The sequence below is a fragment of the Mucilaginibacter endophyticus genome (assembly GCF_003351025.1).
Taxonomy (GTDB): Bacteria; Bacteroidota; Bacteroidia; order Sphingobacteriales; family Sphingobacteriaceae; genus Mucilaginibacter; species Mucilaginibacter endophyticus.
Map to the genome: position 1 here is coordinate 1 of NZ_QPCG01000014.1, position 49,326 is coordinate 49,326.

Annotated in this window: 45 protein-coding genes and 1 tRNA gene; 26 read left to right on the forward strand and 20 right to left on the reverse strand. The window is 42.7% G+C overall.

The window, feature by feature from the left end:
* Window positions 1–438 precede the first annotated feature (438 nt).
* Complete coding sequence (gene rsmA, locus DUL71_RS30965; protein WP_114941692.1) at window positions 439–1,218, reverse strand: 16S rRNA (adenine(1518)-N(6)/adenine(1519)-N(6))-dimethyltransferase RsmA; 780 nt, start codon at window positions 1,216–1,218, stop codon at window positions 439–441.
* A 236-nt stretch (window positions 1,219–1,454) separates the two neighbouring features.
* Here rsmA and pdxA point away from each other — a divergent pair, with 236 nt between their 5' ends.
* The 6 genes from pdxA to DUL71_RS30995 all read left to right on the forward strand — a co-directional run bounded on the left by pdxA (window position 1,455) and on the right by DUL71_RS30995 (window position 6,453).
* Window positions 1,455–2,510, forward strand: a complete 1,056-nt coding sequence (pdxA, locus tag DUL71_RS30970) for a 4-hydroxythreonine-4-phosphate dehydrogenase PdxA (RefSeq protein ID WP_114941693.1) — start codon at window positions 1,455–1,457, stop codon at window positions 2,508–2,510.
* An 83-nt stretch (window positions 2,511–2,593) separates the two neighbouring features.
* Complete coding sequence (locus DUL71_RS30975; protein WP_112574634.1) at window positions 2,594–3,781, forward strand: DUF5009 domain-containing protein; 1,188 nt, start codon at window positions 2,594–2,596, stop codon at window positions 3,779–3,781.
* 193 nt (window positions 3,782–3,974) lie between these two features.
* Complete coding sequence (locus DUL71_RS30980) at window positions 3,975–4,958, forward strand: pyruvate dehydrogenase complex E1 component subunit beta (protein WP_112574632.1); 984 nt, start codon at window positions 3,975–3,977, stop codon at window positions 4,956–4,958.
* An 80-nt stretch (window positions 4,959–5,038) separates the two neighbouring features.
* On the forward strand, window positions 5,039–5,257 hold the full coding sequence (locus tag DUL71_RS30985) for a zinc ribbon domain-containing protein YjdM (RefSeq protein ID WP_114941727.1): 219 nt from the start codon (window positions 5,039–5,041) through the stop codon (window positions 5,255–5,257).
* A gap of 37 nt (window positions 5,258–5,294) precedes the next feature.
* Window positions 5,295–5,888 (forward strand): hypothetical protein, encoded by a 594-nt coding sequence (locus tag DUL71_RS30990; RefSeq protein ID WP_114941694.1) that lies wholly within the window; start codon window positions 5,295–5,297, stop codon window positions 5,886–5,888.
* Between the two features lie 67 nt (window positions 5,889–5,955).
* Window positions 5,956–6,453 (forward strand): hypothetical protein, encoded by a 498-nt coding sequence (locus DUL71_RS30995; RefSeq protein WP_114941695.1) that lies wholly within the window; start codon window positions 5,956–5,958, stop codon window positions 6,451–6,453.
* An 83-nt stretch (window positions 6,454–6,536) separates the two neighbouring features.
* Here the strand turns inward: DUL71_RS30995 and DUL71_RS31000 are convergent, their stop codons facing one another.
* The 6 genes from DUL71_RS31000 to DUL71_RS31025 all read right to left on the reverse strand — a co-directional run bounded on the left by DUL71_RS31000 (window position 6,537) and on the right by DUL71_RS31025 (window position 12,082).
* Window positions 6,537–7,193 (reverse strand): metal-dependent transcriptional regulator, encoded by a 657-nt coding sequence (locus DUL71_RS31000; RefSeq protein WP_114941696.1) that lies wholly within the window; start codon window positions 7,191–7,193, stop codon window positions 6,537–6,539.
* A 143-nt stretch (window positions 7,194–7,336) separates the two neighbouring features.
* Entirely contained in the window at window positions 7,337–7,918 is a 582-nt protein-coding gene (locus DUL71_RS31005) for a hypothetical protein (RefSeq protein ID WP_114941697.1), read from the reverse strand.
* Window positions 7,919–8,295: 377 nt separating this feature from the next.
* A complete protein-coding gene (locus DUL71_RS31010) occupies window positions 8,296–9,171 on the reverse strand; it encodes an OmpA/MotB family protein (protein ID WP_112574626.1) in 876 nt (291 codons plus the stop codon).
* 253 nt (window positions 9,172–9,424) lie between these two features.
* Window positions 9,425–9,925 (reverse strand): hypothetical protein, encoded by a 501-nt coding sequence (locus tag DUL71_RS31015; RefSeq protein WP_114941698.1) that lies wholly within the window; start codon window positions 9,923–9,925, stop codon window positions 9,425–9,427.
* A gap of 126 nt (window positions 9,926–10,051) precedes the next feature.
* A complete protein-coding gene (locus DUL71_RS31020) occupies window positions 10,052–11,803 on the reverse strand; it encodes a S41 family peptidase (RefSeq protein ID WP_341867761.1) in 1,752 nt (583 codons plus the stop codon).
* Window positions 11,804–11,866: 63 nt separating this feature from the next.
* The gene (locus DUL71_RS31025; protein ID WP_090532134.1) at window positions 11,867–12,082 is read right to left on the reverse strand and encodes a hypothetical protein; all 216 of its coding nucleotides are present in this window, start codon (window positions 12,080–12,082) and stop codon (window positions 11,867–11,869) included.
* 193 nt (window positions 12,083–12,275) lie between these two features.
* Between DUL71_RS31025 and DUL71_RS31030 the strand changes: the two genes are divergently transcribed.
* Window positions 12,276–12,848 carry a porin family protein gene (locus DUL71_RS31030; protein WP_114941700.1) on the forward strand — a complete coding sequence of 191 codons (573 nt, stop codon included), beginning with the start codon at window positions 12,276–12,278 and terminating at the stop codon, window positions 12,846–12,848.
* Window positions 12,849–13,062: 214 nt separating this feature from the next.
* On the opposite strand, the gene DUL71_RS31035 is transcribed toward DUL71_RS31030, so the two are convergent.
* The 3 genes from DUL71_RS31035 to DUL71_RS32145 all read right to left on the reverse strand — a co-directional run bounded on the left by DUL71_RS31035 (window position 13,063) and on the right by DUL71_RS32145 (window position 17,518).
* Complete coding sequence (locus tag DUL71_RS31035; RefSeq protein WP_114941701.1) at window positions 13,063–16,485, reverse strand: ThuA domain-containing protein; 3,423 nt, start codon at window positions 16,483–16,485, stop codon at window positions 13,063–13,065.
* A 204-nt stretch (window positions 16,486–16,689) separates the two neighbouring features.
* Window positions 16,690–17,082, reverse strand: coding sequence for a DUF1801 domain-containing protein (locus DUL71_RS31040; protein ID WP_114941702.1), 393 nt, complete (start codon window positions 17,080–17,082; stop codon window positions 16,690–16,692).
* A 325-nt stretch (window positions 17,083–17,407) separates the two neighbouring features.
* Window positions 17,408–17,518: transfer RNA gene (locus DUL71_RS32145), tRNA-Asp, on the reverse strand.
* A 206-nt stretch (window positions 17,519–17,724) separates the two neighbouring features.
* Here DUL71_RS32145 and DUL71_RS31045 point away from each other — a divergent pair.
* From DUL71_RS31045 to DUL71_RS31075, 7 genes are all read left to right on the forward strand, one after another.
* Complete coding sequence (locus DUL71_RS31045; protein WP_090532141.1) at window positions 17,725–18,201, forward strand: Lrp/AsnC ligand binding domain-containing protein; 477 nt, start codon at window positions 17,725–17,727, stop codon at window positions 18,199–18,201.
* Window positions 18,202–18,341: 140 nt separating this feature from the next.
* Window positions 18,342–19,022 carry a TonB family protein gene (locus DUL71_RS31050; RefSeq protein ID WP_114941703.1) on the forward strand — a complete coding sequence of 227 codons (681 nt, stop codon included), beginning with the start codon at window positions 18,342–18,344 and terminating at the stop codon, window positions 19,020–19,022.
* A 303-nt stretch (window positions 19,023–19,325) separates the two neighbouring features.
* A complete protein-coding gene (locus tag DUL71_RS31055; RefSeq protein WP_114941704.1) occupies window positions 19,326–19,808 on the forward strand; it encodes a hypothetical protein in 483 nt (160 codons plus the stop codon).
* 74 nt (window positions 19,809–19,882) lie between these two features.
* On the forward strand, window positions 19,883–20,278 hold the full coding sequence (locus tag DUL71_RS31060; protein WP_114941705.1) for a hypothetical protein: 396 nt from the start codon (window positions 19,883–19,885) through the stop codon (window positions 20,276–20,278).
* Between the two features lie 165 nt (window positions 20,279–20,443).
* Entirely contained in the window at window positions 20,444–21,841 is a 1,398-nt protein-coding gene (locus tag DUL71_RS31065) for a TolC family protein (RefSeq protein WP_114941728.1), read from the forward strand.
* Between the two features lie 13 nt (window positions 21,842–21,854).
* Window positions 21,855–25,100, forward strand: coding sequence for an efflux RND transporter permease subunit (locus DUL71_RS31070; protein ID WP_244228891.1), 3,246 nt, complete (start codon window positions 21,855–21,857; stop codon window positions 25,098–25,100).
* Between the two features lie 4 nt (window positions 25,101–25,104).
* Entirely contained in the window at window positions 25,105–26,193 is a 1,089-nt protein-coding gene (locus DUL71_RS31075) for an efflux RND transporter periplasmic adaptor subunit (protein ID WP_114941729.1), read from the forward strand.
* Window positions 26,194–26,382: 189 nt separating this feature from the next.
* Here the strand turns inward: DUL71_RS31075 and abc-f are convergent, their stop codons facing one another.
* The gene (gene abc-f, locus DUL71_RS31080) at window positions 26,383–27,972 is read right to left on the reverse strand and encodes a ribosomal protection-like ABC-F family protein (RefSeq protein ID WP_114941707.1); all 1,590 of its coding nucleotides are present in this window, start codon (window positions 27,970–27,972) and stop codon (window positions 26,383–26,385) included.
* Window positions 27,973–28,333: 361 nt separating this feature from the next.
* The gene (locus DUL71_RS31085; protein WP_114941708.1) at window positions 28,334–28,948 is read right to left on the reverse strand and encodes a DUF1349 domain-containing protein; all 615 of its coding nucleotides are present in this window, start codon (window positions 28,946–28,948) and stop codon (window positions 28,334–28,336) included.
* A gap of 101 nt (window positions 28,949–29,049) precedes the next feature.
* On the opposite strand from DUL71_RS31085, the gene DUL71_RS31090 reads away from it, so the two are divergent.
* Window positions 29,050–29,670, forward strand: a complete 621-nt coding sequence (locus DUL71_RS31090) for a hypothetical protein (protein ID WP_114941709.1) — start codon at window positions 29,050–29,052, stop codon at window positions 29,668–29,670.
* Window positions 29,671–29,721: 51 nt separating this feature from the next.
* Here DUL71_RS31090 and DUL71_RS31095 read toward each other — a convergent pair whose 3' ends face one another.
* A complete protein-coding gene (locus tag DUL71_RS31095; protein WP_114941710.1) occupies window positions 29,722–32,064 on the reverse strand; it encodes a glycoside hydrolase family 127 protein in 2,343 nt (780 codons plus the stop codon).
* 225 nt (window positions 32,065–32,289) lie between these two features.
* Between DUL71_RS31095 and DUL71_RS31100 the strand changes: the two genes are divergently transcribed.
* From DUL71_RS31100 to DUL71_RS31135, 8 genes are all read left to right on the forward strand, one after another.
* The gene (locus DUL71_RS31100; protein ID WP_114941711.1) at window positions 32,290–33,108 is read left to right on the forward strand and encodes a phytanoyl-CoA dioxygenase family protein; all 819 of its coding nucleotides are present in this window, start codon (window positions 32,290–32,292) and stop codon (window positions 33,106–33,108) included.
* 23 nt (window positions 33,109–33,131) lie between these two features.
* Entirely contained in the window at window positions 33,132–34,232 is a 1,101-nt protein-coding gene (locus tag DUL71_RS31105; RefSeq protein WP_114941712.1) for a cellulase family glycosylhydrolase, read from the forward strand.
* A gap of 41 nt (window positions 34,233–34,273) precedes the next feature.
* On the forward strand, window positions 34,274–35,143 hold the full coding sequence (locus DUL71_RS31110) for an AraC family transcriptional regulator (RefSeq protein ID WP_114941713.1): 870 nt from the start codon (window positions 34,274–34,276) through the stop codon (window positions 35,141–35,143).
* A 48-nt stretch (window positions 35,144–35,191) separates the two neighbouring features.
* Window positions 35,192–35,539: a bleomycin resistance protein gene (locus tag DUL71_RS31115; protein ID WP_114941714.1), complete on the forward strand. Its 348-nt coding sequence runs from the start codon at window positions 35,192–35,194 to the stop codon at window positions 35,537–35,539.
* Window positions 35,540–35,663: 124 nt separating this feature from the next.
* Entirely contained in the window at window positions 35,664–35,921 is a 258-nt protein-coding gene (locus DUL71_RS31120; RefSeq protein ID WP_114941715.1) for a hypothetical protein, read from the forward strand.
* Between the two features lie 128 nt (window positions 35,922–36,049).
* Window positions 36,050–36,622 carry a Crp/Fnr family transcriptional regulator gene (locus DUL71_RS31125; protein WP_114941716.1) on the forward strand — a complete coding sequence of 191 codons (573 nt, stop codon included), beginning with the start codon at window positions 36,050–36,052 and terminating at the stop codon, window positions 36,620–36,622.
* A 223-nt stretch (window positions 36,623–36,845) separates the two neighbouring features.
* Window positions 36,846–37,514, forward strand: a complete 669-nt coding sequence (locus DUL71_RS31130; protein WP_114941717.1) for a type 1 glutamine amidotransferase domain-containing protein — start codon at window positions 36,846–36,848, stop codon at window positions 37,512–37,514.
* 57 nt (window positions 37,515–37,571) lie between these two features.
* A complete protein-coding gene (locus DUL71_RS31135; protein WP_114941718.1) occupies window positions 37,572–37,874 on the forward strand; it encodes a putative quinol monooxygenase in 303 nt (100 codons plus the stop codon).
* Window positions 37,875–37,937: 63 nt separating this feature from the next.
* Here the strand turns inward: DUL71_RS31135 and DUL71_RS31140 are convergent, their stop codons facing one another.
* A complete protein-coding gene (locus tag DUL71_RS31140) occupies window positions 37,938–38,558 on the reverse strand; it encodes a class I SAM-dependent methyltransferase (RefSeq protein WP_244228892.1) in 621 nt (206 codons plus the stop codon).
* Window positions 38,559–38,767: 209 nt separating this feature from the next.
* Here DUL71_RS31140 and DUL71_RS31145 point away from each other — a divergent pair, with 209 nt between their 5' ends.
* Window positions 38,768–39,355: a Crp/Fnr family transcriptional regulator gene (locus DUL71_RS31145; protein ID WP_114941720.1), complete on the forward strand. Its 588-nt coding sequence runs from the start codon at window positions 38,768–38,770 to the stop codon at window positions 39,353–39,355.
* 30 nt (window positions 39,356–39,385) lie between these two features.
* Window positions 39,386–40,117 carry an alpha/beta fold hydrolase gene (locus DUL71_RS31150; protein WP_244228893.1) on the forward strand — a complete coding sequence of 244 codons (732 nt, stop codon included), beginning with the start codon at window positions 39,386–39,388 and terminating at the stop codon, window positions 40,115–40,117.
* 136 nt (window positions 40,118–40,253) lie between these two features.
* Here the strand turns inward: DUL71_RS31150 and DUL71_RS31155 are convergent, their stop codons facing one another.
* From DUL71_RS31155 to DUL71_RS31170, 4 genes are all read right to left on the reverse strand, one after another.
* Window positions 40,254–41,120, reverse strand: a complete 867-nt coding sequence (locus DUL71_RS31155) for an alpha/beta fold hydrolase (RefSeq protein WP_114941721.1) — start codon at window positions 41,118–41,120, stop codon at window positions 40,254–40,256.
* A 162-nt stretch (window positions 41,121–41,282) separates the two neighbouring features.
* Complete coding sequence (locus DUL71_RS31160; RefSeq protein WP_114941722.1) at window positions 41,283–41,864, reverse strand: Crp/Fnr family transcriptional regulator; 582 nt, start codon at window positions 41,862–41,864, stop codon at window positions 41,283–41,285.
* A gap of 78 nt (window positions 41,865–41,942) precedes the next feature.
* Window positions 41,943–42,983 carry a methyltransferase gene (locus DUL71_RS31165; RefSeq protein WP_114941723.1) on the reverse strand — a complete coding sequence of 347 codons (1,041 nt, stop codon included), beginning with the start codon at window positions 42,981–42,983 and terminating at the stop codon, window positions 41,943–41,945.
* 391 nt (window positions 42,984–43,374) lie between these two features.
* Window positions 43,375–44,889 (reverse strand): phage tail protein, encoded by a 1,515-nt coding sequence (locus DUL71_RS31170; RefSeq protein ID WP_114941724.1) that lies wholly within the window; start codon window positions 44,887–44,889, stop codon window positions 43,375–43,377.
* A gap of 423 nt (window positions 44,890–45,312) precedes the next feature.
* Between DUL71_RS31170 and DUL71_RS31175 the strand changes: the two genes are divergently transcribed.
* Window positions 45,313–46,947: an ABC-F family ATP-binding cassette domain-containing protein gene (locus DUL71_RS31175; protein ID WP_114941725.1), complete on the forward strand. Its 1,635-nt coding sequence runs from the start codon at window positions 45,313–45,315 to the stop codon at window positions 46,945–46,947.
* 255 nt (window positions 46,948–47,202) lie between these two features.
* Here the strand turns inward: DUL71_RS31175 and DUL71_RS31180 are convergent, their stop codons facing one another.
* Complete coding sequence (locus DUL71_RS31180; protein WP_114941726.1) at window positions 47,203–49,047, reverse strand: protein kinase family protein; 1,845 nt, start codon at window positions 49,045–49,047, stop codon at window positions 47,203–47,205.
* A gap of 5 nt (window positions 49,048–49,052) precedes the next feature.
* Window positions 49,053–49,326, reverse strand: a 274-nt coding sequence (locus DUL71_RS32240) for a hypothetical protein (RefSeq protein ID WP_208645707.1), incomplete at its 5' end; no start/stop codon positions are given.

Sequence of the window (49,326 nt, forward strand, 5' to 3'; positions counted from 1 at the left end):
ACAAAGCCCTGAAATGGCTCGGCAAACGCTAAAAAGGCATATTTCGTCGCAATTTCAGTAGTTTGTCGGCAATTTTGGGGAGTTGGTAGAAAGCTTCGAGCTATTGGTCAGGCGGGAGGTGAAAATAGCCTATAATGTGGAGTGCTGGAGGTAGTGTTAAGTTTTGAGAGATTGACAGGCTGCACCATAGGTACAAAAGGTTTGTAGAAATAAGATATAATAGATTTTCGTGTGCCAGAGGTACACAACTCCGGTGTTCCGTACCTCTGGCACGGTTGTTTGCGTATAATTACGTTCCTACAAACCTGTTCCCCCTCTGGGGGATTTTCCTTAACTTAATGACATTGGCCAAAGGTACACCACTCCGGTGTTCCGGCATTGAGGTGCAGGGCGATGAGAGACGCGATTATGCGTCCTTACAGAAAGAGATATAAAAACCTACCTTGTTGCCGTTACCTTGTTGGTAAGTGCTACAAAATCTGCTACGCTTAACCTTTCCGCCCGTAGTTCGAGCATTGGTTCGTCGGTTAATTTCTCTTTATTAATAAGTGATGAGATGGCGTTGCGCAGGGTTTTGCGGCGCTGGTTGAAGCCGGCCTTTACGATTTGCCAGAATAGCTTCTCATCACATTCAAGGGTTTGCTTTTCGTTACGCGTAAGCCTGATCACTGCCGAAAGTACTTTTGGCGGTGGGTTGAACACGCCCGCTTTTACGGTAAACAGATATTCTACTTTATAATAGGCCTGTAGAAAAACGCTCAGGATGCCGTATTCTTTGCTGCCCGGCTTGGCGGCACAACGCTCGGCAACTTCTTTTTGAAACATGCCCACTACTTCTACCACCTGCTGGCGGTTGTCAAGCACTTTAAACAGGATCTGCGATGAGATATTATAGGGAAAGTTACCGATAATGGCAAAGCTTTCGGGGAAAATGCTTTTAAAATCAAGTTCCAGGAAATCGGCATTGATGAGCCTGTCGCCCAGTTGCGGATATTTCTTTTTCAGGAAATCGTACGATTCGGTATCGATATCAATGAGGGATGTTTCGTAGTCGGTTTTTTGCAGCAGGAAATCAGACAATACGCCCATCCCCGGCCCTACCTCAAGCACATGACCGAAACGCCCCTCGGGTTTCAGGCTGTCAACTATCTTTGCTGCTATGTTTTTATCAGTAAGAAAATGTTGCCCTAAATGTTTTTTTGCCCTTACCAATGTCATTATTAATCAAATATTTGAGCAAATTAAATCATATTTGTGCTTTTATCAGGAACTGTAAGCTTAAAATCTTTTATTTGCAAGTGCAAAGATAGGTTAAAGGCCAATGGTTAAAGGTAAAAGGTTTGCTTTAAACATTAAGCTTTTATAAATCATTAATAATCATCACTGTTAAAGTTCATAGAATCGCCTCAATAAATGGGTGAAATCAAAACTTATCAGTGGAATCAGTACAGAGAATGAGCGATAAATTAAAAATTGGGATCAGCATTGGCGATGTAAACGGTATCGGTTTAGAGATAATTATTAAAACTTTGGCCGATAGCAAAATTTATGAGTATTGTACGCCTATTGTTTACGGGCATACCAAGGTGGCCTCATTTCACCGTCGTGCAACCCAGGTTAATGAGCTTAATTTTTTAGTGATCAATGATCCGTCGCAAACTCATTTTCGCAAGCCCAACATGATCAACTGCTGGGAAGAAGATGTAAAAATAGAATTGGGCCAGGTTACCGAAGCCGGCGGCAAATACGCCTTTAAATCGCTGGAACGTGCTGTGTATGACCTAAAAGAAGGTTATATCGACGCCCTGGTGACGGCACCTATCAATAAAGATAATATCCAGAACGAAAAATTCCAATTTCCGGGACATACCGAATATTTGCAGCAATATGATGGCGCTGCCGAATCGCTGATGTTTTTAGTGAGCGATACTTTACGTGTTGGCGTGGTTACCGGCCATATCCCGGTATCAAAAATTGCCGAAAGCATTACTGCCGAAAAAATACTGGCCAAGCTGAAGCTAATGAACAGCAGCCTGCAAACCGATTTCTGGATCCGTAAGCCAAAGATCGCGGTATTGGGCCTTAACCCGCATGCGGGCGACAATGGACTGATAGGCAGTGAAGAAAAAGATATCATTATTCCGGCTATTGAAGAAGCCCGCTCAAACAATATCCTGGCATTTGGCCCATACTCGGCCGATGGCTTTTTTGCCAATGGCACTTACCTGCAGTTTGATGCCGTACTGGCCATGTATCACGACCAGGGCCTGATCCCTTTCAAGCAGATCGCCTTTGAATCGGGCGTTAACTTTACCGCCGGTTTAAACTTTGTGCGCACCTCGCCAGATCATGGTACCGCGTATGATATTGCCGGTAAAAATCAGGCTTCTGAGATTTCGTTCCGCGAGGCTTTATTTACTGCTATTCATATCGTAAAAAACCGCAGGGAGGGCCTGGAGCTTAACGAAAACCCACTTTTATTTAGCAAGCTGAGCCGCGACAGGGACTAAAAAAAGGTATGTAATAGTAATGTTTCAATTTAATTGCCGTTAAATTAAAACATTTACGGCGCTATGCGCATTTACATGACTGAATGAGTAATTTTCTGAGTCGTATACGTTCAATTGATGCTTTCCGTGCTGTAACAATGTTCCTGATGATATTTGTGAATGACCTGGATGGCATTCCGAATACCCCAAACTGGCTAAAACACGCGGGCTCAAATGTTGATGCGCTGGGTTTGGCCGATACTATTTTCCCCGCGTTTTTGTTTATCGTAGGCCTTTCAATTCCGTTTGCTTTTCAAAACAGGTTAAAACAGGGCGATAATTTCAAGCTGCTGTCGCGGATCGTAAGCCGCTCGTTCGCGCTAATTTTTATAGGGTTTTTCCATGCTAATATGGAAACCTACAACGAGGCCACTACCCTGCTGCCCAAGCCCGTTTGGGAAAGCCTGGTAACATTCAGCTTTTTCTTTATCTTTTTAGATTACAGCAAGGATACGCCGCCAAGAAGGCGCTATTTATTGCAGGGCTTTGGTATATTGTTACTGGCTGGTATGGCGGCCCTTTATCGTACCAGCGATCCCGGGCATGTCTGGCTGCATTTTACCTGGTGGGGCATATTAGGTTTGATCGGCTGGTCGTACATGCTTTGCGCCCTTATTTACTATTACTCTGAAGGGCACTTATGGATCCAGCTGGCTGCATGGATGTTCTTCATGTTCTTTAACCTGGATGTTCATTTCGGTTTTCTCGATTTTATTGACAGGTTGCAGGGCTATATCTGGATAGCCGGCAATGGTGCCATGCAATCCTTCACCATGGCAGGGGTATTTATTTCGGTATTGTACATGCGCCTCAAAGCCAATAACGAAATGAAGATGCTCTGGGTAGCCATGATCCTGATAGCCATTATCCTGTTTAATCTGGGCTTTATCGTGCGCTATTTCAGTGGCGGTATTTCCAAAGAACGCGATACCCCATCATGGGTGCTCATTTGTACCGGTATAAGTTTGGTGGTATATGCCTTCTTTATTTTCCTGGTTGATGTTAAAAATAAATACAATTGGTTTAAGGTGATTGAGCCTGCGGGCACCAACACATTTACCTGTTATATAGTCCCTTTCTTGTTTTATCCCATATATGAAATGAGCAGGATTGGTTACCCCGAATACTTAAGCCAGGGTACCGGGGGGCTCATCAAATGTATCGTATTCGCGTTTGTAATGGTATGGCTTACCGGTTTGCTGGATAAGATCAATATCCGGATCAAAATATAGGCACATTAACCCCTCCGATAAATCAAATTTCCTATTTGTTTTTGTTTCTGGCGGTAGTTTTGGGTTTTTCTCTGGTGAGACTGACACAAAATGTAAAATATATGTATTAAAAATCAAACCAATACCACGGTTAATTGCATTTAACACATTAGTGTTTATATTTGCGTTCGCAAAAAAACATCATTTTACGATAATGAGAGAAATACAATTCAGAGAAGCGCTAAGAGAGGCCATGGTCGAAGAAATGCGCAGCGACGAGAATATATACCTGATGGGTGAAGAGGTTGCCGAATATAACGGCGCATACAAAGTAAGCCAGGGAATGCTGGACGAGTTTGGTGCAAAACGTGTTATAGATACGCCGATCTCTGAATTGGGTTTTGCCGGTATCGGCATCGGCTCGGCGATGAATGGCTTACGCCCTATCATCGAGTTCATGACTTTCAACTTCTCGCTGGTAGCTATCGACCAGATCATCAACGGCGCTGCCAAGATGATGTCAATGAGCGGTGGCCAGTTCTCAGTGCCAATCGTTTTCCGTGGCCCTACCGGTAATGCTGGTATGCTTAGCTCACAGCACAGTCAGTGTTTTGAAAACTGGTATGCTAACTGCCCTGGCTTAAAAGTGGTTGTTCCATCAAATCCTTATGATGCAAAAGGCCTGTTAAAATCAGCTATCCTTGATCCGGATCCGGTTATTTTTATGGAGTCGGAATTAATGTATGGCGATAAAGGTGAAGTTCCTGAAGAAACATACTATATCCCACTGGGTAAAGCAAAAGTTGTTAAAGAAGGTACCGATGTTACTTTAGTTGGCTTTGGCAAGATCATGAAAGTGGTTGTTGCTGCTGCTGCCGAACTTGAAAAAGAAGGTATCCACGCCGAAGTGATCGACCTGCGTACTGTACGCCCTATTGATTACGCTACAGTTATTGAATCTGTTAAGAAAACAAACCGTTTGGTAATTATTGAAGAAAGCTGGCCTTTAGGTTCAATTGCTACCGAGGTTGCTTTCAAGGTACAAAAAGACGCTTTCGATTATCTTGACGCTCCTATCCTGCGTATTACCGGTGGCGACGTTCCGCTTCCTTACGCTCCAACTTTGATCCAGGAGTACCTGCCAAACCCTGAAAGGGTGATCAAAGCGGTTAAACAAGTAATGTACGTTACCAAGTAATCGTTTTATTAAATAAAATATCAATTGAGCCCGCTATGAAAATATCGGGCTCTTTCTTTTTTTCATATTCCCCTAAAATAATGGACGAACTCATAGTAAAAGACAGTAACGGTAATATCTTAAAGGATGGCGACTCGGTTACGCTAACCAAAAGCCTTAAAGTAAAAGGTGGAGGTGTAACGCTTAAGCAAGGTACGCTTGTTAAAAAGATACGCCTTACTGATAATGATGAAGAGGTTGATTGCAAGGTTGACGGCATGAGCATAGTACTCAGGACCGAATTTCTGAAAAAGCGTTAACCTATTCCCTAAACCTAACTTTAACAGCCTTATCAATATGAAGTGTTTTTTTGCCTGTGTTTTTCTTTTTGGAGGCTTGTTTGCTTATGGGCAAAAAATAACCCCATTAGAATACGTAGATGCCGGTACTATTTTAAAAGAAAACCAGGCCATTATTTATGGTAGTTTTATTCAACGCCTTACCTTTTGGCAAAATGGTTACGACCAAAGGATCAGGATCAGAAACCTGGAAACCAATGAGCTATTTTCATTTGAGGTGAAACCGGCAACCAGAACAAGAAAAGAGAACCCATTCTGTTTCTTTATAAAACCAGGCACTTATGAAGTGGTAAACTTTTACTATTCAAAAGCCAAATGGTATGGAACGGAGGATAATACAAGACCGGTTTTTAGAGGAATTGATTTTGAGGTTAACGTAAAAAATAAGATAGACAGTGGCCTTGTCAAAATGGAAGACCTTCACCGGATGGTTTTTAAAGTTGAGAATAATACACTTACTTATCTTGGTAAATGGCATTTTGAATCGGGCGCCCCGTCATTCAGTAATGATAAAGCCGTGCTTGATAAAAAACTAAAGGAGGATTATTTTTTTCTTGAATTTGAAAAGGCCGCTATAGTGTTGCCTGACTAAAATTTTACGTTGCCGCCAAAAATATTTTTGTAAAAATACCTACTTTTAAAAATTAACTTTTTTGAACATGCGATACACCTACTTTAAAGCATTTAAACCGTTATTTTTCATAGTATCAGCCCTGATTATTGCGGGAAATGCCGCCGCCCAAACTCAGCCTGCCGCCGCTACTACTGCGGCACCCGTGGCCGCTGTTGCAGGGGTACAAACTCATATTGATAAGTTTTTTAAAGAATACGATAAGCAAAGCACAGCCCGCGCTGTAATTGATATTTTTAAAACCAATAAACTGATGGATTCTACCCGGCTAACCGGGCTTATTGTTAAAATAGACTCCATGCGGAGTGTTATTGGCAAATACCTTGGTAAAGACCTCATCATGCAGCGTAAGGCCTCAAACAGCCTGGTGTTGTACAGTTACCTGCTTAAACACGAAAGTCAGCCTGCGCGCATCACCTTTATGTTTTACAAGCCTAAAAACGAGTGGGAGATCTATCGCCTCTACTTTGACGTGGATGTTGACGCCGAACTTGCCGAATCATCAAGAGTAACCGGGAAACCCTAATTGAGGTGAAAGGCGAAAGGATAAAGGTGAAAGGTAGCTTCATTATCGTTTTGCGAAGCAAAACCTTTCACCTTTCACCTAAATTAATCCACTAATATATTCTCCCCAAACTTTTGGGAAACTGTGGTGTCCTCCCGGTCTTCAATTTTTATGACAAGCGAGTTATCATAGGGGATTTTTTCTATCAGCTGTATTTTTGTGCCGATGCCGATATTCAGTCTCTGCAGGTATTGCAGAAATGAGCTGCTGGTATCACGTACGGCGGCAACCTTGCTTTGGGAGCCGGGTTTAAGCTCCGATAAGGTTACAGAATATGATTTGGGTACTTTCCCATTGGCTTTGGGGATAGGATCGCCGTGAGGGTCGTATTCGGGGAAACCAAGGAATTTATCTAATCTATCAGCCAGGGTGGCATCGTTAATGTGCTCCAGTTCTTCGGCTATATCATGGATCTCATCCCAATGGTAGCCTAATTTTTCCAATAAAAAAACTTCCCAGAGGCGGTGCCTGCGCACAATCAATATCGCATCTTTTAAGCCCTGCGGTGTTAGCCTTACACCCTTCTTTTTATCGTATTCAATAAGTTGCTTTTCGGTGAGCTTACGGATCATATCCACTACCGATGCCGGGTTATTGCTGAGTGCATCGGCTATGGCGGTAGGTGTTATTTTAAAATCTTTTCCCTGCGAAGCAAGGCGATAGATAGCTTTTAAATAGTTTTCTTCCGAAAGCGTGTACATCAGTAGTTATTTTGATAAAATACAAACATAAGCAAAAGCAGGACGCCTGTTACCGGCTAAACGTTACTATTTGACCGTAAATAGCTATTAAAAACAAACAGGCATCCTTTTGGGGATGCCTGTCTTTACTTGTATATTATATATTAATGGTGTCCGTGACCTCCGCCGTGTCCGTGTTCGCCACCACCGTGGCCGCCGCCGTGACCGTGATCGCCGTGATCACCACCGCCGTGCCAGCCTCCCCTGTTCGGGTTGCCACCATGCCAGCCGTTGTTTCCACGGTAAACGGTACGGCTTACATAACGGTCGCCTCCACGCCAGTGATTGGCGTACCTTACATCACGGCTGTTACGGATAATAACCTGGTCATGACGACCGCGATAGCCGGCATAATGATCTCTGTAATAAGTATTGCGGATCCATGGATTGCGTTCGTTAACCACAACCTTGTAGCCATTGTAAACGTTATAATTCCGGTATCTTACCGGTAAATATCTATGGTGTACCCACACATTGTTTTCAAAATAAACGTAATTATGGGTTGGTACATCGTAATAAGCATCGATGTCGGGCATGTAGTAATAATCAACGTGATCATAACCTACCGGACCCCAATCTGGCTGACTGCCTATATTAATACCTAAACCAATACTAACCTGTGCCGAAGCCATCTTCGCAGTGAAGCAGCTTAATAATATAGCAGCCGATAAAATAATCTTTTTCATGACGTGTGTAATAAGTTATGTAGGTATGACTATGGTTAAAGCCCATGGTTTAACCTGTTTTAATACCTGTTGCGCTATTTATTCAAAATAAATGCCATTGCTATCCCGCTCTTAGTGTAATGAGATAAATTTAGGCGGATGTGAAATTTTACTACAGGTTGTTCTTCTATTAATTAAATGAAAGAGATTTTCAATTAAAAAACCTGTATTTCATGATCGGTAATTAAAAATTAAGGGATTGGATAAATCATTGTGCCAGCCCCAATGATAAAGAAATAACTTTTGCAGATTGTATGTTTTTACATACAATCTGCAAAAGGCACAAAAAAAAGCCACCCCTGAAGAGAGGTGGCTCTAATATTAATGGTTAAACTAAATTATTGCTTAGGCGCAGCTGGCTGATCTGCCGGTGCTTTGCCAATCAGGTCCATAAACTGATCAAGTTTTGGTGTAATGATGATCTGTGTACGCCTGTTTTGGGCTTTACCACTTGGGGTTGAATTATCGGCAATCGGGTTGTATTCACCACGGCCGCCGGCAGTCAAACGTTTAGGATCAACCTGGTAGGTAGTCTGCAATGCCTGCACTACAGATGAGGCACGTAAAGCACTTAAATCCCAGTTATTACGGATGTTTTTCTGTGAGATAGGCACGTTATCGGTATTACCTTCAATCAGCACATCGTAAGTGCTATAGTCCATGATGATTTTGGCTATTTTGCTTAAAGTAGCGCCTGCTTTGTCAGATACTTCATAGCTGCCAGATTTGTACAGCATATTATCAGACAGAGAGATGTAAACAACACCTTTCAGCACCTTAACATCAACATCCTGAGTTTCCTGAGGGGTTAATGAGCGGGTAAGGTTGTTGGTTAACACCATATTAAGCGAGTCGCTTTTGTTTTTAGCATTAACTAATTGTTGAATATAGCGGTTTGAGCTATTGATCTCATCAACCAGTTTTGAAATGTTAACATTACCCTGGCTGCTTGAGTTTAAACATTTGTTCAAGGCGTCCTGCAAAGCGGTTACGTTTGCTTTTTGCTGATCAATTTGCTCTTCAAGGCTTTTGTTGCGGCTGCGCGCCACGGCAAGTGCCTGTTCGCTGGTTTGATATTTAATGCTTAGGTCTTTGGTGCTGTTTTGCAATTGAGTGTAATTAGCATCCAGTTCTTTGTACTTTTTGCTGCTTACACAGCTTTGGCCTAATACTGCTACTACAAGCAGCGCCAAAATGGATATTCGATATTTCATAAGTGTAATTTGATTTAAATCGTTTAACAATAAATCGGTTAACTAAGTAACGAATATAATGTTTGTTTATAGCTAAACCTAAGTAAACAAACTATAAAAGTTAACCTAAATGTGACATATGTGGGCAAGTTTTGTGCCGAAGGATGGCAATGCCCTTCATAGCGAAACAGCAGGGATTTTAAGCAAAAAAGGACTGTCCTTTTTGGGGGACAGTCCTTCATAAAAACAATCAAAATTATAACAAAATAAAAACTTAGTCGCGGTGGCCACGGCCGTGATCATGATCATCGTGACCATGGCTGCGGTTATCGTGTTTCACTACATCAACCCTGCGTACGGTTTTACGTTCAACGTAATGATTGCGGTATTTTTCGTCATGGCTATCGCGAATTACTACCTGATCGTGACGGCCGCGGTATGAGGCATATTTACGTTTGTAAACATCGTTTCTAACCCAAGGGTTACGTTCATTAACCACTACCTTATAACTGTGGTAAACGTCATAGTTTCCAAAGCGTGGAGGCAACATTGCGCCATGTACCCAGGCATTGTTATCAAAATAAACATATTGATGGGCGTTGATATCGTAGTAAGAATCAATATCCGGCAGGTAGTAGTAATCTACATGATCATAACCTACAGGGCCCCATTCGGGCTGACTACCAATATTAATGCTTAAGCTTATTTGAGCGCTGGCTATTTTTACAGTTAAACTGCTTACTAAAATGGCAGCTGTTAAAATTATCTTTTTCATGTTGTGTTATCGTTTGTTTGCAAGTATGACAATAACAAATCATAAAAGTTTAGCCCGTTACATGTTGTAACGGGTAACTAATTGGTTACAATGTTGAGTGAAATGTTAAACTGATTGATATTCAGTTTATTCGTCGTCGCTATCTTTATCCGCGGCTTTTTTACCTGCCATGGCCAATACCGGTTTGCCTATAACTTTATAGCTGCCTTCGCCTTTAAGGATGGATGCCAGCTGGGCTTTATCCTGCATGGTTTTTACGGCCTGGGCAAGTTCCTTGTCGTATTTAAAGTTGGTTTCGTAGCGGCCTTTTTCATAATAATAGCGGGATGCTATCTCGTTTTCAAGTACCTGCTTTATCTCGTCTTTATGCTGGATAAGATCGTTCTTTTTGCTGGCCATCAGTTTGGTTTTCAAGCCTTCGTATTCGCCCTGGATATCATTAAACTGTTTATCCTTAGTAGCTTCGGTTTTTAAACGATCCAACAGTTTTTCAGACGCGGTGGTATAGTTGTAGTTTTTATCGGCCAGGTATTTTATAAAATCATTGTATTCTCCGTCTGATAGAGAGAATGAGCGAGCGTCATTGATTTTAGAGTGTTTGTCCCGGTAAACTGTAGCGTAATCAAATATCAGCAGCTTGCCCACCAACGCCTGGGTAACGTTGGCAAATTTTTCCTGTTTAATAAAAATATCAGGATAGATGCCGCTGCCGTCATAAACAGAACGGCCATTTTTTGTTTTAAACTCATGTATAAGCGAATCGGCTACTTTCACCACGCTGCCATCATCCTTACGGTGCGTGTAATCCAGCTCCTGGATACAACGGCCCGATGGCACATAGTATTTAGCAATGGTGATTTTTACCAGGCTGTTGTACGGTAAATTGAATGTTTGCTGCACCAGTCCTTTGCCATAGCTGCGCTGACCGATGATTACCGCGCGGTCAAGATCCTGCAGTGAGCCGGCAACAATTTCACTTGCCGATGCCGAATGGCTGTTAACCAATACCACCAGCGGTAAATTAGGCTCAAGCGGAGCGCTGATGGTACTGTATGTAAAATTCTTTTCTTTTATTTTTCCTTTTTGCGATACGATCTCTACATCCTTCTGCACAAAAAGGTTCACGATCTTAACAGCTTCCTGTAAAATGCCTCCGCCATTTGAGCGAAGATCGAGGATGATGCCGTTCGGGTTTTTCTTTTTTAGTTCGGTAAGTGCGGTAGTAACTTCAGCGGCCGAGTTTTCGAGGAATTTATCGAGTTTGATATAACCCATATTGCCCTCAACCATTCCATAGTAAGATACATTGGGCTGTTTGATCTCATCGCGGACAAGATTTTTCTCAAAAGGCTGCGGGGTATTGTCGCGTTTGATATACAGTTTGATAGCCGCGCCTTTAGAACCTTTAAGTAATTGGCTCACCTGGTCGTTATCTTTACCGTTCAGGTCAACATCGTTAATTTTCAGGAGCTGATCGCCAGGGTGCACATCGCCTTTCTGGGCAGGGAAGCCAGCAAAAACTTCGGATACAAATACTTTACCATTACGAACAAAGATGCTGGCACCTATGCCCCCGTATTGTGTGCTTACGTAGTGAAGCTTATAATCCTCAATTTCCGATTCGGGTACAAACTCGGTATAGGGGTCAAGGCCATCAAGCATGGCGTCAACACCGGTTTTTACCAGCTTGGCCGAATTGATATCATCGACATAGTTAACATTAACCTCTTTGTAAACCGAGGCAAAAACATCAAGGTTCTTCGAGATCTGAAACAGGTCGTCATTAAAACCCACTATGCCCGCAGCCAACAATGCAATACCTGCAAATAAGCCTGCTTTTTTGTATCCTTTTTTGAACACTAAACCCTGTTTCATCATTTATCCTCGAAAAAAATAAAAATACAAAAAAGCTATCCAGTTTGTATAACCGCAGTGTCTATTTTACAGTCGGTTGGTATCAATATTAACCAAGGCCTTTTTTAAGGTGAAAACCACATACTTACGGTCGCGGTTTACAAGGTCCATCAGTTTGGTAATCAGGCTTTCTTCCTGTCCTTCGCTGTATTTCAACTGCTCGTCTGTAAGGTGGTTGTATTTACGTTGAATTTTAATTTTTACGCGTTCCCAGTCTTTGTTTGTAATACTGATTTCAGCCATGTTTAATTTATTTTCAGCAAAAATATAAAAAATACCAAGTTGCTACTGTTTAAATGTTTGGCTCGTGTATTGATATTGCCTATTACGGCCTTAATATAGGCCGGGTTATAAACCAAACTAAATTAATAACGTAGAGCTGTATACAATTTTAAGGATTACGTGCGTTACGGCTTTACATTTAACAACGAAAAACATGAAAAAGTATCTATTAAGTGTGGCATTACTGATTGCAGTAAGCATCAGTGCCAAAGCACAGTTTTCTTTAGGTGTGAAAGGTGGCGTCAATTTTTCAAAGATCGGCTCCGATAATTTCAGCGACAAAAACCTCACCGGTTATCAGGCCGGTTTATTTGCCCGTGTAGGTAACAGCGTTTATCTGCAACCGGAGCTTTACCTGAGCGGAACAGGTGGTAAATTTGAATCGAACGATAATAATACCGCTTTTAGTGGTAAAGTAAGGTTCACTAACTTGAATGTGCCGTTGTTGATAGGTAAATCATTTGGTGAAAAAGATCTGAATTTCCGTATCATGGCCGGCCCTATCTATACTTACGAGCTTGATCATAGTACCAGCCTGGGTAATAACATCAGCAACGCCGCAACCGATTTTAATAAAAGTAACCTCGGTTTCCAGGCCGGCGCAGGTGTTGATATCGGTTCCATCACTGCCGACTTGCGCTATGAAGGCGGCTTAACCAAAGTAAGCGACAGCTTTGCCAAACGCCAAAACCTCTGGGCGCTGAGCGTTGGCTTTAAGATTTTCTAATCTTGAAGTTCGTGGAGACATAATTAGTTTAAGTTCGTGAGGACACGAACTTGGGGAAAGTAAAACGGCCCGGTAGGTTAACCTGCCGGGCCGTTTTGTTTATCTACATTCACTCGTCATTGCGAGGAACGAAGCAATCGCGAACTATAAAGGGCTACTTGCATAGCCTCTCTGCTTTTTGGCGATTGCTGCGTTCCTCGCAATGACATTTTACCTACTTTGCGCTAAATACTATCGAAGTTACCCCGGCTGTCATAGCGGCTTTACTTGCCGGTTTATATACAAAGAACAGCTTATGCATTTTGCCATCTGTTACCGGTGTAAGTACTATGTGAACAGCGCCACCTTTGGCATCTTTGGCCGGCACCGGCATACTGCCTTTACCTGCAAGCGCGCCTGTTTCTGAATCAAGCCTCAACTCAAAATTAAGCGGAGCGGTTGGTGGTGCCTGCCAGAAGTTGGTTAGGTTGATAGAGCGTACGCCTGTTAAGTCGATATTCTCCAGTTCAAACCAGCCATCAGCACCAGGGTAGATCATGAGATTCATACCATTGTATTTAAAGGCGGTAAACTGGTTGAATTTCTCGGTGCCTTTAAACTGATAGGTGCTGCTGTTTAATGATACAATGCTGCTTCCGGTTAGTTTTTTGATGTCGTTGCCACCATTATCGGTGTATTTAGCCGATAATACCAGCGCTGCCGACTGTTGTTTTTCTGGCGGAGCAGGCATGATAGTACCAGATGCCGCTAACGATGGCTTTTGATCGCTGTTATCAAGCGAAAGCACCCAGTTAATGATCTGGTCAATGTCACCTTGTTTAATGTTTGGATGTGCCGACATCGCGGTTTCGCCCCAAACACCGGCACCACCTTTGATTACCTTTTGGGTAAGCTTGGCCATTGCATTAGGATCTTTTTTGTATTTGGCGGCTACCTGTACAAATGACGGGCCTATTGATTTGCCGTCTTCCTTGTGGCAGCTTTTGCAATCCATGGTAAGCATGAGTGTTTTACCACGGTTTTCAGGTTCGCCTTGTTCATGCTGTGCTGCAGACTGGGCTTTGTCAAAACCTTCAATATAATCCAGGCCTACGTAAATACGTTTCGGATCAACTGCTTTTGTATCCGGCCCGTCGGTTACGTTAACCGCGTATTTGAACGGTACGCCCGGCAGGTAGAATGATTTATTGCCACCGCTGATATTGATGCTAACGGTTGGTTGCTCGTTACCTGCGTAAACGCTAATTGGTGCGCTTTTGCTCGATGCACCTTTATCGTCTTTTGCTTCAACAGTAATTTTGTAATCGCCAACTGTTGCGTAAGTATAGCTGAGCGACGGTGTGGTTGTTTCTTTGGTTACGCCATTGCCCAGGTTCCAGGTATAGGATACATTGTCTTTTTCCGGATCGGTAGCTTTAACAGCAAGCTTAACGGTAAACGGTAACACGCCGGATGTTTTATCAGCCTTGAAAGATGAAATTTCAGGCGGGCGGTTTCCTCCAATATAATCTATGCGGAATAAACCGGCATCCGGGTTATGTGAAAACCATCCGCTGCCATACTCTAAACCATAAAGCCTGCCATCAGGGCCAACTTCCATATCAATCATGGAGTTTACTTTCAGTTTAGGGAAGAAAGGTTCCATTTTGTCAAAGTCGCCTTCTGGAGTAAGGCTAACAGCTTTTATCCAGCCGCGCATCCAGTCGTACGCCAAAAACTTACCATTATAATAATCAGGCAGACGGGTTTCTTCCGGGAACATGTCGGTATAATAAACCGGGCCAGCCATAGCGTTACGACCGCCTGTCCCAACTTGAGGGAAATCGGCAGATGGGCCATAAGGATACCAGATAAACGCCGGTTGAGCCGGTGGCAGATCGGTTAAGCCGGTGTTATTACGCGAATTATTAACCGGATGTTTAGGATCAAACGCCGGGCCTGATTTACCTGTGGCATAATCATAAAGGTGGTACGGCTTGTTATCACCCACAAAATAAGGCCAGCCAAAGTTACCGGCTTTTTTTGCCTGGTTAACCTCATCATAACCCATCGGGCCGCGGTTATCCAGGCTGTCATTATGTGCATCCGGGCCAACTTCGCCCCAATACAGATAGCCGTTCTTTTGATCTACCGAGATACGGTACGGGTTCCTGTCGCCCATTACATAAATTTCGGGGCGGGTTTTGGGTGTACCTTTCGGGAACAGGTTACCTTCCGGAATCTCATAAGTACCATCGTCTTTAAGGTTGATACGCATAATCTTACCACGCAGGTCATTGGTATTACCGGCCGAACGGCGTGCGTCAAATTGTAAATGACCTGGTCGGTCATCAAGCGGGGCATAACCGCTGCTTACGTACTTTTGACCTTTTTCATCAAATGGTGTTGAGTTATCACCGGCCGAGAAGAACAGGGTTTTATCCGGTCCCGGGCCGAAGGCAATTGAACCACCGGTATGGCAGCAGATATCACGCTGAGCTTTCACCTCCAAAATAACTTTCTCGGTTTTTTTATCCAGTGTGTCATTTTTAAAGGTAAACCTCGAAAGGCGGTTAACTGAGCTATCGGCAGGACTATAGTAAATATATATCCAGTTATTTTTTTCAAACTGCGGGTCTTTGGCAAGGCCGAGCATCCCCTCTTCTGCATTCACGTTTGGCACGTGGGCTTTCCAGTATACATCAAAAAAGCCAACCTGTTTTACCTTTTGGGTATCGTGTTTGTATAACATGATCTCGCCACGGCGCTGGATCACCATGATGTCCAGGTTGGGCAATATGGTCATTTCTGTAGGCTCAAAAAACTCACCTGTTGAGAGCTGGGTTTTCTTAAAGCGGTCTTCATCAGGAGGCAGCTGGGTTTTAGCCTTACCGTAATCAAGTTCTTTATTTTCGCCTATGGCATATTTGATACCGGCAAGCAGCATTTTCAGGTAACCGGTTTCTTTATAAGTTTCGTCGGTATGGCCCATTGCGGTATAAAATGCACGACCGCCGTCAAAATCATGGAACCAGGTGGCCGGGTGCAAGCCCATGCGTTTACCGCCTTTGTAAGTGCTTTCGTCAAGCGTTATCAACACATGTACATCACTGGCCAATGGCTTGCGGAAACTGTAAAACTCGTCGGTACGTTTCCAAACTTTAGGCAGGTCTTTAGTCGCGTCATTATTGGCATCAACTATATTATAGGTACCTGGCTGCACATTAGGGTTTTTATCATGAATGCCGGGATGGTCATAAAACCAGGCGCCAACCAGGCGGCCGTACCAGCCCCAATCGTATTCGGTATCAGCGGCAGCATGGATACCTACAAAACCGCCTCCGGCTTGTATATAACGCTCAAAAGCTGCTTCCTGCCTGTAATCAAGCACATCGGCGGTGGTGCTTAAAAAAATAACAGTAGAGTATTTTTTTAAGGTATCTTCATTAAACATGGCCGAGTTTTTTGTGGTATCCACATCAAAACCATTCTCTTCTCCGAGTTTTTTGATAGCTACGATACCGGCATCGATAGATGCGTGGTGAAAGCCCATGGTTTTTGAAAAGATAAGTACCCGCGGTTTATTGGGGCGTGTTTTGTTACAGGATAAGTAAATGCAGCTGATTGCCGCAAGAACCATCAGGACGATTTTTTTCATATCGACTTATTGTGGGTTTTGGGTTAATTGGTTTTAATGTTATTGAATTCAGGGTTTCAGCCGCAATCTACTCAATCGATTGCAATAAATTGCTGCTAACCAAATTTATAACTAAATATTTACGAAACAAGAGGCAATGTGTAAAAATGACACAATATTTTGCTGTAATTTTGACGGTTTTTTTGAGAATGGGTACAGGAAAGATTATTTCCTCTTTCGGTTTTCAAGCATATCGGCAATACTGATAACGGAACAATCTGTGATTAATACTGAAACTATATCAAGTGGAATTTCATCGGAGCCGGCGAAGTTGATGCAGCCTTTTTGAAATTTGGCGGCAGGTAATAGCGCGGCGTATTTGGCGTGCAGTGCCGGGTTCATATAAATAGGCATACAATGTAGGGACATGTAATTTTTAACAGCCGCAAGTCCGTATTTCATAATGCCCCTTTCTTTATAAAGGATCATTTCCTTGCTCATCATGCTTTCAACACCAGGCTCGATTGAATGATCATTGCTGATAATTATATTATGAAGACTTGTTAATAGTGTTTGTCTTTCTTCAGATTGTTCAAGAATGTAGCCGGATGGTGTCATGAGGATTGGTTTGGTGCACTAATTTACGATATTTCAATTTGGAAGCTGATGCAGAAAACCTATAAAAACAGCAAAGCCCCTGATGGGCAGGGGCCTTTACTAACCAATTATAAACCTAAATTATGAGAAGAGCTGTAGGAGAAGGAGTCGAACCTTCACGGAGTGGTTATTTTTATTGCTAAAAGTTTCCCAATTTCTCCGCCACCGCGACAAGGAGGTGTGTCTGCCAAAAATTTCACCATCCTACAGTATTGTAAGTCTTAAGTCTTGAGTTCTTAGTCTTAAGACTTTCGGCTTTTGACTTTGAACTTAATACTTAAACTTGCTGTTGGGGAAGGATTCGAACCTTCACAGAGTGGTTAGCCCTTACGGGTTTCCCAAGATCTCCGCCACCGGGACAAGGAGGTGTGTCTGCCAAAAATTTCACCACCCAACATTGTTTTTTCTTTTAAAGAACATTAAGCATTTCCCTTTTGCTTGATNCCCAACATTGTTTTTTCTTTTAAAGAACATTAAGCATTTCCCTTTTGCTTGATACAAATTTAATAGGACTATCCATTTCTTGCAAATATTTCAACAAAAATATTTTATTTTTAATCGAATTTTAATTAAACTTGTATTTCAATATAGATATTCAAATTTATGTCCCACAGAAAAGCTCAAAATTTAGAAATTGATAATCTTGACATCCAGATTTTATCAATATTAATGAAGAATGCTACTACTCCTTACACCGAGATAGCAAAAGAGTTGATTGTTTCTGGCGGAACCATACACGTGCGGATGAAAAAGTTAGAGGAGATGGGTGTAATAAAAGGGGCCAGCCTTGAGGTAGATCCACAAAAATTAGGATACGATATCACAGCGTTCCTTGGCATCTACCTTGAAAAAGGATCACAGTATAATGAAGCGGTAAAGCAGTTAAAAACAATTAAAGAGATTGTTGAACTGCATTACACCACCGGCGAGTGGAGCATTTTTGCTAAAATAGTATGTCATGATACCACTCACCTGCGCGAAGTTTTGAACGAGCAGATTCAGGGTGTAAGAGGTATACAACGTACCGAAACCTTCATCTCGCTTGAAGAAAGTATAAGGAGGCAGATAACGCTGGAATAAATTTTTACTCAAATTATTGAAACGCCCATAGCCTGGTTTTTACCGGGCTATGGGCGTTTGTTTTTTATAAAAATGTCAAAAAATGGATTGTAAAACAGTCCGCCAAACATAATCCCCTTTTTATTGTCGATATTTATACTATGCTAAAAGCGCTGTACATCAATATCGCATTGCTCATTTTTGTGACAGGTAATGTACTTGCCCAGCAACCCACGTTTAAAGGCGGAGCACAGGCACTTGATAATTTCCTGAAAGCAAAGATCATTTATCCGGAATACTCCCGGCAAAACTGTATTTCGGGCACTATCCATGTTTCGTTTAAAGTTGATAAGGATGGTGTTGTGCATGACGCTAAAGTACAGGATGGCCCGGGTATCGACCTTGATGATGAAGCTTTAAGGGTTATTAAACTCAGCTCCGGGCAGTGGATTATCCCGGCAGGGTATAATTTGTCAACCAATATTATTCAGCCCATCCGTTTTGATCCTGATGCAGCACGCTGCGGACCTGCCGACATCCGCGATGTGCAAAGCGCCATTGCCAGCTACAAGGCACAGCAGGAACTGGAAAACGCGGTAACCAATTATTATAGCAACAAATACAAAGGCAAGGCCGATACTACTAAAGAGGCAATCATTATTAACCTTAAAAAACAGCTTGGTTATGATGATGATTTTATAACCGATGTACTAAGCCAGGCCAACGAAAAATTTAAACAAGGCGATAAAGAAGGCGCTTGCCGCGACTGGAACTTTATCCGCAATATAGGCAGCGATAAGGCTGATAATTTTATTAAAAAGTATTGTGCCCCTAACCCCTAAAGGGGAATGATTTTGCATCGTCTTTGCGTTACAAACGCAGGCCCATTTTAAGCACTCATTATAAATGAGCGTAAGAAGCTTTTTTGAGCGTAGAAAGTTATGTCATTGCGAGGAGGAACGACGAAGCAATCGCATGCTATACAGGGCCGCTTTGCTTCCGTGCGATTGCTTCGTGCTTCGCAATGACATGGTTTTAAATTGCACTCGTTTGCAACAGGCATGATTTTAAACAAGGTTTTTATCGCCCCAATACAAATGAGATTTTACACCTCCCTCCCATAAATTTCCTACCTTGCTGCGGTTATGAAAACCGAACCTGAACTTCGCAAAAAAATAAAAACCTGGGTGGTAGTATTTATTATAGGCCTGGTGTTAAGTGGTGTAACCGCCTTCCCTATCGAAACTGAATTAGCCTGGCTGTCAAATCACGCATCCGCATTTCCTGGATTTTTACAGGATTGGATAACCAAAGTATATCTCGCTGTAAAAGTCACCAATCAAAACTATCCGTACCTGGCTTATGGTACCGACTGGCTGGCGTTTGGCCATTTAGTTATCGCGATGGCGTTTGTTGGTCCGCTGAAAGATCCGGTTAAAAATATCTGGATCATACAGTTTGGCATGATAGCCTGTGTTATGGTATTTCCGCTGGCCTTTATTGCCGGGCCTATCCGGGGTATTCCTGTTTACTGGCGGTTTATTGATTGCTGTTTTGGTATTTTCGGGATCATGCCTTTATATATTGTTTACAGTGATATCAAAAAACTGGAAGCTATAACACGTTAAAACCGATTGCAACAATAGTGTTGCAAAACAAATTCACATTTTTTATCATTTTTGCATAGTATATAGTTAAAGAATTGAAAAAGAGCAAACTTGCATATTTAAAAGCGGCGCTGATTTTATCGGTAACGGCTATTTATTTGCTTATCTCTTGCTCTCATATCTTTTTTGTGCCGCGTTTAACACATTCGGCTATTAAACTGCCTCCCGGATATAACTCTATATTTAAGCGTAAAACCGAGAACTTACGCAGCAGCATGTCTGAAAGAAACTCTATCCAGCGGCCTGACAGATACACTTTTGAAGAAAAAAAATCAGCTGCCGACTGGCTCACAGCAGTTATAGGATCTTTCACTTTACTGTTTTTTGTATTACAGCTATGGAAGCTAAGTCCTAAACCCTATGTAAGGGCGCTTAGGTTGCTGATAGACCGCCAATACGTTTACCTCTCTCTTTGTAATTTCCGGATCTGATGTAATTAAGCAGTGGAAATCCCATCCACAGCTACATCCTGCTTATTCATTTTTTAATTAATTCATCCATCATTTACTGGTATCAGCCTGTAATGGGTTTGCTGGTTATTTATAATTAGCCTCTTATACCCGTAAATGTTGGTAAGCATTTTTCGGAATTTATATATGTTAATTTCAAAGAAAAGCTGCTGCCTATTGCTGGCCTTGTTTATAACTGCATGCAGTTATGCCCAGCAGCAGCAAAATAGTACTCCGGTTAGCTTAAAAACGTTGCTCAACAGCGTAAACCAAAACGCGCCAACGTTGCTAACCGATTCGGCAGCGATAGCCATAAAAAGGGCCATGGCTACCGAAACCCGCAATAGCTGGCTGCCCAACCTTAAATTAAATTACCAGGCCGACTATGGCACCAACAACAACGTTGCCGGTCCGTATTTTGGTTTTGGTATTATCCCCTCAAATTCGAGAGGTGTGCGGCCCGAAAGCAATACTACCACGGTATCGGCCAATGTAGGTGTTGCAGCGCTCGATTGGGAGATCTATAACTTTGGCGCTTACGGCGCGCAAAATAAAGTGGCCAACTCCGACATCCAGGTACAACAAAGCCAGTTTGCCGATTCAAAGTATCAGCTGCAGGCATACACCATTGGTAATTACCTGATGTTGTTAAGATTGGAAAACTTTCTTTCTATCCAGGCCCGCAATATCAGGCGAAACCAGGAGATCCGGCGTTCGGTGCAATCGCTTGCCAAAAGCGGTGTGCGTGCCGGTGTTGATACCAGTATAGCAGAGGCCGAACTATCAAAAGCCCGGTTAAACTATATTGAGCTCAATAATCAGCTAAAGCAGGTTCAGTTACAGCTATCGGCTATCAGCGGCTTGCCGTATCAATCCATTGTGCCTGATACTACTTTGGAACAGAGCCTCATCGGTACAGAAAATAGTTTGCAACCCTCAGAAGTTGATACTGCCAATCACCCGCTCATCAACTACTATAAATCTGTATACCAAAACAGTCTGCAACGTGAGGAACTGGTTAAGAAAAGCTATAATCCTAAAATAATGCTTGAAGGTGCTGTTTGGGGCCGTGGTTCAAGCGTTGATGCCAACGACCATTTTAACAGCCTGAGCAGCGGGTGGGGTTTCGACAGGAACAATTATCTGGTTGGTATAGGCGTTTCCTATAACCTGTTTGATATCCGCCGCCGTCAGTTAAAATTACGCACGCAACGGGCCAATACCGATTATACCCGGAAAAAGCTGGAAGAGCAAAAACAACTGCTTGCAGTGAGCGCCAACCAATCGAACGTTGAGCTACAAACCGCGCATGAACGATTGCTGGAGATCCCCCATCAGCTTAAAGCGGCGACAGATGGTTATCGCCAAAAACTGTCGTTGTACAAAAACGGCTTAACCGATATTATCGAACTCAATGCCGCGCTAAACATCCTTTATCGCGCCGAAACAGATTATGTACAGGCTAAATATGCTTACTCGAACGCGCTGTTCCAGAAAGCTATTACCGAAAACCAGGTAAGTTCTGTATTAAACCTTTTAAAATAATTTAGCTATGTCAATGGTCACATCCGCACTTAAAAGGCCCATCACAACGGTGGTGGTTACTTTGAGCCTGCTCATTTTCGCGGTGCTTAGTGCTATCAATATACCAATAGATATTTTCCCGAAATTAAATCTGCCCACCATTTATGTAATTGAATCATACGGGGGCATGTCGCCTCAGCAAATGGAGGGCTTCTTTTCTACCCGCTTGCAGGATCAGTTTCTGTATGTAAACGGCATCAAAAGCATCACCAGTAAAAACATCCAGGGCTTAACCATGGTGAAGCTGAGCTTTTACGAAAGTACCGATATGGCCGAAGCCCAGGCACAGGTAGCCTTACAGGTAAGCCGTGTAATGAGCTTTTTCCCTCCGGGGGCATTGCCGCCGCAGGTGGTAAGGTTTGATGCTTCCTCGTTGCCTGTAGGTCAGTTGGTGCTATCGGCCCCGAATCGTAGCCTGAAAGATATTTACGATATGGCTGCCACCAAGGTAAGGCCGATGTTTGCGACTGTGCCGGGCTTGTCTGCCCCGCCGCCGTTTGGCTCAAATGCCAGGTCAATCACCTTAAATGTTGATCCTAACAAACTCAGAAGTTATGGCCTTACCCCCGATGAGGTGGTGAGCGCATTGGCTAAGTTTAACGTGATGTCGCCGTCGGGTAACCTGAGGTTGGGTAACACTATGTTTGTAACAACGGTTAACACGCTGATTAACCAAACCGATGAGTTTGGCAACATACCTGTAGTAACCAAAAACGGCGTGCCCATTTTAGTAAAAGACGTTGCCCGTGTTGCCGATGCTACCGACGTTACGGTTGACTATGCCCTGATCAATGGCAAGCGCTCCGTTTATTTGCCGGTGGTAAAAACCGCCGATGCCAGTACCTGGAGCGTGGTGCAGGCCTTGAAAAAGAAGATCCCGGAAATTCAGGGCCTTTTGCCTGATGATGTTAAGATCTCGTACGAGTTTGATCAATCTATATTCGTAATAAACGCGGTAAAAAGCTTGTTAACCGAGGGTGGCTTAGGCGCTTTGCTTACTGGCCTGATGGTGTTACTGTTTTTGCGCGACTGGCGAAGCAGCTTGATTGTGGTGATCACCATCCCGGTATCTATCTTATTAGGCGTACTGTTGCTTGGCTTATTCGGTCAAACTATCAATATCATGACCCTGAGCGGACTGGCGCTTGCTATCGGTATCCTGGTAGATCAGGCTACGGTGACCATTGAGAATATTCACCAGCACCTGGAGATGGGCAAAAGCAAGGCGCAGGCAATTTTTGATGCCTGCCAAGAAATTTCGTTTCCGCTGCTACTCATCCTGCTTTGTATCCTGGCGGTGTTTGCACCATCATTTATGATGAACGGAGTGCCTAAGGCCATGTTCCTGCCACTGTCGTTATCCATCGGTTTAACCATGATTGTATCATACATCATAGCGCAAACGTTGGTGCCCATCATGTCCAACTGGCTCATTAAGGCCGAAACTTATCAGCATTATGAGCATGGCAAATTACACGCCCATGCGGGTGAAGCTATGGACAGACCCGAAGAAGGCCAGGTAAACCATCACCTGCGGCAGGAAGAACAACATCCCGAAAAGAATGACCTGTTTGAGCAGGTAAAAATGCGGTTCATGAACATCCTCAAAAAATGGATGCCCAATAAACGCATAATTGTACCTGTTTACCTTGTTGTGGTGCTGGCACTTGCCGGTATTTGCTTTGTTACCATTGGTAAGGATATGATGCCGAAACTTAACAACGGGCAGTTCCAGATCAGGATTAAAGAGCCGGATGGCACCAGGCTTGAACGTACCGAAGATGGGTTGAAACAGGTGCTACAGATCATCGATAGCACAGTAAACCATCATGTGGCTATTACATCCGGCTACGTGGGGATTGTGCCCAGCAGCTACGGAACCAGTAATCTTTACGTGTTTAACACCGGTACGCATGAAGCTGTATTGCAGGTTAACCTTGATGAAGATTATCACATCAATATGGATGAGCTTAAAGATGCCCTCCGTAAAAATATAGCATCAAGGATCCCCGATCTTCGCGTCACTTTTGAACCTATCGACATGACCGAGAAGATCATGAGCCAGGGGGCCTCTACTCCTATCGAAATAAGGGTGGCAGGCAAGGATATGGCGCAGATAGAGGGCTATGCGAATAAAGTGTTAGCTGGCCTTAAAAAGATAGACTATCTGCGGGACGTGCAGATCACCCAACCTTTAAAATTCCCGGTAGTGGCCATAACGCTTGACAGGCTGAAAGCCGCTCAGCTGGGACTGGATATTAAAGACGTTGCCCGTTCGGTTACGGCCAGTACCTCGTCAAGTCGTTTTACTGAGAAGAACCTTTGGCTCGATGATAAATCGGCCTATACCTACCAGGTGCAGGTTCAAATTTCGGAGTATGTGATGAATACCATGGATGAGCTGAAGGAGATTCCGCTGGTAAAAGGCCAGAGCACACCGGTGCTTGGCGATATCGCCAGCTTTAAGGTTAACTACGTTCCCGGCGAATATGACCGTACAGGTCCGCGCCGTTTTTTAACCGTAAGTGCCAATATTTATAAGAAGGATTTGGGTACAGCTACCGCTGCTGTACAAGAGGTAATTAAATCGGTTGGCGCGCCTCCTAAAGGTTTAATTGCAGAAGTTAAAGGGATGTCGAGCTTGCTGACAGAAACGCTTGACAGTTTGCAGAACGGTTTGATGTTTGCCATTTTGGTGATCTTCTTACTGTTGGCTGCCAATTACCAGTCGTTTAAATTATCGCTTACAGTATTATCAACAGTACCGGCGGTAATATTGGGTTCGTTAACGGCATTGCTGCTTACCGGGTCGACCCTTAACCTACAAAGTTATATGGGTATGATCATGTCTACAGGGGTATCGGTAGCAAATGCCATCCTGATTGTAACCAATGCCGAAACACTAAGACTCGATTACAGGGACTCCACAAGGGCTGCCATTACCAGTGCATCGATCAGGTTAAGGCCAATCCTCATGACCAGTTTGGCCATGATGGCCGGCATGGTCCCGATGGCATCGGGTATGGGTGAAGCCGGAGAACAAACCGCTCCGTTGGGCCGCGCAGTGATTGGCGGCTTGTTTGCCTCAACCCTGGCCGCGCTGTTTATACTGCCGCAGGTATTTGCCTGGGTTCAGCAAAAAACTACCTATGATTCTCCATCCCTGTTAAAGGATGTAAATGTTAACCAACCGCAACAACTTGAAACTTCCAATAGCTAATATCATGAAACTAAAATATATCATACTGCTAAGCAGTATCAGCCTGATGGCCGCATGTGCAGGCAATCAAAAACCGGTGGACCTTACAGAAAACAAAAAATCCACCCAAAAAGCAACTGAATACGAAACCGGCAAAGTATCTGAAAAGGCGCTGTCAAGCGAAGCGCGTCTGCCCGGCCAGTTAAAGCCCTATAACGAGGTAAACCTGTTCCCGAAAGTAAACGGCTTTGTAAAAACTGTTTTTGTTGACCGTGGTACACTGGTTAAAAAAGGACAGTTATTAGTCACTTTAGAAGCACCGGAAATGGAATCACAGCTACAGGCTGCCGACTCAAGGTATATGCAGGCCAAGGAAAATGCCGTTGCCAGCAAGGAAAAATATCAGCGCTTGAAGGAAGCCGCGAAAGAGCCCGGTTCCGTATCGCCGCTTGAATTGGATAACGCCTTGTCAAAAATGAAAGCTGATGATGCCATGGCCCGTTCAGAAAGCTCTATCGTAGCATCAGTACGTACCATGCAGGATTACCTGAATATTCGGGCCCCATTTGATGGCATGATCATTCAGCGTAACGTATCGCCGGGTGCTTTGGTAGCCCCAGGTAAAGGCACCGATCTGCCTATGCTTATCTTACAGGATACCCGTAAACTACGTTTGGAGGTTTATATCCCCGAGGATTATGTAGATAAAGTAGACCTGAAACAACAGGTGAAATTTACCTTTAACGCCATGCCCGGACAGGAACAAACCGCAAAGATCAGTCGCTCGGCCAATGCCCTCGGAAGTATGCGTTCCGAAGCTATTGAAATAGATGTGCAAAACCATCAGGGAATATTAAAACCAGGTATGTACGCCGAAGTAAAGATCCCGATGTTGTCGGGTGCAAAATCACTGTTGGTTCCCAATAATGCTATCATCCGTTCTACCGAGCGGGAATATGTGGTTGCCGTAAAAAATGGCAAAGCCGTTTTAACCGATATCAAGGAAGGGCTTACAAGGCATGACTCTACCGAGGTATTCGGTAATTTGAAAGCTAATGATACCATCCTTAAGAACGCCAGTGATGAGATTAAGGATGGCGCGGTGATTAATTAGAAAGTATAAGTAATTTCTAATAAAAAATGTCATTTCGAACGAACAGTGCGGGGCTGTGAGATCGGGTGAGGAGAAATCTTGTACACCATGCTTTTATAGCTATAGTTGCAGAGCCTGATGTATAAGATTTCTCTTTCGCCCCACCGCTTGAGCCGCCCCTGCTCTATCGAAATGACATTTTTCTATTTATTACCCTATCAAAACCTCCCGCTCCACATTTACCTGCTTTAAAAAATATTCATCGTGCGATACTACGATCAGCGTACCGCGATAATCATCAATGGCTGCAGTTAATATCTCGATGTTTTGAATGTCGAGGTTGTTAGTAGGCTCATCCAGGATGATCATATCAGGGGCCTGGTTGCCGATGGTTAGCGAGCAGAGCATCAATCGCATCTTTTCGCCGCCGCTAAGGGCGCTGCATGGTTTATCCCAATCCTCGCGGGTAAATAAAAAACGGTTGAGGCGGATTTTGATATCATGCTCCTGCAACGCGCCGGAGTTAAATTCTTCGGCTTGTTGGTAAACACTGAGTTTATTATTGATCATCGAATAATCCTGATCGATATAAATGGCCTTAACTTTTACCCGTTCCATCATGCCGGATTGTGGCTCCAGCTGGCCAAGCAGCATTTTTATGAGCGTAGTTTTGCCCGAGCCGTTTGCTCCCCTGATCACTAATCTTTCGCCACTGGTAATCTGAAAGCTGAGCGGCGGATTCCAGAGCGATTGCCCGTCATATCCAAAATCGAGATCCCTGGCGATTACCAACACTTTACCTTTATGAAGAGCGGAGTTATCAAAGTCCATCTTCATTTTATCGATATCGGGCAGGCGGTTACGCAGTTGGCTTAGTTCCTGTGCTATCGCCCCGGTTTTTTCTGCGTGTACACCCTGCATTTTTGATGTGCTTTTTTCGGCACTGTTTTTAAGGGTTTTCATCATGATGGTGGGCACACCTGCTTTTTCCTGCTTCTTTTTTCCCCGGGCATCCAGTTTCTGCTGCCGCTCCATAGATTCCCGCTCTGTTTCTTTGGCTTTACGGAGTGCTTTTTCCTTGCTTTTCACATCCTGGTTCAGGGCTTCGCTTTCAATATCTTTTTGTTCGGCATAAAAATCATAGTTGCCACCGTAAACAGTTATGCCGCGTTTGCTGAGTTCGCAAACGGTATTGATTAGATTGAGCAGGGTACGGTCGTGACTAACCACCAACAGCGTGTTATTTGTTGTTTGGATGTAGTTATAAAGCAACTCACGCGCGGCACTATCCAGGTGATTGCTTGGCTCGTCCAGTAAAACTATTTCCGGACGATGAATGGCTATACCTGCCAAAAATACCTTTGTTTTTTGCCCGCCACTAAGCGAACCCATTTTCTGCGCCAGATCAATATCGGTAAGCTGCCAATGAATAAACGCTTCGTTGCAGCGTTCTTCAATTGCCCAGTCATCATTGAGGATGGTCATGTTCTCGTCGGTTACATTACCTTCAAGGATCTGTTGCAGGGCGTGCAGCTTATCAGCTATTTGCAGTGCTTCGGCAACGGTAAGATCGTTATACTGACCGAAGATCTGCGGAACAAAGTAAGGCCGTGAATCAGTTTTAACCACGCCGGTGGCCGGTTTTAAATTTCCGGCCAATATTTTAAGCAGAGTTGATTTTCCGGTGCCGTTGTTGCCTATCAGGGCAATTTTATCATGTTTGTTAACTACGAGATCAATACCGGCAAATAAAAGATCACGGTTAGGGTGTATATAGGTAATATCGTGAAGAATAAGCATAATTTCTTTCTTGAAAAAGGTGAATAATTACAGCGGGGCGTTGTGGCAACGACACTGGTTTATTTGTCCTGAAAGAAATTATTTATCACATAGAGGGAGTGGTTGGTTACCGGGCAAAGGTAGCATTTTATATCAAATTTAGTTTCCTTGATTACGAAAATCAATTAGATAGCTGATAGGAGGCTCCGCTGGAGCCGTTTTTTACTATGTGCTTTATTGCTACAAACATGGTACTCCTATGGAGTTTATTTGAATTTTACAACTCCGTAGGAGTACCATGTTTATAGTCCCAATACATAACGGTAAAAAGGCTCCATAGGAGCCTCCTGCTTAAAAAGAATAAAACATCTTGTTTTTTAAACTACTTCGTTATCTTATCCACTTTAAAATCTTCAAATTTAACATCGAAGCTTTGTTTGCCGGGGGCTGCTGCAACCATGCCTATCATCGCTTTTACATTTGGAGGGAAATAAGCCAGGCGGAGCATGTCATATTTTTCGCCATCAAAGGAATATTTGATCTCCACAAAATCGCCTTTGCGTAACAACTTCAGCCAAACAGATTTAGGACTATCATGCCTTGGCACTACCGACCAGTCTGATACTTCGCGGGTAACTACCGCGCTTACGTTTTGAACGCCGTCAACATATTCTATCCCGGTTTTTATCCAGTTTTTGTTATCTATCCGCACCATTAAGCCGGCCTGATGAAACAGCTCCTTGTAGGCACCGGTAATTTTTACGCTTGCCTCAAAATCACCTTCCTGTTCGGTAAAATAAAAAGGTCCGTTATCCCTGATAAAGCCGTAATGCGTTACCCGCCAGTAGTCGGTTGCCGGGTCAACGGTCATATGCAGCGTACTGCCTTCTATTGACGATTTTTGAGGTTTACTGTACCACTGCATACTGTTTAAGTTTTGTGCGAAACCAAATTTGCTGAGCAGGACAAATAAGGTTAAAAAGGTTAGTTTTTTCATGGCGGTAAATTTATGATAATAAAAAAAGAAGCCTGCTTGGGTAGTATTATCTTTTGTGATTTAAAATTTGATAAGCCTCCAAACCCGGTTATCTTTATAGTATGAATGAAACCACAAAGTGGGGGATTATTACAGCGATAACTCTCCTCTTTTTTACCTGCCTTATCCCTGTAAATATTTTCGCTTCGGCTATTTACCTTATTGTAATTGTTGGGGCCGTTGCCATCACATTTGTTTCGGTAAAACTACTGGTAAGTATTTTTCTTAAAGATCTTACCAAGGCGGCAAAAAACGATGAAGGCCTTGACGAAGGCGCGCGCAGAGAAGCCATGGCCAAAGCATACAACCCATCTGGCTGTGTCATATTGCCGGTAATATTAGTCCTTTTTTGGGGTGCCGTAGCCCTGCTGATCTGGCGCGAGGTTGAAATGGAAAAGAATGAAATTCATAACTACGGCCAATTAACTGAAGCGAATATTATCGACGGAAGTTCTATCAGCAGCAGGAAATTTGATTTCAGCAAAATTGTGCTTGGCTTTAAAAAGATAGATGGCGATTCGGCCTTTGTAAACCATTCCATTACAGCAAAGCAATTTGAAAACTTTTATAAAGGAGAGCCGATCGTTATTATCTATTCTACCCGGTATCCATCTATCATGGAGGTGATAAACACCAAGGCCGAATTAGACGAATACCTGAAGGATCATCCTGTAAAAAAATAGGAAACGGGTTGCCGGGCAACCCGTTTCGTTTATGCTATCCGAAAATCAATGTTATTTCACCTTTAACAGCCTGCATCCGAATATCCCTCCCGCTGTTTTACCCGGTAAGGCCTGAAATTTTATAACGATGCTTTGCTTACCAGCAAGCAAAGCTTCCGGTATTGTATAGTTTACTGAATAAAGTTCAGGAGCGGTTTTTTTGACCAGTTTTTCTGTAGCTATCTTTTGCCCGTCTACCAGGATTTCAAACTCCCGGCCTTCGCCATCCGCGCCAAAATATCGGCATTGAAGCTGCGTATTTGCTGCTCCTTTGGTATCCAGCTCAAAAGAAAACCAGCCACCATCTGTAGCATCGCGCCAATGGGTTCCGTCAATTTCGCCTGTGTTGGTATGTTCGCCTTTAAAGTTATGATCGCGTTCTGGTTGCATTTCGCCTACGCGTATCAGGTCGAGTGTATTGGCGGCAAGTTCGTCTTCGGCTTTGCGTTCGGCATCAAATTGCCGCTGTTTTAACTTCCATTCGTCGTTATTGAAAAAGTCCCAGTAAACAGCCTGTTTCTGATCATAAACTCTGTAAAGTGGCTCAAGCATTACCTGTTTGCCCTGGTTACTGGCATAAAATACGGTTGGTTTGTTAGCAACAGGCTTAATCCATTGGTTTAAATCTGGATCGGAGGCCACAAATACCGGGATGTCGCGTTTTTTAATATCCGCTTTGCCCAACTGCCCCGCCAAAACCAGCGGTCCGTACAGGAAAGCTTTCATGTTAGCGTTATCGGGCATGCTTTCGGTGTAAAGGCTCATCGGGTAAACGAGTTTAACTTTGTCCCCTTTCTGCCACGTGCGGTTAACGGTAATATAACTCCCCGGCTTGACAGTTACGGCAACAGCTTTCCCATTAACAGATAATTGTACGCCGTTAACCGCCCATTTAGGATAACGGATGTGCAGCGGCATTTGCTGGTTCCGGGCCGATTGCGTAAGGGTAAAGTTAATGGTTCCGCTTTCGGGATAACTGGTTTCCATGGTCCATAGCATCCCCTTCTCTTTCCAGTTTAAGGTAGATGGGATAAAGAGGTTAAGGTATAAGCCTCCGCTATTGTCTTTATCATAAATATCCATACCATACTTACTGTGATTTTCCATCCCGGTACCGGTGCAGCACCAAAATGAATCATCTGGCGTACCAAACTGTTTTTGCGTACCTGATGCCAGTGTCAGGTAATACAACACCATCCCATTTTCGGGGTTTTGCGAAGCCAGGATATGGTTATAAAGCACGCGCTCATAATAATCCATATAAACAGCTTTCGGATCAAGGCCAAACAAATGATCGGTAAGCTTCAGCATGTTGTAGCTGTTACAGGTTTCTGTAGTTGTAGAGCTTAAATGAACTGATAAATAGTCGGGCTTATCACTAAAACGTTCATGATCACTGTTGCCGCCTATAACGTAGCTATAATGATGTACTACAGTATTCCAAAAGAAATTGGATATGGTATGGTCGGCAGGGTTACCGGTGAGTTCATATTGGCGGGCGCAGCCAATTACTTTAGGGATCTGGGTATTGGCATGAAGGCCTGCCAGATCATCCTGCTGTTGCGCCAGCGGATCAAGAATGCGTTTATGGTGAAAACGATATGATAGATCAAGGTATTTTTTATCGCCGGTGATGGCATAAACGTTAGCCAGCGCTTCATTCATACCGCCGTGCTCACATTCCAGCATCAATTGAAATTGGGCTTCCGTTAAGTTTTTAAACTTGGTGTCTATCCAGTCGCAAAATTTTATTGCTACCTGTTTAGCCTGCTGATTGCCTGTATATAAATAGGAATCAACCAAGCCTGCCAATATTTTATGTTCGGTGTACCATGGCACCCAGGCACCATTAAGGTCAAAGCCCGGCGAACGGATATCCCCCGCGGCTATCTCGTCAAAAAGTTTATCTTCACCGGGTATAGCGCCTACGTATCCTGTTTTACGTACCCTTTGGCACTCTGCAAGCTCGGTAACTATATAGTCAGTTTTTTGTTTAAACCTTACATCGCCGGTGGCCGCATACATCATGGAGCAAGCTGACAGATAGTGCCCCAGTGAATGACCGGATACGCCCCTCGACTCCCATCCGCCATAAATCTCGCCTTTGGGTTTTAGTCCGGCATTTTCCCTGAAACGGTGTAAAAAACGATCGGGCTCAAGGCTAAGCAGCCATTCCCCATCCTTCTCCATGGCATGTTTAAAGGGGCCATCAAGTAGCCGCACATCACTCAAATTAAACTGGCTTACCTGTTTGGCAACTTTATCTTTTACCATATAACCTGTTTGTGCCGATGCCGTGTTGGACATTAAGCCACATAACATGATTGACGTTATAGCCTGATATATTTTTCTCATGGTTTTATTACTTAGCCGGATTGCCGGTTTATGAAATCGCTGGTTTATAATTACATTACATAGTTATTGATATTAGCCTGAAAAATCAATCGAAAATCAATGTTGGATAATATTCAATACTGATTGAATAATTTAAACATATCCCTACCGCATTAAATCCGCTTTTTTTGTCATGCTGATTCTTGGTATCAGTCATGCTAACCAATTATAACCTAATTTATTCCCATGATCCAGACAGAAAAACCAACGCTTAACGGCACTATTAATGTGGATGCGGAACTCATTAATGACTTCAGGCAGCAGGGACATGTGCTTATCAAAAACATATTGCAAGCCGATGAAGTGGCCCATTACCGCGACGTGATTAACAACGCTGTAAATCGCTATAATACCGAAACCCGGGCTATGCAAGACAGGGATACCTATGGCAAAGCTTTCCTCCAGATCATGAACCTGTGGGAAGTTGATGATAACGTGAAAGAGTTTACCCTCGCCAAACGCTTTGCTAAAATAGCGACCGACCTTTTAGGCGTTGATCATGTGCGCATTTATCATGACCAGGCTTTGTTTAAAGAGGCAGGCGGTGGCTTTACACCGTGGCACCAGGATCAGTATTACTGGCCGCTGGATACCAACAAAACGGTTACCATGTGGATGCCCCTGATGGATATTAATGTTGAGCTGGGTATGCTCACGTTCGCTTCAGGATCACACCTGGATGGCTTTGCAGAAAATATTCCGATCTCGGATGAATCTGAAACATCGCTGCAAAAATATATCAGGGAAAAAAACTATCCCATTACCCGCGCCGAAACCATGCAGGCCGGCGATGCTACCTGGCATTACGGCTGGACTTTACATAACGCGCCGGGTAATAGTTCGGCAGATACCACCCGTGAGGTGATGACCATTATTTATTATGCCGATGGCGCGCACGTAACCGAGCCCCAAAACAAACACCAGGAAAACGACCGGCACCGCTGGCTCGGCGGCTTAAACGCAGGCGACGCAGCCCAGTCGCACTTAAACCCTTTAGTTTACTGATAAACCTGATCACCGTTTTTAAAATGATAAGAAAGATTTTTTTACTGATAATATTAATCGTTTGTATTTCAAACTGCTTTGCACAAAGTCAGGATAAACGCTGGCCGGAAGCTCGGATCTGGGCCTGGTATAATGAACAGCCATGGTATTGCGGATTTAATTATATCCCGGCTTATGCCATCAATTATACCGCCATGTGGGATAAAACAACGTTTAACGAGGCCGCCATTGATAAGGAGCTGGCACTGGCCGAAAAATCGGGTATGAACTCGTTAAGGGCCGTGCTGCAATATGCCGTATACGCCGATGATCCTAAATATTTCATAAACACTTTAGATAAATTTATGGCGATTTGTGATAAGCATCATATCAAGTTTATCCCGGCTTTGTTTGATGATTGTTCATTCGGCATCACCAACGATCCTAAAACAGGCAGACAGCCCGAGCCATTGATGGGCTGGTACGCCTGGGCCTGGTCGCCGAGCCCGGGACATAGCATGGTGGTCGACTCTGCCACACATCCCAAGCTCAAAAAATATGTGACGGAGGTGATCACAAGGTTTAAAAACGACAAGCGCGTTTTAATGTGGGATTTATATAACGAACCTACCAACGGCAGTTTAGGCTCGGCGACCTTTCCCCTGCTTAAAAAAACTATCGTTTGGGCAAGGGCTGTAAACCCTTCGCAACCACTTACCATCGGTATTTTTGATCAAAACCCACGGTTGAACAAGATCATTACTGACAATGTAGATCTGATAACTTTCCATGACTACGGCGATAAGCAACACGTTACCAAAACCATAGAAGAACTAAAGCAATACAATCGCCCTATGATCAATACCGAGTGGATGAACCGGCCATGGAAATCTACCGTGAGCGAAATTGTACCGGTGTTTTACCAATATAAGGTAGGATGTAACCTGTGGGGACTGGTTAACGGCAAAACGCAAACCAATTTGCCATGGGGCCACCGCCCCGGCGATCCGGAGCAAAAACTATGGCAGCATGACCTTTACAGTGGCGACTTTAAACCATACAAAGCCACGGAAATTGACTCGTTAAAGTTGTTCATCGACAGATCCAAAAGCACCGAATATATCAGCGAACATCAGCAGAAATAGGATAATTTGGTTACTTTGTATATCAAAATTATCCGGCACCGATGATCAAGCCTACTTTAGAAGCTTTAAATAATCATGACAAAAACACGTTCCTGGCCAGGTTATTTGAGCAGCACGAGTTTGAGTCGCCCTATCATTTTCATCCCGAATATGAGCTGACGGCTATTCTGAAAGGCGAAGGCAACAGGTTTGTGGGTAACAACATGTCGGCGTACCAGCAGGGTGACCTGGTGCTGATTGGCAGCAATGTGCCGCATTGCTGGAAAACGACTTTGCATCACGAGGAGATCAACGCGAAATCGGTAGTGATCCAGTTTAATATTGATTTTTTAGGGGCTAATTTCTTTGAGAACCAATCGGCCTGGAAGGTTGTGCAGTTGCTCAATAAAAGTTTTCACGGCATCCACTTTAGCGGCGAGGGCACAGCGGCAATTATTGATCTGATGTTGGCGCTCGTTAAGGTGGATGATCCGTTTAAAAAGCTTATCCTGTTGCTAAATATCCTTGATAGTTTAACCGGTCATGCGTCGTACCGGTACTTAAATGCCGAGCCGGTGATTTACAGCCCGCAGGGGATAGAGCATCAGCGGCTAAAACTTGTGCAAAGTTTTATCATTGATAATTTCAGGAGCAAGATAAGCCTTGATGAGGTAGCCGAGGTAGGCAGCATGACCAAAAACGCTTTCTGTAAGTTTTATAAAAAAACAACCGGAAAAACAATGACCGAAGCCATTACCTATTACCGGCTGCAATATGCCATGCAGCAACTCATATCAACGGATAAAAACGCAACGCAAATCAGTTTTGATTCGGGGTTTAGCGATGTGGCATCATTCCATAAAATATTTAAGCTATCTACCGGTAAAAGTCCGCTGGGGTACAGGAAACATCACATAGAGATCATTGGTTGATTGCTGTGAGAGTTGTAAATTGGGCTGTGCAATTCAAAATCTGCAACAATGTTTAAACGTTCCACACCCATATTGGCCTCGCTGGATGAAGCTAAAACAATTGTTTTTTATACTGAAAAGTTAGGCTTTACCTTTAGCGATAGCCATAACGGATATTTAATATTTACCCGGGATGGTATTAATGTGCATTTATTCCCCTGCGATGATAAGGAAGCTTGCCGTAATATGGGCTGTTATATTTATGTGACCGATATTGAGCAACTTTATGCCGAATATCAGCAATTGGGCCTGATCCATCTAAACGGCCCCTTACGAATGATGCCCTGGGGATTGCGGCAATTTGCGGTTGTAGATAACAATGGCAACATCTTTTATTTTGCCGATTATAAAGAATAACGAGAAGGAGTTTTCATTTCTCGATGTGTATATAAATTTCGTGTTAAATTATAGCATTATAAACCCCGCTATTTACTAATTGTTAAAATATACTTAACTTAGTATTAAACAACATTGGTAATATATGTCGCAAAGCAAACTGCCGCTCTATGCTATAGTTGAATTATTGATGCGTCTTGCCGGCGTTAACGCCCAAATCGGGAATTATAAAAACCATACCGAACGTGGGGATGAGGTTCTGGTTAGAACCACTAACGGCTCCATTCAACTTTCCAGAACTCTTGTTTTATCTCAATTTAATAGGCCTGAGGATATTCAAAAACGGGATTTGGAATCGCTGGCCTCCAGGTTTCGAAGAAGGTTAAGCAAAACAAAGGACTAAGCCAACCAACTTGCGTGTTCTGTAATTGCGGGTGCCAATGTGGCCAAATGCCTGAATTTGCCTATATTTAAATCCTTTGTATCGGGCAGCGATACATCATAGGCAATATTTACAGAACTACCTCACTAATGGATAAACTCCGCAGGCATATCGAAGCAATAATCGCGATCAGTGATGAGGAGTTTGAATTTGTAAAACCGTTTTTTACTTATAAAAGAGTAAAGAAGCATCAATACCTTACCCAGGAGGGCGATACCGTTACATTTGAATACCTGATCCTATCGGGCGTTTTCAGGATGTTTTACCTGGATAACGAAGGTAAAGAGTATATTGTACAATTTGCCGGCGAAAACTGGTGGACGGCCGATTACCAGGCTTATTTTAAAGATAAAAAAGCCACCCTCAATATTGTATGTATGGAAGATGCCGAGGTGCTCTGCCTCACCCTACACGGTCGTGAAACCCTCTCCGCCGAATCGCACAAAATGGAACATTTTTTTAGGGTAAAGCTCACAAATGGTTATGTTGCGCTGCAACGAAGGATCATATCATTACTTTCCAGCTCGCCGCAGCAACGGTATGAGGAATTCGGTTTGCTTTATCCTCATTTAATGCAAAAAATCCCTAAAAAGTATATAGCCGAGTACCTCGGTGTTAGTCGCGAAACTTTAAGCAGGCTTTATTCCAACAGTAAAGCTTAATAGCGCTTTATGCGATTCGATTTTGTTGGTTTCTATATGTAATTGGCTATTAGCCATTTCGTTAAGTTTTTGTTTCTTGGGTGGGTCTTTCGAAAGTGTGATCCGGATCACACTTTTTCTGTGACTTGCTTCCTTGTATTGGGGCTCCCCGATTTTGGACATTTGTTATGTAAATCAAACAACAAAACAAACATCCATTATTAACAACTTAAATTTTAAAGCCATGAAAAAGAGAATCTTATTTGTAGTATCAAGTGCAAGTGTAATAGGCCCACACAACCGTGCTACCGGAAATTTACTTACCGAAGTTGCCAATCCTTACCAAACTTTTAAAAAACAGGGCTACGATATTGATGTATACAGCGTTAATGGCGGCGAAGCCCCTATAGATATGGTTGAACTGGACGATGAACTGAATATTGCCTTTTTGAACGGAGAAGGTGCCGCTGCTATGAGAAATACAAAAAAAATAGACCAGGTGTCAATAGCCGGTTATGACGCGGTTTTTGTTCCCGGCGGTTTAGCTCCTGTAGTAGATATGCCTGAGAATATTACCGTGCAAAACATTTTATCGGGTATGTACGAAAAAGGTGGTGTAGTAAGTGCTGTTTGTCACGGCCCGGTGGCGTTGATCAACGTGAAATTGAACAATGGCAGCTACCTGATTGACGGTAAAAATGTTACCGGTTTCAGCAAAGCCGAAGAAGAAAACTATGCCAAAGAAGACGTTCCGTTTGAACTGGAAGACGCCCTGAAACAACGTGGTGCTAACTACAGCGCTACCGCCCCATGGCAGACCTATGTAGTTACCGACGGCCGTTTGGTTACCGGCCAAAACCCGGCATCGGCAAAAGGTGTAGCCGAAAGCGTAATTAAAATTTTAGAAGCATAATTAAGCCCGCTCCTTTTATTTTAGATAAAAGGAGAAGATATTTTAAAACATAAAAAAATGAACCAGCAAACCATTAATGTTTTTGCCAGATGGCAAGTTAAAGAAGGAAAGTTAAACACAGTGCTCGACCTACTTGCCGGGGTTGCCAAACAAAGCCGGGCGGAGGAAGGTAACCTGTTTTATAAAATCAACCAAAGCAGTACCGATGCCAATACGTTGCTATTATTTGAAGCTTATAAAGATGAAGCAGCCGTTGCAGATCATCGCGGATCGGTACATTTTCAAACCATTGTTGTAGGGCAAATTGTTCCGCTATTGGAGAGCCGTGAGGTTTTTGTAACCACCGAAGTGAATATTTGATATTCTGGATTGATTGGGAAAAAGCCTCCGCCTATATCGCGGAGGCTTTTGTATAGATAATTTCTATTGTTTGTTCTTACGGCATTTAATTAAAAAGAAGGGGAAGTTTTCAGTCACCTCCGCAATCTCAAACAAACCGGCTTCACCGAATTCAGCAGCGATTGATTCCCGGTCGTAAAAGAACATTTTGACTCCTTCAAAAATCTCGAAGCGATCATCGCTGATCAGTTTTCCTTGCCCATAGGTTGGGGCTTCCTTTGATATCGCTGTAAATACCATGTAGCCATGATCAGCTAACTGGTTATAACAATCGGCTATTAGCTTCCGGCGCTCACCGCTGTCGAGCAAATGAATTAAAGCATAACAAAATATCCCATCGTATTGATTTTGATCAAATGGCATATCGGTTACGGAGCCATGATAGATAGCCATATCAGTTCCATAATGCTTTCTGGCCATTTCAATGGCTGTTTTTGATATTTCAATCCCGGTTACGTTAATGCCGTTCTCTCTGAAGATCTGCGCATTCCGGCCATAACCAATGCCGGGGATGAGCATGTTTTTTACAGATTTCTCAACAAAAAACTCTTTTGTCAATACAGCAGACTTTGATGGTTCAAATCCCCACATTTCCTGCTTTTCCACAAAGCTTTTCTCCCAAAATTCGGGTTTTTCTTTTGTCATAATCATTTCTGTATATGGCCAAATTATACATTTAACATACACTTCAAAATATTCAGTGATTGTAAAGAATAATATGGCGCTGGGACTACAAAACAATAATTGTTTTATACTTGATTTGTAGAATGAAGCAGGATGCTTTTTACGGGGATTGATGTAACAGACACACAATATGTGTTTATTTTTTAGCATATTAACGGAAACATATTTTAATGAAACTCGAATTACCACAATGGTATGGGCAGCTTAAGAAAAAATACCCAATAGTAACCGACCAGGAATGGCAGTTACTACATTCAATGGCTGTTGTTAAACATATTAAAAAAGGCGATTCGTTTTTAAAGTACGGGAAGGTGGCCCGCTTTTCGGCCTTTGTTATATCCGGATTGTTTAAATTTTCTATCCTGGATGATGACGGTAACGAGAAGATCATCAAATTCGGATTTCCCAATGATTTTCTGGCAAATTGTGAAAGCTATAATAAAAAGGCACCTTCTGCGGTAAGTATTACGGCACTTGAAGACGCGGTGATCTTGAAGATCAATATCAAAAAAATGCAGCCTCTTTACGACCTGCATATAAACCTGCTGCATGTAAACTTACAGTTATACCAGGAGATACTTGAACAGCAATCAGAGCACGAGCATATCCTGTCGTTAAAAAGCCCTGCGAGGCGCTACCGGTACCTGCTGGAGCGCCGCCCTGCCATTATACAAAAAATTTCGCTCACCAATATCGCCCGCTACCTCTATATCAGCCGGGAAGCCTTAAGCCGGGCAAGGTTATACCTACTAAAATAACCTGGCGGCTTTTGTGACCAGAATCACAAAATGGGTTTATTAGGGGGAATAGCTTTGTTTAAAAAACGGATGAGACAAAGCATGATATTACTCCATGGGTTATTTGGAGGCCTAAGCAACTGGACAGGAGTTGTTAAGCATTTTGAAGATAGATTTGATATTTATATACCCAAACTGCCTATATACGAAAACCCTAAAAACAACCTGGAGCATCTTCTTAATTTTCTTGAAACGATGATCGCATCGGCAGGGCTTAAAAATATAATCCTGGTGGGGAATTCACTTGGTGGGCATATTGCCATACTTTATACTCATCGTCACCCTGATAACGTAGCTAAATTGGTATTGACCGGCAGTTCCGGACTTTATGAAAACACCCAGGTTGGCAGTTACCTTAAACGGGGGAATTATGCATACATTAAAGAGAGAGTGGCTGCTACATTTTATCATCCGGCCATCGCAACCGATGAGCTTGTGTCTGAAGTGCTGCAAATCACTACAGATCCGTTGAAATGCCTGTGTGCTGTCAGAACAGCGAGGTCGGCTCAAAGAGATAATGTGCTTACACGTCTTCCTGAAATTTCGGTACCTGTTTTATTAATATGGGGCGAGGACGATCAAATTACCCCGCCTCATGTCGCAAATGAATTTAACACCCATTTACTCAATTCAAAACTTGTTATGATTCCCGAATGTGGGCATGCGCCGATGATGGAAAAGCCAGAAACCTTTAATGAAATATTAGGCAAATTTCTTTGTTGACATTAGTCGTATCGTCCCCACAAAAAAGGGCCTTCAGGTTTAATCTGAAGGCTCCCGGGATGACCTTGTAATTGCTGGGTTAATAAGCAATCACAACAAAGTGTAGCCTTGTAAAAAGCTAAATTAATATTCCCAATTATTTTACGCCATTAAGAAAATCTGTCAGTTGTTTAACAAACAGGTTGGGGAATTGATATTGTGCTCCATGGTTTGAATCCGGATAAATAATCAGTTGCGCGTCGGGCAGATTTTGTTGCAGCAAAAAGGAATTGACCGTTGGGAATATAATATCATTGTGGCCGGTTAACACAAACACAGGTTGCTTAATAGCATTTAAATAAGTATAATCGCCAGGGTTGATATTGGCCCAGCCTTTAATTGCAGCCGACTGTGCCGGCGCTACCTGTTCGCTGATCTTGCTGTCGCGATTTTCAACTCTGCCATTTTTTACGCGGTTCAGAAACTTATGGGCGGCTTGCTGACTGCTTGGTGTTGGTGAAAACAGGGTTTCCAGTAAGATCTCATATTCTGAAGGAAATTCTTTGGCAAAAATAGCCCAAACCTCCGGCGTAAAATCATCAATCTCATGCCCTCCGCGCGGGGCTGTACCCAGTAAAATTAGTTTATTAACGAGCTCCGGCCTGTCAAGCGTGAATTGTTGAGCCACCATGCCCCCCATAGAGAAACCCAGCAGATCTATCTTTTCCAAACCCAGCGCGTCAACAAATGCTTCCGCGTCTTTAGCTATGGCCGCTATATTATCTGGTGTTTCTCCTCCGGTGCTCGCTACTCCCCTGTTATTAAAAATGATAATCTCACGGTCCAGCGCCAGAGCGTCCAGTACCATGGGGTCCCAGTTTTCCATGGTGCCGGTAAAATGCTGTAAATGCACCAGCGGCAAGCCCGCCTTGTTGCCGAAACGACGGTAAGCGAACAAAGTGCCATTTATAGATACGAACTGAGTAGGAACAGTTGATGCGGTGTATTCGATATTAGTTTTCATGATTAAAAAATGTTTGAATTATTTGCCCGAACTACCGGGCGACAAAACAAAGGTGAGAGGTAATGGCCTTCGGAAAAGAAGCCATATGACGCAAAATGGCGTTGACATTTGTCACGCTTTTTGCAACAGAACAAGAATACTTGGAGGAGAATAGGTACTTATTTAATCGCGGCGCGTAAAGTCTTTTCGAATACGGCTCAAGGTTTCACGTGAAATCCCCAGGTAAGAGGCAACCATATGCAGGGGAACGCTATTAAACACTTTGGGATATGTTTTTTGGAACTCGAGATATTTTTCTTCTGCCGAATTGCTGATCAATGAAAATATGCGCTGCTGACTGGTTTCGTAACCGCGTGCTAAAAGTTTCTCATTAAATATTTTTACCGCGGGAATGGTTTCTCTTAGCTCTTCCCATTTCTCCTTGGTCCAGATGATAACAGTACTGGAGGTTAAGGCTTCAATATTGTATTCAGAAGGCTTTTCATGATTATAACTCTCCTGGTCGCTAATCCACCAATTCTCTACCCCGAACCTAAGGGTATGGTCTGTTCCATCGGCACTAAACCTATACAGTCGAAAACAACCGGTTGTAATAAAGCATGTGATTTTCCAAACCTCGCCTTCGTGCAGGATAGATTGCCATTTACGTAACTTTCTTTCCATACTTGCAGCACGGATCAACGCCATCTCTTCGTCAGAAACAGAAACCCATTGGCGTAAGTACTTTTCGAAGACATCAAACATGGTTAGCAAAGCTAACCAAATAGATTGGACAGGGAACATGAAGCGTGTTTACGAATTGTAAAACGTGCTTACGCGACATTATTTATATGCAATAGCTGCGCTTGATGGCCCCGTTAAGGGTAGTAGTGTTGTTGATTTAAACCCGGCAACAGTTGCCCATTTATTAAAATCGGCAAAGGTATAGTCAAACCCGGTTCCGGTTTCTATAAGCATGTTCAGGCTCATCATCAAACCAAAAACATTTTGTTTCCTTTCATCGTCAATAACATTCTCGATGGCAACAAATGCTCCGCCGGCAGGGAGCACGTCATATGCTTTTCGCATTAAGGCTATTTTGTTTTCCTCGTCCCAATCATGCAGGATATTTCCCATAACAACCACATCTGCGTTAGGTATTGGCATATTAAAGAAGTCGCCACTGGCGGTATTTACCCTCTCTTCCAAACCAAATTTCTGTATAGAAGCACTTGCAACGGGTTCAACAGGAGGCAGATCGAAAGTTGTGCAGCGCATGTGCTCATTATGCTTGGCAACCATAATTGAAAGCAGCCCGGCCGAACCGCCAACATCAATCAGCGTTTTATATTTACTGAAGTCAAACTTTTGAGCAAATGCCATGAAATTCCCCATCTGGATGCCGCTCATGGCGCCGGTAAATTCTTTTAGTTTTTCGGGATCCTGGTATATCAAACCAAAAAAGTCTTCACTCCTTTTTGCTTCATTTTGCGGCAATCCGGTAAGAAGCCCCTCGCCCAGGCTTCCCCAAAATGTATATAGGCGATTATTAGCCATTTCAAGAATACCTCCGATATACGACGGCTTGTTTTTATCCAAAAACGTATCCGTGTCTATTGTGTTTGAATAAGTAGCGGTATCTAAAATACCTTCGCGCTTTAAAAAACCAAATGCGGCTAAGGCATCCATAAAATCATAAATATTCCTGTCGGTACATTTAAGCCCTAAAAGGTCTTTGACGTTTTTGGCCGTCATGGATTTCTTTTCGGCGAGAGTGGTAAATAACTGAAAACTAACGGCTGTTAACAAGATTTTTGAGGCCCAGAAGCCAGTGCCGATTTTCATAATATTTTCTGGTGATGGTTGGTTAGGTTGCTGTTCCATTTTCTTAAAAATTATCGGTTTGTAAGTGGTGGTACTTTTCTTAAGCGTTATCCCGGGTGGGATAAAAATTGGTCACTTAAAAATACAGCGATTTTAGTTAAGAATAAAGGATTTTGCATTAAAGATCAGCACTGCGACTTTACTGAAGTGTTAGGTTACTGTAGCCGGGTAGCTTTGTAGTGATTATAATCCGAAAGCGCTGATTTTTTATTAACACAAATGCCCTTAAACTTTCATCTAAAGGAATTGAATTTTATAGTAATTGATTATAGAATATCTTAAAGGACATAGGATTCGTATTTATGCTTTAAGAAAACTTCTTTTTTAATTGAAACTCATTATATCTTAGTGGTAGTATACATAACAAAAGAAATGTCATAGCACGGCTACATCACCGATTGCAGGCCGAATTTTGTATTACTTTTTCTAATCTGCTGATTCGCTCTTCCTGTTCTTTTTCTTTTTTATCTTTCTCAATCAAATACAAAGTTAATTCCTCTATCTTTTTAAGCAATAATTTGTTCATTTCGCCTACGTTTACACCGTCTTTCTCAATTTGCTGGGCTGATGGGATTTCAGGCAGGTGATGGTTTTGGTCAATGTAGTTTTTCACGTCGGGTAGTGAAAGAAGTTTGTATCCGTCTTTAAAAACATAGTCGGGCCAATTGGGAACGGCTTTTACTGTAACTGCGGTTGCTATTATTCCGCCACCAACTGCCAGTTTATAGGTTGAACCGGAAAGGTTCCATGCCGAATTATCTGTTGTGCCTATACCCACGTTCCCGGTGCCGCTAACTCTGAAAGCTATTTTGCTTTTAATGTCAAGATCTGCAAGTGTTTGTGCGCCACCTCCGGCTGAAGCAATAGGAGCAATAGATACTGTTCCGAATATATCAGAATAAATTACGCCGCCTCCATTGTGAGCGCCATCACCTTCAATAGTCCAGTTTGCAGATACAGCGGTTCCGATACGTGCTGCGTTGAAACCAATGTACGATGTTCCGTAATTCAGATCGGCCCCGGGAGCCCTGCCTGCAGAAAACTTATACGCGCCGTTACTAACCTGGAATGTAGAGATTGGAGCAGTGGCAGCAATCCCTACGTTGCCTGCCGAATTGATCCGCATTCGTTCGGTATTGACGCCATCAGCACCTGCCGTGATGATTCTGAACACCCCGGGAACAATTCCGCTTGAGGGGACACCGTCTACCTGGAAAATAAGTTGTCCCGAACGCTGTACTGTAGTGCCGTCATGACCGAAGAAATCAAGATAGCCGAGATAATCTCCACTTTGCGCCGCAAGTGGAGCGGTTGATGTACCGCGGGAACGCCCAAAATACAGCCGTGAGCCTTGAAATGCAGTAGTACTGGCAAAAGATTCGAAGCCAAATTCAGCAGAGGAGCCGCTATTGGTACTTCGTGCTGTGGTGTTATATAACTGAAACGGGAATGAAGGAGTAGTTGTACCAATGCCAATTTTACCACTTTGATCAATAGTTAAACGACGGATATTAGCCGTAACCAGGCTCATGGTAGGAGAGTTTGCAGAACCCTTAGCGCTTTCGACTATCAGGCCGCCCATTTTGTTTGATTGAACTATATCACTTTCACTGGAGAGCTTAAACACCATGCCCAATTGGCGCGAAATAGCATCTGAAGTTGCGCCCGGATGACGAATAGTTATCAACTCAGCGAAGGGTATCGTACCTCCGGTACCCGTAATGATTTCCAGTTTGGGTATAACTGAAGGAAAAAGGGCGGATGATGCATTAATGGTATAAGGAGCCGTCGCTCCGATGGTAACGCTTCCGGCATTTGTGTTATAAATATTTGTGCCATCAACCCACTGCGCGTGTACAAAGGTAGAAATCAGCAAAAATAGGATGATGAAGGTTGTTTTTTTCATAATATGGATAATGGTTTAGAATGGAGAGGATAAATATTATCCATCCTTGTATACTTAAAAGTTAACATATTGAGCGTGAAGTTACCATAGAACCATGCCCAGGTAAAGCCCGAAATCGTTTTGATTTATTGCCTGAAGATTATTTTGAGATGCATTGGTATGATTAAAGGTTAGGTGGTAAATAGAGCGTATGAAAAATAATTTATTTTAAGATATAATAAAAATACTTGTTTCCATGTAATTTACAATGGAACAAGTATTTTTAATTATTTGCAAAGAAAATAGCCTGGTATTATGCGTCTAAATAGCACCTATTGTTCCGCGCACGATATTTATAACCGCAGCCTGACGGCACCCTTCATTCTCCTGCCGTAATTCTGTGTCTTTCACTTATCTTTGCGCAAAATTCAATATTACCATACAGTGATTAATGTTAATAACATCTCCGTTTCATTTGGCGGAACCACCTTATTTAGCGACGTAACCTTCTCAATAAACGAGAATGATAAGATAGCCCTGATGGGTAAAAATGGTGCCGGCAAGTCTACCATCCTCAAGATTATTGCCGGTGCGGCTAAACCTACTACCGGCAACGTAACCGGCCCTAAGGATGCCGTAATTGCATATTTGCCACAACATTTGCTTACTCATGATGATGTAACCGTTTTTGAGGAAACGATGAAAGCTTTTGATGAGGCCAACCAGATGCAAAAGGAGCTGGACGAAGTAAACGAGCAGCTCAACATTCGCACGGATTACGACAGTGACGACTACATGAAGCTGATTGAAAGGGTATCGGAGCTGAGCGAAAAAGTTTATTCGCAGGAAGAAGTGAATTATGATGCAGAGATAGAAAAGGTGTTGAAAGGTTTGGGCTTCGAGCGCAAAGACTTTACCCGTCAAACCTCCGAGTTTTCTGGCGGTTGGCGCATGCGTATCGAGCTGGCCAAAATTTTGTTAAAGAAACCGGATCTGATCCTGCTGGACGAGCCTACCAACCATATGGATATCGAGAGTATACAATGGCTGGAAGATTTCCTGGTTAACTCGGCCAGGGCAGTAATGGTTATCTCCCACGACCGTACTTTTGTTGATAACATCACCAATCGTACCATCGAGGTAACCATGGGCAGGATCTATGATTATAAGGCTAAATACACTCACTATCTCCAGCTGCGTGCCGAGCGCAGGGTACACCAATTGAAAGCCTACGAAGAACAACAGCGTTTTATTGCCGATAACCAGGAGTTTATAGACCGGTTCAGAGGTACATACTCAAAAACCCTGCAGGTGCAGTCGCGCGTGAAAATGCTCGAGAAACTTGAGGTTATCGAGATTGATGAAGTTGATACTTCGGCATTGCGATTGAAGTTTCCACCGTCACCACGTTCGGGCCAATACCCGGTAATGGTTGAAGACCTGACAAAAACCTATGGTGATCATGTTGTTTTCCAGAAAGCTGCTATGGTGATTGAACGCGGCGAAAAAGTGGCCTTTGTCGGTAAAAACGGTGAAGGTAAATCAACCATGATCAAAGCCATCATGGGCGAGATAGATTTTGAAGGAAGCCTAAAAGTTGGTCACAATGCCAAGATTGGGTACTTTGCCCAAAACCAGGCATCGCTGTTAGATGAGAATTTAACCGTGTTTGATACTATCGACCAGATCCCTTTGAGTGATGGAACAGTAAAGATCAAAGATCTTTTAGGCGCGTTTATGTTCAGCGGTGATGATACTACCAAAAAGGTAAAAGTACTTTCAGGAGGAGAGAAAACACGTTTGGCCATGATCAAACTGTTGCTTGAGCCTGTAAACGTGCTGATCCTGGATGAGCCAACCAACCATTTGGACATGAAGACCAAGGATATCATCAAAGACGCCCTAAGAGATTTTGACGGCACACTGATCCTGGTATCACACGATCGTGATTTCCTTGACGGACTGGTGCAAAAAGTATTTGAGTTTGGCAATAAACGTGTCCGCGAGCATTTTGAGGATATTAAAGGATTTTTGGCTTATAAGAAGATGGATAGCTTGAAGCAGATCGAGCAGGGGTAAGATAGGTGCATTTTGAATAAAAAGGAAAAGCCTACAGTTGTTTGATTTGCAGGCTTTTTATCTTCCAGTGGTTCCGACGAGAATATAGGACATGGCTTTTTACAGCATTTCGGCGTCATTCGCAGTCAATCCTCATATAATCATAAGTTTCCATGTCATGGCAGTTTTATCTATTGACCGTAGTATTTGAGGATGCCATTGATAGTCAATTTGTATGCAAACTCTTATTCAATATTTTATATTTAAATACTAACTTTAACCTATTAGTTGTATAATTCGCTCACCTATAATATGAGCAGATCGTAACGCATAAAGCTGGTTCAAGTCACCATACTGCACCTGCCGACAAGTCATCACAAATAGAGAAATCAGATATTCCAAGTTGTTTCCCGGGTTTACGCATAAATTCATCGAACTAACTCTAATTCGATTTATTATTTCAAAGTATTTTAATAAATCCTTTCTCGTTGTGGTTACTGAAAATGATGGGCTAAATGAATCCTCGCCAGTTAACTGATTCTCAATTTCAGCCAAAATGCCAACTTCGACATAAAATGGCACATGTTTAAATTTGATTGAGCATTCTAAAGCCGTGTGATCTACTAATGCATGCAAAAGGCCTGTAAACCCAAAATCAATCAAATAAATTCCGCTATCGTCTTTAAAAAAATTTTCAGAATGGAGATCACCGTGACAAACCTTTTTGAGAGTTTCTATCGAATATTCCATGATTTTTTGAAAATTCATTTTTAATGCATCGGTAGCAATTTCTTCGTCGCTAATCCCCTTAATTTTCTGTATTGAATCGAAAAACTTTTTAGGCTTTATATATTTTATGTAAAGGTCGGAAATAGTAAATGTTCCTTTTTCTTTTGAAGCTTTCCAAACCTCAAACGGGCCCGATGCGAACAACTCATCGATAATTTCTTTTCTTTCTTCATGATATTTGTTTGAATTATCAGAGACAATTGAGGCATATGAATAGGAATTATGCACCGCATCTTTTGACGCATATGAATACTTCATCCCCTCTATTGTCGCATTCTTACTATAATGTGCAGCGTGATAGTTTGGGCTTGAATAATTGTCGATGAAGATAGAGTATCCCTTCATTTCACTTGAAATTTTATCCTTACCATCTAATGGCCCAAATTTCGCTACATAACGTCTTGTGATTTCATTACTAAAAGTCAATTTTGGTTTTACTTCTAAAACTTTTGAACCACTTTTTCCGCCTTTTAAAACTTTATATTCCAATATTGATGGAGTATGTCGGAAAAGGTTCTTAAGAAGTTTTTCTTCATCATTCGACAATTCAGCGTTCATAAGAAACAACGAGGTTACATAGTCGATCTCATCTAAAAAGTCCTCTAACTTGTTATGAATGAGGAAATCTGTGTTGGTTGTTGACTCAAGTGTTTTAAAATCAATAAAACCATATTCAGAGCAGGGTTCGATGACTAATCTAAGAGTTTCTTTAATGTGATCAACTAATTCTTTATCATTTACTTTTGTTGACAAAAGTAGAACAACCGCAAAGTTGCCGGTGGCAATCGACCCATCACCAAGTTTTTTCTTAAATTCTTCGATAGAAAAGCATAAACAATTATCAAAATCGGTTTCAAGCTTTTTTTTAACTGAATGGTAAAAACATTTGTCATCATGAAGAATCAATGGTTGGAAATCTACCGTGACGTTATTTTGAAGGTAAAAGAAGAAATAACCCTTTAATGTGTTAAGCTCTGTCTTCAAACTGTTCAACATTTGCATAAAAAGCGGTCTAAATCCTAAGATAATAGCGGCCTTTGTGCTTTCTGCAATAATCGTTTCGACCATTTTTTTTTCTGCTGCTACCTGAATTTCTTCAAGCGAGCCGAACTGATTCAAATCGAGTTGGTTCGTGCTTATACTATTTGTAAAAAGTAAGTTCTTCAGCTTCTCTGCAAAATCTTTAAAATGGTGTTTTTCAGCGGTCGGTATACTATTTAATTCAGCAATTATTTTTTGTACTAACTCCATCACTGGAACCTCCTCAGCAAATGCAGTAACTTGCATGACCTCAAAACGCGCAAGCAATTCAGTTCTTTCTTGAATTTCCATGATGATTAAAGATTATTTTCATAACCATAAATCTCCATACGCTTTTCAAAAGCTTGTGCTCCTCCTTCGAGTAAGGCTATTATGTCTTTTTTTACTTCGTCTACTGTACCAACTCGATTGATATTGGATAAGCGATTATCGTATTCAAGAAATACATTTCTATCCGCATCGGACAATACTGGAATATTCGGATTGTGTGTAATAAAAATAAGCTGCCTATTTAGCTTTTGCTCACGTATGATCTCGTGGATATGTAACCCTCCCTTAGTTCGGACTGGT

Excerpts from the sequence above, each read along its gene's own strand:
- rsmA (WP_114941692.1), bottom strand. The coding sequence starts at position 1,218 with ATGACATTGGTAAGGGCAAAAAAACATTTAGGGCAACATTTTCTTACT.
- pdxA (WP_114941693.1), top strand. The coding sequence starts at position 1,455 with ATGAGCGATAAATTAAAAATTGGGATCAGCATTGGCGATGTAAACGGT.
- DUL71_RS30975 (WP_112574634.1), top strand. The coding sequence starts at position 2,594 with ATGAGTAATTTTCTGAGTCGTATACGTTCAATTGATGCTTTCCGTGCT.
- DUL71_RS30980 (WP_112574632.1), top strand. The coding sequence starts at position 3,975 with ATGAGAGAAATACAATTCAGAGAAGCGCTAAGAGAGGCCATGGTCGAA.
- DUL71_RS30985 (WP_114941727.1), top strand. The coding sequence starts at position 5,039 with ATGGACGAACTCATAGTAAAAGACAGTAACGGTAATATCTTAAAGGAT.
- DUL71_RS30990 (WP_114941694.1), top strand. The coding sequence starts at position 5,295 with ATGAAGTGTTTTTTTGCCTGTGTTTTTCTTTTTGGAGGCTTGTTTGCT.
- DUL71_RS30995 (WP_114941695.1), top strand. The coding sequence starts at position 5,956 with ATGCGATACACCTACTTTAAAGCATTTAAACCGTTATTTTTCATAGTA.
- DUL71_RS31000 (WP_114941696.1), bottom strand. The coding sequence starts at position 7,193 with ATGTACACGCTTTCGGAAGAAAACTATTTAAAAGCTATCTATCGCCTT.
- DUL71_RS31005 (WP_114941697.1), bottom strand. The coding sequence starts at position 7,918 with ATGAAAAAGATTATTTTATCGGCTGCTATATTATTAAGCTGCTTCACT.
- DUL71_RS31010 (WP_112574626.1), bottom strand. The coding sequence starts at position 9,171 with ATGAAATATCGAATATCCATTTTGGCGCTGCTTGTAGTAGCAGTATTA.
- DUL71_RS31015 (WP_114941698.1), bottom strand. The coding sequence starts at position 9,925 with ATGAAAAAGATAATTTTAACAGCTGCCATTTTAGTAAGCAGTTTAACT.
- DUL71_RS31020 (WP_341867761.1), bottom strand. The coding sequence starts at position 11,803 with ATGATGAAACAGGGTTTAGTGTTCAAAAAAGGATACAAAAAAGCAGGC.
- DUL71_RS31025 (WP_090532134.1), bottom strand. The coding sequence starts at position 12,082 with ATGGCTGAAATCAGTATTACAAACAAAGACTGGGAACGCGTAAAAATT.
- DUL71_RS31030 (WP_114941700.1), top strand. The coding sequence starts at position 12,276 with ATGAAAAAGTATCTATTAAGTGTGGCATTACTGATTGCAGTAAGCATC.
- DUL71_RS31035 (WP_114941701.1), bottom strand. The coding sequence starts at position 16,485 with ATGAAAAAAATCGTCCTGATGGTTCTTGCGGCAATCAGCTGCATTTAC.
- DUL71_RS31040 (WP_114941702.1), bottom strand. The coding sequence starts at position 17,082 with ATGACACCATCCGGCTACATTCTTGAACAATCTGAAGAAAGACAAACA.
- DUL71_RS31045 (WP_090532141.1), top strand. The coding sequence starts at position 17,725 with ATGTCCCACAGAAAAGCTCAAAATTTAGAAATTGATAATCTTGACATC.
- DUL71_RS31050 (WP_114941703.1), top strand. The coding sequence starts at position 18,342 with ATGCTAAAAGCGCTGTACATCAATATCGCATTGCTCATTTTTGTGACA.
- DUL71_RS31055 (WP_114941704.1), top strand. The coding sequence starts at position 19,326 with ATGAAAACCGAACCTGAACTTCGCAAAAAAATAAAAACCTGGGTGGTA.
- DUL71_RS31065 (WP_114941728.1), top strand. The coding sequence starts at position 20,444 with ATGTTAATTTCAAAGAAAAGCTGCTGCCTATTGCTGGCCTTGTTTATA.
- DUL71_RS31070 (WP_244228891.1), top strand. The coding sequence starts at position 21,855 with ATGGTCACATCCGCACTTAAAAGGCCCATCACAACGGTGGTGGTTACT.
- DUL71_RS31075 (WP_114941729.1), top strand. The coding sequence starts at position 25,105 with ATGAAACTAAAATATATCATACTGCTAAGCAGTATCAGCCTGATGGCC.
- abc-f (WP_114941707.1), bottom strand. The coding sequence starts at position 27,972 with ATGCTTATTCTTCACGATATTACCTATATACACCCTAACCGTGATCTT.
- DUL71_RS31085 (WP_114941708.1), bottom strand. The coding sequence starts at position 28,948 with ATGAAAAAACTAACCTTTTTAACCTTATTTGTCCTGCTCAGCAAATTT.
- DUL71_RS31090 (WP_114941709.1), top strand. The coding sequence starts at position 29,050 with ATGAATGAAACCACAAAGTGGGGGATTATTACAGCGATAACTCTCCTC.
- DUL71_RS31095 (WP_114941710.1), bottom strand. The coding sequence starts at position 32,064 with ATGAGAAAAATATATCAGGCTATAACGTCAATCATGTTATGTGGCTTA.
- DUL71_RS31100 (WP_114941711.1), top strand. The coding sequence starts at position 32,290 with ATGATCCAGACAGAAAAACCAACGCTTAACGGCACTATTAATGTGGAT.
- DUL71_RS31105 (WP_114941712.1), top strand. The coding sequence starts at position 33,132 with ATGATAAGAAAGATTTTTTTACTGATAATATTAATCGTTTGTATTTCA.
- DUL71_RS31110 (WP_114941713.1), top strand. The coding sequence starts at position 34,274 with ATGATCAAGCCTACTTTAGAAGCTTTAAATAATCATGACAAAAACACG.
- DUL71_RS31115 (WP_114941714.1), top strand. The coding sequence starts at position 35,192 with ATGTTTAAACGTTCCACACCCATATTGGCCTCGCTGGATGAAGCTAAA.
- DUL71_RS31120 (WP_114941715.1), top strand. The coding sequence starts at position 35,664 with ATGTCGCAAAGCAAACTGCCGCTCTATGCTATAGTTGAATTATTGATG.
- DUL71_RS31125 (WP_114941716.1), top strand. The coding sequence starts at position 36,050 with ATGGATAAACTCCGCAGGCATATCGAAGCAATAATCGCGATCAGTGAT.
- DUL71_RS31130 (WP_114941717.1), top strand. The coding sequence starts at position 36,846 with ATGAAAAAGAGAATCTTATTTGTAGTATCAAGTGCAAGTGTAATAGGC.
- DUL71_RS31135 (WP_114941718.1), top strand. The coding sequence starts at position 37,572 with ATGAACCAGCAAACCATTAATGTTTTTGCCAGATGGCAAGTTAAAGAA.
- DUL71_RS31140 (WP_244228892.1), bottom strand. The coding sequence starts at position 38,558 with ATGACAAAAGAAAAACCCGAATTTTGGGAGAAAAGCTTTGTGGAAAAG.
- DUL71_RS31145 (WP_114941720.1), top strand. The coding sequence starts at position 38,768 with ATGAAACTCGAATTACCACAATGGTATGGGCAGCTTAAGAAAAAATAC.
- DUL71_RS31150 (WP_244228893.1), top strand. The coding sequence starts at position 39,386 with ATGGGTTTATTAGGGGGAATAGCTTTGTTTAAAAAACGGATGAGACAA.
- DUL71_RS31155 (WP_114941721.1), bottom strand. The coding sequence starts at position 41,120 with ATGAAAACTAATATCGAATACACCGCATCAACTGTTCCTACTCAGTTC.
- DUL71_RS31160 (WP_114941722.1), bottom strand. The coding sequence starts at position 41,864 with ATGTTTGATGTCTTCGAAAAGTACTTACGCCAATGGGTTTCTGTTTCT.
- DUL71_RS31165 (WP_114941723.1), bottom strand. The coding sequence starts at position 42,983 with ATGGAACAGCAACCTAACCAACCATCACCAGAAAATATTATGAAAATC.
- DUL71_RS31170 (WP_114941724.1), bottom strand. The coding sequence starts at position 44,889 with ATGAAAAAAACAACCTTCATCATCCTATTTTTGCTGATTTCTACCTTT.
- DUL71_RS31180 (WP_114941726.1), bottom strand. The coding sequence starts at position 49,047 with ATGGAAATTCAAGAAAGAACTGAATTGCTTGCGCGTTTTGAGGTCATG.